Genomic DNA, 53,835 nt, shown 5'->3' with positions numbered 1-53,835 from the left:
GGGGTGGCGGGGATCCACCGCCTTTTTTCGGCACTGAAAGACCTGATCCCGGCCGACGTCTTCATCGTGGCCGCCGGGCGGGAGGGGACGCTCCCCGCGATCGTCGCGGGGCTCGTCGACCGCCCGGTGATCGGCGTCCCGGTGAGCACCGGCTACGGTTACATGGGCGGCGGCGAGGCGGCGCTTGCGAGCATGCTCCAGGCGTGCTCGGTGCTTGCGGTGGTGAACATCGATGCGGGGTTCACGGCAGGCGCGTTTGCCGCGCAGGTCGCGCACGGGGGCGACCGGGAATGAGCCGGGGGTTCTACATCGGGCGGTTCCAGCCCTACCACAACGGGCACCAGTCGGTGCTGGAACGGATAGCCTGCACCGCCGACGAGATCGTCATCGGCGTGGGGAGCGCCCAGGTCTCCCATACCGTGGCGAACCCCTTCACGGCGGGGGAGCGGGTGCTGATGCTGACCCGGTCGCTCGCCGACCTCGACTGCCCGTTCTACGTCATCCCGATCGAGGACGTCCAGCGCAACGCCCTCTGGGTCGCCCACGTCCGCTCGATGACCCCGCCGTTCGATACCGTCTACTCAAGCAACCCCCTCGTTGTGCAGCTCTTCATCGAGGCCGGGGTGAACGTCCGGTCGCCCGAGATGCACGAGCGGCTGACACATTCGGGGACGGTCATCCGGCAACGGATACTCGACGGCGAGCCCTGGGAGCACCTGGTCCCTCCTGCCGTGGTGGACGTCATCCACGAGATCCACGGTGTGGAACGGCTGCAACGGATCGCGGGGAGCGACTGACGGGCGGAACCCTGATGAGTACACCCGTCCAAATCGGATGAATCATGTTCAAGCAACTGCGAGACCTCTTCCGGCGACCCGAACCGGAGGAGGAGAGCCTGAAACTCTCGTTTGACGACCTTCCTGCGTGGCTCGACGCCCGCGATGAGGAGATCGAGCGCGAACTCTCCGGTGCGACGGACCCGCCGCGCGAGGGGATCCGGAGCGCCCTCGATCATCTCAGGGAGGCGATCGCCGGGATGGAGAGGGCGGAGGGGAACGAAGAGGTTCACCCCCGACTCCGCGACATCTCGAAAAAGGCGCTTCCGGGGTTCACGAAGTCTATGGGGCAGATCCTCTCCCACGAGCCAACTGGTGACCCTGAAGCGTTCTACGCGACCGCCGCCGAGATCCTGAAGGGCTCGCTCAAGGCGCTGAAGGGGCAGGGGAAGTACCTCTCCTCCGTCTACCCGGACGAGATGAAGGAGGTGCGTGCAGCCGTCAAAGACCTGGGGCGTGAGGTCAACACGATGACCGAGGCGATCGGCCGGGCGCGCGCCGACCGGCAGCGGGTGGAGGGCGTCCGGGAGTCGCACGCGTCCATCGCCCGGATCCGCGAGGAGTATGCCGCCGTTGACGGCGATCTCCGGGATTATCAGGCGGCGGGCGCGGAGGCGGAGAGCGCGATCCAGAAGGCAGAAGAGGAACTTGCCGCCCTCAAACAGCGCCCGGACTATGCCCGCAAGCAGGAGATCGAGGAGAGGATCCGGGCGCTCGCCGCCACGGAGAGGGAGGCCGGAAGGGAGATGGCGGCTCTCCTGACTACCGCTGCCCATCTCTTGCGCAAGGCCGGGAAGGTGGCAGAGAAGGCGGGGGACCGCGCGGCGGCCGCATCGATCGACCGGGCGCTCGACGCGTATGCGGACGATGGAAAAGACCCGGTCGACCCGACCGAAGCGGCGATGCCGGTCGTTCTCGCCATGATCGGGCGGGAGGAGCTCCCCCTCAAGAACCAGGACGAACTCCGCCTCTTCTCCGACGCCGGGACCCTGCCTGCCGCGATGAAGCGGGCGCTGGAGCAGCAGCACGACTGCAGGACGAAGCGGGCGGCAGAGGAGGAGGCCCGGGCCGCGCTCCCGGCGGTGGTCGAGGAGCAGCGCCTTGAGGCCGTGCTCCCGGGACTGCGCCGGGAGGCCGAGGCGAAGGCTGCGGCGAAGACACGAGCAAAGAGCCAGCGGGAGGCGTTGCAGGCCTCGTATGCCGCAGAGCGCGAGAATCTCCGGTCACGCACGGCTGCCCTCGCCGGTCGGGACGTGGAGATCGGGGTACCCGATCTTCCCACCGATTGGTGAGACGCCGCGTCCGCCGGGGGAAACGCTGTTTACTCTTCCCGCATAACTATGATACAAGGGCGATCGATTGACGAACACCACCACACCACCCGGAACAGAGTCACGCCTCTGGATAGCGGTTCCCGCGGTCTCATTTTTGGGGATCGGGATTGGACTGCTGCTTGCATCTCTCGAGTTTCCCTATGCCGTCTGGATAAACGCAGGTGTCGCAGGATGCGTCATCGCCTCGTTCATCCTCTTCTACCAGGCTTACCAGAAACCCCGGCGGGATCTCGTCTCGCTCTTCACGCCGCTCTTCGCGCTTCTCATCCTGGTCATACCCAACGAGATCAGTTCGGGCGGCGTGGTTGTGCAGGTAGTCTTCGCGGCAACGATCACCTTCCTTGCAGTCCGGGTAGAGAAAGTGTTTAACGCGCCGAAACCACAGGAGAAGACAATGAAGCAGATGCTCAACGAATATATCGAACGGGTCGGCCCGCTTCTCGCCCGGATAGATGAGGAGACCGGTCATCTGGTCGCACAATCCCTGCTGACGTATAAGTTCGGGCTTTACTCGAACGCGATGGAGAAGAGCACGGAGGCGCTTGCCCGACTCGACGCGATCACCCCGCGCCCCGTTCTGCTGGAGCGTGCGCTCCTGATCCTCAGGGAGCGTGCCGGCGGTTTCGCCGATTCACGGGTGACGACGAATCCCGAGCATGTCTTCGCGGAGGAGGACTACGACGATCTCGCCGTCCGTCTCACAAAGGACCAGGTTGACGACCCGACTGTTCTCGACCTCGACAACGCGCTGATCCTGCTCTACGTCGTCGGGATCGAGACCTCCCCCGACGACGAGCAGGCGCTGGAGGAGCACCAGCGGTTCATCATCCAGATCCTGGAAGGGTATAAAGAGAAGCTGGCCCGATGAGCGGACTGACCCGGGGGGTTTCTCCTCCGCGGTCTCAGTACGGTAGCGGTGCCTACAGTCGCCGGGGCGGTATATGTCACGAGCATATCCTGGAGCGAACCGGGACTCTGCTCCTTTTTGGGTTTCTATTCTGTAAGGGTCTTCCTGTAATTCCCACTCCTGTCTCTACCGTGTAAGACCTTCCGGTAGCCCCCACCCCACCCGCGCTTCGCGCTCCTCCCCCGCCCCCCGGGGCGGGGGCAGTCATGGCGATTGCCGGTGGAAAGCCGTGCACGGTTCTTCCCCCGAGTCTCCCCCAAACTGTGGGTCGTGGGGGTATCGCCATTCCCCACGAAAGCCGTAACCTCCAGAACGAGCCGAGAAACTAAACTCCCTCTACATCTCCCCCGGACGGTGAACCGTGGGATTATCGGCATTTTCTCTCCGCCCTCTCGATAGAGCAAAACGCGTCCTTCGCGGCTTCGCGCGAGACCCTGAATGAAATTGCCGCTAAGGACGGAATAACCGGGGATCACTAAAACGAGAGCAAATATCGAGAAAACCCCGGGTAATCAAGAGACCTCGGGGGTAGCCGAATGGCTGTTCCCGAAAAAAAGTATCAGAGTGAGTCCAGGCTGATCCCGGTGAACTCGTCGGCGACCGCATTGATGTCTTTGACCCCGAACGCGGTCTGGACGGTGCCGAGTTCGAGGTCGCGCGCCACGTCGCACATATAATCGATGATATCGACCGAGAGTTCCCGCTTCTGTTTGGACTTGCGGAGCTGGTCCACGAGGAACGTCATCCTCTCGGGGGACTCCATGCGGAGCTTGGCGAGGCTCATCACGCACATGTAGATCCGGGTCAGGTTCCTGTCCGTTCCGGTGATGGTGTCGAAGAAGTTCCGGAGGACCTGCGCCTGATAGACCTCGCCGCTCATGATGATCGAATATTTCTCAAGGTCATATAAATGCCTGCCGATCTGCACTGGTTCGCGGGAGGCGTCGGTTCGCTCCCCGGGGCGCGGAGGAGAGGCGTCCCGCCTCCCCGTGCCCCCGGTTACTTTCGGACGCTGACGATCTTGATGATGTCGCCGTTCTTCAGTTCCTGGGTGTCCTTGATCCGCATCCCGGTCTTTGCGTCGATGGCATACAGGAACCCTTCGCCGATATCGGTGTGAACCTGGAAGGCGAGGTCGCGGGGGGTCGACCCGCGCTTCATGAGGAACGCGTCGGGGAGAACCCTCCCCTTGCCGTCGGTGAGTTTGTGCTCGTCCTCGACCGGGAAGACGACGATCCGGTCGAGGAGGTCGAAGACCGCGGCGTCCAGCGCCTTCTGAACGCCGGTGCCGTCGAACTTCTGCATGAACTCCGCGACCTTCGCGAGCCCGGCACGCTGCGCGGCGCTGAGGTTCGCTCCCGGACTCTCGGTGAAACTCCCATCGCCGGGGAGATAGCGGATGAACTTCCCCTCTGCGGCCATCCGAAGCACAAGTTCGCCTGCAGCGCTTGCAAAGACGACATCGTGATTTCTGAGCCGCTCAAGGCACTCCGGCGGCGCCTGGTCGGCCTTGTTCCCGACGATCAGCATCGGCTTGCTGATCGCCATCAACTCCCGGCAGAACCGGACCAGGTCTTCCTCCCCTGCCGTCCGGAGTTCGATCTTGACCGCCCCGGTGGCGTCGCGGACGTGCTCGTAGGCGATCCCGAGACCGGCAAAGACCTCGGCGACCGCCGCCTCGAGCGAGAAGTCCCTCGCCTGAGCCTGCCGCAGGAGTTTCGCCCAGTTCCGCGAGAGGATGCCGTACATCCACATCGACATCTCGTACTGGAGGAACTCGATATCCTTTACGGGGTCGCGCGAGCCGATATCGATCGGGTTCCCCTCGGCATCCGTCGCCCCGCTGGCATCGACGACCTGGATGATGGCGTCCGCCTGCCGGAGGTTGTCGAGGAACTGGTTGCCGAGCCCCCGCCCGAGGTGCGCCTCGGGGACGAGCCCCGCCACATCGATCAGCCCGACCGGGATGAACCTGACCCCGTCCCGGCAGTTCTCGCACGGAACCTGCATCTCCCGGCACGGGCAGGCTGTCCGGACGTACGCGACGCCGTGGTTTGCGTCGATGGTCGTGAACGGGTAATTGGCGATCTCAACCTGGGCAAGGGTCGCCGCCCTGAAAAACGTCGATTTTCCACAGTTTGGTTTTCCTGCAATGGCGAGTGTAATCATGAGAACTCCTGCCGCGCCGTTAGGCTGAGAGTAGTGTTGGGCTATCCACCATTATATCACCTTCTTTCCCCGGCATAGCGGCCCTGGCCGTCCCGTTGCAGCCCCCACCACTTGGTATGGGAGGTTCAATTAGGAGCAGCGACAACATGATTGCATGAGTTTCGTAACCCGGAATACCTACTACTTCGATGCGCCGGGCGTAGAGAACACCCGCGACGCCGCCCGGTTCGCCGTCGAGCGGGCGCGGGAACTCAGCCTCAAAAAGATCGTCGTCGCGAGCAGCAGCGGCCGGACGGCGCTTGCCTTCCGGGACGCTATGGCGGGGAGCGACCTCGAACTGATCGTCGTCACCCACGCGGTCGGGTTCTCGAAACCCGGCGAGTGGGAGTTCTCGCCGGAGGCGGCCGAGACGCTCCGGGCGGGAGGTGCGAAGATCGTCACCGGCACGCACGCGCTCTCCGGGCTCGAGCGGGCGATATCCCGTTCATCGAGACTCGGCGGGAGTTCCCGCACGGAAGCGATCGCCGAGGCCCTGCGACGGACGATTGCGATCGGCCTGAAGGTCGCGGTGGAGTGCGTCCTCATCGCGGCCGACCAGGGCGCGGTCGGGGTCGATGAAGAGGTGGTCGCGGTCGGAGGCACCGCGACCGGGGCCGATACCGTCTGCGTCATCCGTCCCGCGCATACCGCAACGTTCTTCGACCTGCAGGTGCGCGAGATCGTCGCCATGCCGAGGAACCGGTGAGCATGACGCTCGAATCGATCACCGGTGCTGCCGGGCTCCTCCGGCAGCACCCAATCCTCTGGCTGATCGGGGGTGTCATGGGCGTTCTCGCGGTTCTCAACCTCGTCATCCCCCTCTACGGCGGGGCGTTCTACACGCAGCCCCTGGCACTCCTGCAGGTTCTCGTGATGCCGTTTCTGGTCGGCGGCGTCTACGGCACGATCCGCGCGGAGAACTTCTCCGTCGGTGCGTTCGTAGAGTCGGGGAAGACCTACTACTTCCGGATACTCCTCCCGTCACTGGTCATCTTCTTCGCAATCATCCTGACCCTCATCCTGCTCGCGATACCGCTCGCGTTCATCAGCGCCGGAGCCGCCGCAACCGTGACCCCGCTCCTCTTCGGGGTCATCCTCTCGATCGCCTTCTTCACGTTCTTCTACGACGCCGTGGCGGTCTTTGAAGAGACGGGCGTCTTTGAGTCGATCCGGCGGAGCGTCGAGTTCGTCATGAACAACATCGGCAGCGTTCTCGTCTTCTATCTGGTGAACATCGTGGCCTTTGCAGCGCTCGGGTTTTTCGGCCTCTTTGCCTGGACGGCACTCCTCGTGGAGAAACTCGAACCGCTCACCACCATGAGCCCCGAAGAACTCCAGGCAGTGATGCCGGAGGACCTCCTCGCGCTCATCGGGACGGAAGGGATATGGATCACCGCGATCGTCTATGCTGTCGTGATCGTGCTCTTCTCGGTCTTCCTCTATGCCTACAAGGCGAGTTTCTTCAAGAACCATGCAGGAGCTCCGCAGGTGCAGCAGGGAGAGTACGACGAGAAGGGGCGCTGGTACAAGTATTGACGCGGTCGGAGAGGCTCTCTCCCTTTTGCCGTGCCCGGCGAGTATCGCGAACCGTGGCGACCGGAGATGGCGCCCCTCCCGGCGCTCATGCTCCGGTTCTGACGAACCCGCACTCACCACCGATCACTACCCATAAAACCCCTCGCGGCTAACGCCTCTGGATGAAAGTGATGGTCGGGGGGACGTTCGATCCCCTGCATGCCGGGCACCGGAAACTCCTCTCCCGCTCCTTCGAACTCGCCGGGCCCGATGGAGAGGTGATCATCGGATTGACGACCGATGAGTTTGCCGGTGCAAAGGTGCATCCCGTCCACACCTACGAAAAACGGCTTGAGAACATCACGTTATTTATTCGCGAACACGGCTACACCGCGACGTGGACGGTCATACCGCTCACCGACCGCTACGGGACCGCTCTCGACGCGGACTTCGAGATCCTGGTAGTCTCCGAGGAGACCTTCCCGGTCGCCGTTGAGATCAACGAACTCCGGCGCGAGCGGGGGAAGAGAAAAGTAGATCTCCACGAGATCTCGTGCGTTCTCGCCGAAGACGGCCGGCGGATCTCAAGCACCCGGATCTACCGGGGGGAGATCGACCGGCACGGACGCCTGATCAGATGATGTGGTTTGCGATATCGTCCTTGATCAGCCAGTCGCAGTAGAGGCAGTGCAGGCCCTTGTCGAGCACCTCGAACGTGCTCGCGACAGGCTCGTTCGTGTTCGTGATGCAACCGGGGTTCGGGCACCTGACCACGCCCCTGAGGACCTCCGGGATCTCCACGCCCTTCTTCTCCACGACCTTGTAGTCCCGGATGATGTTGATCTTCGCATGCGGCGCAAGCAGGGCGATCCGGTCGACCTCCTCCGCGCGGAGTTCCCGGTTCTCGACCTTGACGATATCCTTCGTCCCCATCCATTCACTCTTGACGTTCGTCGCGATGCTCAGGCATTCCCGGGTCGACCCGGTGATCCCGAGGATCCGAAGCACGTTCAGCGCCTCGCCGGCGGTGATATGGTCGATGACGGTGCCGTTCTTGATGGGGCTGATGATCAGCCCTCCCGACGGGTCTTTCCTGCTCATTTCATCACCTCGTGGAGGAGCGCCATCCTGACGGGAACACCGTTCCTCGCCTGCTCGAAGTAGCGCGCGTACGGCGTGCAGTCCACCGCCGGATCGATCTCTCCCGCGCGCGGGAGCGGGTGGAGGATCATCAGCCGCTCTTTCACGTCGTCGAGCAGGTCGGTCGTGATCCGGTAACTGGACGCGACGTCGTAGTAGGATGCCGAGTCCGGGAACCGTTCGCGCTGGATCCTCGTGACGTAGAGGACGTCGAGTTCCCGGATCGCCTCCTCGACGCTCGGGTGCTCGATGACCTCCATACCGCGCTCCCGGAGTTCAAGGGTGATGTTCGCCGGCATCTCGAGCCCTCCGGGTGCGACCGTGTGCAGCGTGACGTCGTAGAGAGAGAGGGCGAGCGCGAGCGAGTGCGCCGTCCTGCCGTAGCGGAGATCCCCTAAAAGCCCGACGTCGATCCCGTCGATCGGCATCGACTGCCTGATGGTGTAGAGGTCGAGCAGCGTCTGGCTTGGGTGCTGCCCCGCGCCGTCGCCGGCGTTGATGACCGGCACCGAGGTGAACTCGCTCGCGAGCCGCGCCGCCCCTTCCTTTGGGTGGCGGAGCACGACGGCGTCCACGTAACTGCTGATCACCCGGATGGTGTCTGCGAGCGTCTCTCCCTTGACGATGGAACTCGCCTCTACGGAATCGACACTGATCGACTTCCCGCCGAGCCGGCCCATGGCCGCCGCAAACGACATCCTCGTTCTGGTGCTGGGCTCGAAGAAAAGAAGCGCCAGGAGTTTGTCGTCAAGCAGTCCGGGCCGGTAATTGCCGGTGTCGAACTCCTGCGCCCGGTCAAGCAGGTGATCGAGATCACTCCTCTCAAAATCGCGAATAGAGATAATGTGGTACATCGTGCGGCTACCTTCCGGGGCATCTGATCCGGCACAGGAACCCGGATTGTTCCGCCCCCTTCCTCTCCTGCATAATGGTTCGCCGCGCACCCACTAATACCTTTTTTTGGTGCGTGGGTCTACCCCCATGACAACCTTTCTCATCTCCGCCCGCCTCATACTACCATCTGGAGCTGGAGCACATGTCTGAGGAGAATGTAGAGTACGCGCCTGAGGTCTGCTGCCACTGCGAGGGGGCCGGGTGCATGTACTGCAACAAAAAAGGCACGGTGATGGTGCCGCAGCCATCGCAGAGGTGCAGGCACTGCGATGGGGACTGCTGCATCTACTGCGGCTATACCGGGTGGGAACACCCGCTGAAGGAATGAGACCCCCTATCTGGCAGGGTTCGTTGGCGGCATGATAATGGGGCCTCCTCCGCATGGGGGTGGATATGGCGCCCCTTCGTCAGGATCACGTTCATCCCCCGCAATGTACCCTGCCGGAGGTGGGTTAACATGACCACGTCGTACGCTGCAGGGACTGGGCGCTCGCCCTCCCGTAACCCTGCAACAGTCGATCAACCACCTTTCTCGTCTGTTCACGAACTGCTTCAAGGGTCTTGGCCGAAGCCCGGATCCCATGGTGGGTAATGGTATTATAAAGCACGATAGTGTTCTGGGGTGTGGTGAGAACCATGATGTTTGTGGCTACTCTCGTACATCCGCCTGAACTCTGTCTTGCAAGGAAGGAATTCGCTCCTGAAGTCAGGCTCTGGATCGATGGAATGGAGGATTCAGCGAAAAAATTGGGCATAAAGGTTCACGGAGCGTATTCCTGTCCAACTGAGCATGCGTTCTACTTTATACTCGAATCAGATGATTACAAATCCATTACCGCATTCTTCTCAGGCGTAATGCTTACCAATAATAACGGACGAATATCCCCGGTAAATCCCATCAAAGTGTCCGCTGAAATTCTTATCAAGTGAAGCGGGTGCTCCTGTTTGGAAAAAAACGAATTTTATTTTTTACCTGCTTTCACTTCCTTGCGACCGTGATGTAGCCGCTGTGGCCGACCCTGGTCGATGGCCGGGTCCCCCGAGCGGAGCGCGTCAGTTCCCGTTCCATGCACTCGTAGCAGTGAACGTCGCGGAAGAGCGGCGCTGCGGCATCGAGCGCGACGAACGTGTGCTCGAGGAACGGCGTGTAGCAGGAGAGATAGCCGCCGGGCGAGAGGAGCGAGAAGGCGTGCTCCATGTGTGCCGGGGTTATCGTGAGGTCGAGATGGACGACGTCGAACTCGCCGGTCGCGTCAAGCATATCGGCAGCGACCACCTCGACGTTGTCGAGGCGGGCGTTCTTGATGTTCTTCTCGGCGATCCGGGCGAACTCCGGTCGCACCTCGTAGGTCTTCACGCTCCGGGCGATGCTCCCGAAGTAGATCGCGGCGACGCCGCTCCCGGTTCCGGCGTCGAGGACATGGTCGTCGCGGTTCATCCCCGTGTAGGCGATCACCATGCCGATGTCCTTGGGGAGCATGGGCGCTCCGCTCCGTTTTGCGTGGACGAAGAAGTCGGTCGGCCGGGGGCGCAGCACCGTGAACGGGATATCGAGGTGAGTCCGGATCTCGCCTCCCGGGTTCATGCCCACGAGCGCCGCAAGATCGATCATCCCCCGGTCGGTGGAGAACTTTCCTTCGCCCGCCGTCACGAAGTGCTCGCGGTCCTCACCGACGAGCAGGAGGCGTTCGCCCGTCTCGATCATTGCTGCGCGAGTTTCAGGATCGCTTCGGCGATATCGCCGCGGGTCTCGACGAGCGCCGCCCGCGCGGCCTCCTCGGTTGCCCCGGTCTGCGATGCGACGAGGGCGACGTCGTCGTCGGGGATCTCCGGGACGGCCTCCTCGAACCGGGCATCCCCGGTGATCTGGTAGGAGGTGGTCCCCTGCATGGTGGTCGCGACGACCTGGGCATCGTCAAAGACGTAGTTTCCCGCGGGCGTGTAGATGACGACCCTCTCGACGCCCTCGATCTCCTCCATCTCCATGCCCATCTGCTTCATCATCTGCTTCATCTTCTTCGGGTTTATCTTTCCAGGCATCATGTGGATCCTCTTCCTTGCCGTACTTTTACCGCTACACCGTAATTAAATGCCAGCATCTCCCGCCCGGAGAGCAGCGCCGCCCCGGTGGCGAGGAGGACGTCGTCCGCCGTCACCACCAGCACCTCGTCGCCGGGGCGGATACCCTCGTCGGCAGTGACGACGTGTTTTGCCATCGCGTTCTTCCCGTCCGCGACGAAGGGCGCCACGTCTTCCTGCACCACGACCCGGTAGGCCGGGGGGGCGAGATGGGCGCGAAGGCGCATCGCTGCGGCTATCCCGAGGGTCAGGCGGCCGTCCTGCGCCCTGACCGTCGCGAGCCTCTCCTTTCCGAGGCGCACCTGGCGGATGCGCCCGGTCGTGGAGAACTGGAAGGCGCAGTCGTCGGGGAAGACCGCGGCTCCGGCCCCGGCACCGAACTGGAAGTCAGCAATCGTCCGTATCCGCTTGAGCGAACTGTCGTTTGAGTATTCGGTTGACACCATCAACAAACACCTCTTCTGTATCGTGGGGAATGAATGCTCCGGCAGCGATCCGGTGCCCGCCGCCTGCGCCGCCGACCTCTGCCGCCGCCTCGACGAGCGCCTCCTGAAGGTCGACTCCGCGGGCGATCGCCCACTCGTTCGTCCGCATCGAGACCTTCGTCATCTCCGGTTCGTCCACCATCGCGGAGAGCACCATCATGGGTTTCTTCCAGTTCAGTTTGGAAAGCGCCATCCCCGCCCCGATCCCGACGATGGTGTCGGGGAACCGGTCGCCGGTGTGGATGTACTGGAGGTGCGAGAGTTCGGTGACGCCGGCTTCAAGGATGTACTGGAGCAGGTCGCGGATGACTGTCCGGTGGTGGGCGAGCATCTGCTCAGCGTCGCGGTAGGCCTCCCCCCGTTCCCCGTGGCAGATGCTGCTCCCTGTCCGAGGTTTCGCCCACCGGCCGCAGGCGTTTAAGAGGGTGGCGTACTCGGAGGCGTTCCGCAGCGGCGTGCGCTCCGGCTCGTCGGGGAATATGTAGGTCTCGGCGAGGAGGCGGTCGGTATCCCGCCCGTAGGCGATGAGTTGCTGGACGAGGGCGCTGATGATCGTGCGCCGGTCGTCGAACGGGAGCTCTTCCCAGACGAGCCACCCTCCCCGCGGGTTCTTCAGTTCGACGCCGAGTCTCTCAAGGAACCGGAGTGCGGCGTTCGTGTTGTTCGAGATCCCGTCGATGTAGGGGTCGTCGCAGTAGCCGAGGCAGGTGTGGATCGGGCGGGTGGATGTCCCGTAGCAGTTCAGGTCGTGGTCCCGCACGAGGATGTTGCCGTATTCCACCCCGTCGGAGACGATCTCGCGTGCCGGGCCGACCAGCCCGCAGTTCTCGCGGGCCATCATGTCCCCGACGTTCCCGATGACGGCGAGTTTGGCGAGGTCGATGTTTGTGGAATCGATCGCCTTCGCGACCATGTAGGCGACGCCGGCGGCGCTCATCCGGGTGATGCCGTGATCGAGGGTGTTCACCTGGGGGTAGAGCGTGCCGCAGGGCTGGCCGACATGGTGGTCGAGAATCAGGACCTCGTCGGCAGAAAGGCCGTGTTCCTCAAGAAGGTTCTGCTGACCTGCCCCGAGGTCGGCGAAGAGTTTCAGGGAGCCGTCCTTTGGGACGTGACGCATTGCCATCGGCTCGAGCTGGCGGACGAAGACGGACGTGACGGGGATACCCTCGCGGGCGAGCGCCTGCGCGAGGATCGCTTCCGTGCTGATGCCGTCGGCGTCGATGTGGGAGACGACCGTCACCGACTCCGCTTCATTGATGATATCCGCCGCTCTTTGCAGATCGTTCTCGAGGCTCATCTCCATAGTAGTGCGTCGTGGAATGTCAATAAGGCATGGGGGTGTGGTGAGGGCGAAGGTTTGGGGAGGTCGGCGAAATGGAGAACTGGAGCAGGAGTGGCTTGAGTCTTCAAACGACGGACTATGTAACCCGCACCCACTGGTGCTTACATTCCTCCCGGTTGCACATGCCCTTACACGGATTCCCCCCGGATATCGCCACTGGGGGAGGGGCTGACGGGGAGGGGGGAGCATCCCCCCTCCCCTGTCTCTACCCGGTAAGGCTCTTCCTGCGACCCCCACCCCGCCCGGCCTCCGGCCTCCTCCCCCGCCCCAAAGGGCGGGGGCAGTGCGTGGCGATAGGCGATGGTTCGTTACGCAACTAATCGGAGGCCGGGAGCGTGGGCACCGTGAGGTGCGAAGAATCGGAGCCGGAGAAGACCTGAGGTCCTGGACTGGCAGCTGGCCGAAGGTACGACGTTCTAAGGGAATGCGACTGTCCTACGGGCAGGAACTCGAATACCAAAGGTGCGACTTCCACGGAAAATCCGCGTGAGGCACGTGCGGTCGAGAACAATCCTGGCACCCGTGGCTGCTCGTCTGTCGACGCCGCTTTGAACCAACAGCCTTCCCGGCGCATCCCCGGTCAGAAACTAAAACTATCTAAGAAAGAAACGCCATAGCACCGATCAGGCAACGCTCCTGGAGGGGCGGGACATGACGACAGAGGATATGCGGGAGTTTCTGGAGACCGGCGTTATCGACGCCGGCCGGATGAGAGCGATCGAGGGGAACGCCGTGGCGCTCGGTTACCCGTCGCTTCTGATGATGGAGAGCGCCGGGCGGGCGGTCGCAGACACCGTCCTCGCCCGAGGTCCTTCCCGGGTCCTCGTCCTCTGCGGGAGGGGAAACAACGGCGGCGACGGGATGGTGGTGGCCCGCTACCTCCAGCACCTCGATGCGGTCGACGTTGTCTACCCCGACTGCGGCACGACGACCCCCTCGGCCGCCGCACAGCTTGCCCTTCTCCGACACTGCTCAGTCGCCCTCCACCCCGTCCGGTGCGCCGCAGACGTCGAGGCGCTCTCCCGCCTCTTTGAAGAGGCAGACGTCATCATCGACGCGATGCTCGGCACCGGGGCGGCGGGCGCGGTGCGGGAGCCGTTTGTAACCCTCGTCGCCCGTGCAAACGCGAGCGGCGCGCCGGTCGTCGCCGTCGACATCCCCACCCCCGGGATCCGCGCGAGCCGGATCGTATCCTTCCACCGGCCGAAGGTGGAGGGCGCGGCCGTCGCGGATATCGGCATCCCGCTCGAGGCTGAGATATTCACCGGCCCGGGAGACCTCACGCTCATCCCGTCGCGGGCTGAGGGGGCTCATAAGGGCGCCGGCGGCGAGGTGCTCGTCGTCGGGGGCGGGCCCTACCAGGGGGCGCCCTACATCGCGGCGATGGGAGCGCTCCGCGCCGGGGCCGACATCGTGCGGGTGGCTTCGCCTGCGTACATCCCCATGCCCGACCTGATCTACGAGCGCCTGGAAGGAAAGGCGATCACCGTCGACCACCTGGAGACAATACTCCGGCTCGTCGACCGTGCGGACACTGTCGTCTGCGGGATGGGCCTCGGGAAGGAGAGCCACGACGTCGTCCTCGCCGTCGCGGAGGCGGCACAGAAGGCGGTCTTCGATGCCGATGCGCTCGCCCTGCCCCTTCCGGCGGCGAAGGAGACGATCTATACCCCGCATGCAGGCGAGTTCGCGCGGATGACCGGTGCGGAGCCCCCGGTGGATCTCACTCTCCGCGGCCGGTCCGTGAAGGCCGCGGCGACTACCGGGACCATCCTCCTCAAGGGCCCGGTCGACGTCGTATCGGACGGCTCAAGGGTCAGGTTCAACCGGACCGGCACCCCCGCCATGACCGTCGGGGGGACGGGCGACCTCCTGGCCGGCATCGCCGGCGCGCTCTTCTGCCATCTCCCCGCGTTTGAGGCTGCCTCCCTCGCCGCGTACGTCAGCGGCAGGGCCGGCATGCTCGCCGCGGAGGAGCGGGGAAACGGCATGCTCGCGACCGATATGCCTGAGCGCATCCCGGAGATCCTCTTTTGCCACCCCGCGCCGGACTGACCCGCCATACGTCGCCTTCTTTTATTCCCAGAGAGAAGTTCTCCTGATACACATGAGCGAGTCCGGCGAACACGGCAAGGCCCCGGTCTTCACCCACATCGAGAACGACCGCGCACAGATGGTGGACATCTCGGGAAAGACCGAGGTCGTCCGGGAAGCGGTTGCGAGCGGCAGGATCTACCTTCGGAGCGAGACGCTCCGCGCCATCCGGGAAGGAACCACGGTCAAAGGCAACGTGCTCGCGACCGCACGGGTGGCGGCGACCCTCGCGGTGAAGGATACGCCGCGCCTCATCCCCATGTGCCACCCCATACCGCTCGCGGGCATCACGATCGACTTCGAGGAGGGCGACGGCTACATCGAGGCGACCGCCCGCGTCAAGTCCTACGGGAGGACCGGCGTCGAGATGGAAGCGCTCACCGGCGTCTCCGCCGCCCTTCTCACCGTCTGGGATATGGTCAAATCGGCCGAGAAGGACGAGAACGGACAGTATCCGGTCACCCGGATGGATGCCATCCGCGTCGTGGAGAAGCGCAAGGGCGTGTAGTGCGCTACGGGATCGATCTTCCCACATGCCCTTCGTGTGAAGGATCCGGCATCTTATCCCGATGTTTTGCCTCACGCGAAGCCGCGAAGAACGGTTGGGTGTTGGGGACTTCCTTGAGAAGCTATCAGGCTTCTCAAACTCCGGTTCTGCGAACCTTCGGTCTTCTCAAGTTCCGTTCCTACGGAACGTCGCACCCTGCGGGAACGTTATCCTTCGCGGCTTCGCGCTCTTCGCGTGAGGCTGTATCGTTATCTGCACCTGTTTGCTCACGCGAAGCCGCGAAGATCGCGAAGATCGGTTATCCGAGAGCGCCTCCCCTTCGCGGCTTCGCGCTCTTCGCGTGATGCCACAGTATACCGGAGCCCCGGTGGGCGCGGGACCCCGGGGGAATCCTTTATCTACGCTCCCGTCAACCTGTTAGGAACCACGGGATACGTCCCGGAAAGGAATGTGGCGGAAACGCTGAACCTGAGGTGATTTGAAAGATGGCAAAGTCGATGTATGCCTACGTACGCGAGGCATGGAAGCGGCCTGACAGGTCGGAAGTGAAAGGTCTCCTCTGGGAGCGCCTCCAGGTCTGGCGGCGCGAGGGGAGTATCGTGCGCGTTGAGCACCCGACCCGGATCGACCGGGCCCGGTCGCTCGGATACAAGGCCAAGCAGGGGATCGTCGTCGTGCGGGTCAAGGTCCGCCGCGGCGGCCGGAGGAAGCCGCGGTACATCCGCGGGCGCAGGACGGCACGCATGGGCATGCGCCGGTTGACCCCGGCAAAGAGCCTGCAGCGCATGGCCGAAGAGCGCGCATCCCGCAAGTTCCCGAACATGGAGGCCCTGAATTCCTACTGGGTCGGTGAGGACGGACGCTCCAAGTGGTTCGAGGTCATCATGGTCGACGGGCACCACCCGTCGATCAAGAGCGACCGCAACCTCGCGTGGATCGCAAACCCGGTCCACCGGGGCCGGGCGGAGCGCGGCAAGACCTCCGCAGGCCTGAAGGGTCGCGGGATGCAGACGCGCGGGCGGGGAACCGAGAAGACGCGCCCGAGCATCCGTTCCCATGCGAACCGCGGCAAATAAATACTTCTTTTTTTATACGGCCTACCCACGATGAAGATCACAGATGCCGGTTTGCATCCCTATCCTGCCGGCGACTCGACGGTTGCGCGAATGGCGCTCGAAGCGGCAGAACTCGGGTTCGATAGCGCCGTCGTTATCGGAGGCGCCGCGCATCGACCTCCCGGCATCGAGGTCCTCCAGGGGGCCGTGATCAGCGCCGCGTCCGTAAAAGAGGTCCTGAAGAGGGTGCGCGATCCCGCCGTCCGACGGGCCGATCTCGTCTACGTCGACGCCGGGGAGATCGCCTTTAACCGTGCGATCGTCTCGATCAAAGAGGTGAACGTCGTCAGGAGCATTCATGCCACCCGGAGGAACGCCTTCGACCACGTCGCCGCACGGACGGCGGCAGAGCGGGATGTGGCGGTGAACATATCGATGGCTCCCATCATCCACCTCCGCGGGACGAAGCGTCAGAGAGCGCTGCAGCGATATGCGGACATCCTCTCGCTGCAGCGGCGATACGGCTTTCCCCTGACGATCTCGTCGGATGCCCGCTCGATACTCGGGCAGCGATCGGTTCGCGAGACCCGCGGCCTCTGCGCACTCTTCGGCATGACGGGTGCGGAAGTGACCGAAGCGCTCTCATCTGTTGGCCGGATCCTCGAACCGCACCGGCCCGTGAAGGTGGTCGAATGAGGCCGAGACCGCCGGCGATGCGGACGAAGCGGCGCTACGTCCTGGCGCGGATCCTCCCCTCCGGGGTGGAGCTGGACCAGAAACAGGTGTATCTCTCGGTCATCGAGGCCGTGACCTCGCTTCTTGGCGATGCGGCCGCCGGTCTTGCCCAGCCCGCGGTGGTCTTCTGCGAGGGGGGCTACGTCGTCGTCCGGTGTCGGCGGGGGACCGAGAAGGATATCGCCGTCGCGCTGGCAACGGTCACCGCGGTCGCCGATGAACGGATCGCGCTCCGGACAGTCGCCACCTCGGGTACGATCCACGCACTGCGGCGCCGGATGAAGCCGGTTCGGCAGCTCTCGGGGGACGGGGAAGTGAAGATCGGGGAAACTTATTTCGCGGTCTATCGCTACCCGCGTCAAAAGGTTGATTTGGTTGAAAAAGGTATTAAGCATCAGAAGTCATTGTTTTTCACCGAAGCCGATTTGGAGGAACGATAATGCAACCACAATATCAGATGGGATATGACCGGGCAATCACAGTATTCAGCCCGGACGGAAGGCTTTACCAGGTCGAGTACGCCAGAGAAGCGGTGAAACGAGGCACGACAGCCGTTGGAATCAAGTGCAGCGAAGGTGTCGTGCTGATCGTCGATAAGAGGGTGACGTCCCGTCTCCTTGAACCGGTCTCCATCGAGAAGATCTTCAAGATCGACACGCATCTCGGCGTTGCGTCCTCCGGCCTCGTCGGCGATGCGCGGTCCCTCGTGGACCGGGCGCGGGTCGAGTCCCAGATCAACCGGGTCTCCTACAACGAGCCGATCAACGTCGAGATCCTCGCGAAGAAACTCTGCGACCATATGCAGACCTACACCCAGTTCGGCGGTGCCCGCCCCTACGGGACCGCTCTCCTGATCGCAGGAGTCAGCGACGGGGAGGCCCGGCTCTTCGAGACGGATCCGAGCGGCACGCTGCTCGAGTACAAGGCGACCGGCATCGGGACCGGCCGGCCTGCCGTCATGAAGGTCTTCGAGGACGAGTACCAGGAGGATGCGGACTTCGCCGGCGCCATCGGGCTCGGGATCAAGGCCCTGCACGCCGCGACGGAGGGCAAACTCGACGTGGGTGCGATCGAGATCGGCCTCGTCTCAATCGAGACCCGGGAGTTCCGAAAGCTGGAGAGGGACGAGGTAAAGACCTACGTCGACCAGTTCGAAGAGTGAGCGTCATCCGTATGATTCCTCTCGACCAGGCAGTAGTGGCGCGGCTTGAGAGCCACGGAGAACGGTTCGAGGTCCTCGTCGACCCCAACCAGGCCATGCGCATCCGGCAGGGCGAGGAGATTGATCTGGAGGATGTCGTCGCCGCCGACTCCATCTTCTCGAACGCCGCCCATGCCGAACGGGCCTCCGAAGAGAGCCTCGTGAAGGTCTTCAAGACGACCGAGTTCGAGGAGGCGGCACTCCGGATCATCCGGAAAGGCGAGATCCATCTCACGTCGGAACAGCGCCGCCACCTCACCGCGGAGAAGCGCAATAGGGTCGTCACGTTCATCGCGAGGAACGCCGTCAACCCACAGACCGGGTTCCCTCACCCGCCGCAGCGCATCGAGCTTGCGATGGAAGAGGCGAGGGTGAACATCGACCCCTTCAAGTCCGTCGAGGAGCAGGTCAAAGAAGTGGTCAAGGCGCTCCGCCCGCTCCTCCCCATCCGGTTCGAGGAGATCCGGGTCGCCGTGAAGGTCCCGGCGGATTATGCCGCGAGGGCATACGAGATCACGACCGCGGGAACGCTCGAGCGGGATGAGTGGCAGAAGGACGGATCCTGGATTGCAGTCGTTAGAATCCCGGCGGGCGTCCAGGAAGAGTTCTACGACCTGGTGAACAAGGTTTCCCGGGGGAATGCGGAGACCCGGATCGTCGAACGGGTGTCGTGATTAACTATATTAATCGACAGCACAAAAATTAGAGGACATACAAGAGGTACGCGAAATGGCAAGTCGCAAACAGAGTGCAAAGGGCAAGGTCGTAGGAAGTTCCGGGCGTTTCGGCCCCAGGTATGGCCGGTTTATCCGGAAGAGAGTCAACCAGATCGAGACGGTCTCCCGCGCGACCCATGCGTGCCCCCGCTGCGACCAGGCAGCGGTCAAGCGTGAGGGAACGGGTATCTGGGCGTGCCGCAAATGCGGATTCAAGTTCGCCGGTGGCAGTTACGTCCCGGAGACCCCGGCGATGCGCGTCGCCGCGCGGAGCATCGAGCGGTCTCTGCAGAGGGAGGGTTAATCGGTCGTGGCTGCCTATAAGTGCGCTCGCTGTAAACAAAAAGTGGAGATCGACGTCAATATACGCTGCCCCTACTGTGGGCACCGCATCCTCTTCAAGGAACGCGGAGCTGGAATAAAAGATCTGAAGGCTCGATGACGGTCGTCACGACGTCGCGTAAACCGGCTCCTGAGGTGCGCACCCTTGCGCGGGATCTGGCGTTCTCGATCGGCGCCGAATACCTCACCCGCGGCAAAGCGGGCATGGGCGACCTCTTCTCCTTCGAGGGGCCGGTTCTGATCGTCTCGAAATCCGGCCCTTTTTTTCTGATTCAGATGTATGACGGCGGGGAGCCGGCGGCAGAGATCCGGGTCCGGTCGTTTGCCGTCGAGGAGCGAGCCGGTGCGATCGCCCGCGGACTCTTTGTCTCGGATCGCTTCGTGTATGAGGCGCTCAAGGATCACGTCGATGTCGCGTTTGCCGGGGAGTCCCTTACGGGAAACCGGATCGTCTTTGACGGGACGCAACGGAGACGCTACACCCTGAAGGTGACCCCGTGACGCATACTGCGGTCTTCCGGTTTGCGACCCCCGATGCCCATGCCCTCTACCTCTCCGTCTGCCAGGAGATGGGCGACGTGGGCGGCCGGTCGTCCGTCCGGGTCGAACTCGCGGGCGACGATCTGCTCGTCCTCGATGTGAATGCCGCCGATATACCCGCGCTCAGGGCGGCCCTGAACACCTGGCTGCGGCTGATAACCATAGCGGTCGAGATGCGGGAACTTGCCGTCCCGTCAGGATGATGGGGAACCCCTCTTCTCTGAACCCTCACCTTTAATGAGTTCTGCGTCCCTATCATGTAGAGAAAGGGCAGAGGGTCGGGAAGGCCGCTGCCCGCCACCTGAAATACTGTTACCGATCTTCGTCAATTCCAGGAGTAGATGAATATGGAAAACATCCCGCCAAAAGTGCAGAACCAGCTGGCGATGCTTCAGCAGATGCAGCAGCAGCTCCAGACCGTGGTATCGCAGAAAGCACAGTACGAACTAACGGTCCGCGAAGCCCGGCGCGCGGTCGAGGACCTGGCCGACGTCCCCGAGGATGCGGCGGTCTTCATGAACGTCGGCAGCGTCATGATGCAGAAGAGCAAGGAGCAGGTGCTTGCTTCCCTGAACGAGCGCATCGAGACGCTCGACCTCCGCGTCAAGTCGCTTGAGAAGCAGGAGAAGGCGCTGCAGGGCAGGTTCGAGCAGTTGTCTGCGCAGATCAGGGGAGCGCTGGAAGGAAAACAGCAGCCTCCCGGCCCCATCTGATCCGTCACCTTTTTTTGAAAAAGGGCTTTGTTGAAATTCTCTCTCCGACTCACGCGAAGCCGCGAAGGAGGATGTCGATGCCCATCCAGTCTTCGCGCGAGGCCACATTACCGATGATTCGACTTTGGTGATGTATGGATAATCGGGAGGCCTCTATGGGTAACCGGGCTTATCCGGAGGTAGATCTGAAAAAGGGGTGAGGTCTTCATTCCTCACGGTCGAGTTTGTGCGTCCGGCAGACGAGGTTGATCGCGTTGATCACCGCCTCGACCGATGCGAGGATGATGTCGTCGCTCGATGCGCTGGCATCGAAGACCCGGCCTCGCTCGTCCTCGACGGCGATCGTGACGTGGCCGAGAGCATCGGTGCCCCCCGAGATCGCCTCGATGCTGAACTCTTTTAAGTGGACCGGGGCCGGGATGATCCCGAGGATCGCCCGCACGGCCGCGTCCACCGGGCCGTTGCCGACGCTCGAGAAGATGTGCTCGACCCCGTCGACGGTCGCCCTGACGCTTGCCGTCGGGATGGCATGGTTGCCGGTCATGATGGCGACGTCCTGGAGTTCCAGGGTCTTCTCGTCGGGTGCGATCTGCATGACGCTCTCCGCGATCTCATAGAGGTCGGCGTCCGTCACCCGCTTACCCCTGCCAGCGATCTCCTTCACCCGGAGGACGATCTCGTCGATCTGTTCGTCGGCAGGCTCCATGTGCACTTCGGCGAGCATCTGCTTGACCGCATGCCTCCCGGCGTGTTTGCCGAGTTTCAGCCTGCGCCGGTGCCCGACCATCTCCGGCGTCATGATTCCGGGTTCGAACGTGTCCGACCGGGTGATGACGCCGTGGGAGTGGATCCCGCTCTCGTGGGCGAAGGCGTTCTCGCCGACGATCGGCTGGATGGCCGGGACGCTCATCCCCGCGTAGCGGGAGACGAGCCTTGAAGTCTCGACGAGGCTCTGCGTCCGGATGCCGGTATCGATACCGTAGATGGACGAGAGCACCATCACCGTCTGCGCGAGGTCGGCGTTGCCTGCCCGCTCGCCGATGCCGTTCACCGTCACCTGCACCTGGGAGGCGCCGCCCTCGACCGCTGCGATGGTGTTTGCCACCGCAAGCCCGAAGTCGTTGTGGCAGTGGACGTCGATCGGGCAGTTCACCTCGCGGTCGATCCGCTCGATGAGGCGCTTCATCGCCGTCGGGGTGATCACGCCGACCGTGTCGGGCACGTTGATGATCGTCGCTCCGGCGTCCACCGCAACACGGTATACCTCTATCAGGTAGTCCCAGTCGGTCCTAGTCGCGTCCATCGCGGAGAACATGCACCGGCCGACGTGATCGCGCGCATACGCGATGATATCGCCGGTGGTCTCGAGGACCTGTTCGCGGGTCTTTCTGATGGTGTACTCGCGCTGGACGTCGGAGGTCGGGATGAAGACGTGGACCATGTCGACGCCGCAGTCGATGCACGCATCAACGTCGGCCCGGAGCGACCGCGCAAGGCCGCAGACCTGTGCGGAGAGCCCGAGATTCGTGATGGCCCGGACTATATCGCGTTCGGCATCCGAGGATGCGGGAAAGCCCGCTTCGATGGCGTGGACCCCTATTCCGGAGAGCTGTTCAGCAATACCGAGCTTCTCTTCGAGCGTGAACGAGATACCCGGTGTTTGTTCACCGTCGCGCAGCGTGGTGTCGAAAACAGTGACGTTTTTGTTCGCACGGCTATCGGTGAAGAAGACAGTACGCTTCAGCGTTCCTGCGTGCTTCAGCGTTTGTAGGGTTCATACATACTCGTTATTCGAGGTTGTATATAAAGAATAATGCCCGTATCCCGATCTTCCCCGGGAGTTCTGCGAAATATTTAATAACAACTCTATCTAACATTATTAGAGCAGTGACCCGCCTTAACTCAGACTGGTAGAGTGCGCGGCTGTAGTATGGTCTTCGCTCTCGGGCGAACTGCGCGGCTACCGCGATGTCCCCGGTTCGAATCCGGGAGGCGGGATCACCCCCAAACATTGAGTGCCCAGGTAGTGTAGTGGCCTATCATGACGGCCTGTCACGCCGTCGACACGGATTCGAATTCCGTCCTGGGCGTCACTTTCTTTCATCTTGAAGGCTTCCAGCGGAGCGGTTCATCTCCCTGAGGCGGCATGCAGCATGCCCGGAGCGTACCGGGAAACCGCTCTGAACCCTCGATAATCCTCAAACTCGTAGTCCGGCAGGAATCGCTATTGAAAATGATTATATAGAAGGATTTATTTTTATCTCCCAGGTAAAATATATATACCTTGATGCTGTATCCGGTGCCATGCACGCTCAAGGGAAATGGATCGAGAGCGATCCTTTATTCAATGCTCTGGGGACGCTCATCCTCGGGACAGGTCTTTTTGTTCTGGTGAGTCTGGCGATATATGCTTCCGGATTTCTGACCTGACAGGAGAGAGGGGCCGCGGGGATACAGCGCCTGCTAGTGGCCCGGCGGCCCCAAGCACTTATTACAAACCCGCCTCAACGTGTGATATACGCCCGGGCGTAGGCCGCGGGAGTGACGGAACCATGACTCATAGCATATCCCCTGGGCCTGGAGACGACCGTCCGGACCTGGAGACCCTGATCTCACGGCTCTTTGACCCGGAGAAGGCCGTGCGGGCGGAGGCGATGCACGGACTCGTCGCGGTTGGGAGACCCGCCGTGCCCGCCTGCATTGCCCTGCTGACGGACAGCGACTGGAGAGTGCGGTATCGCGCTGCGGAGGCCCTCGGGCTGCTCGGCGACGGCGAGGCGTATGCGCCCCTCGTCGCCGCCCTCGACGATGAGAAGGATCACGTCCGCTACATGGCGGCGAAGGGGCTCGGGCTGCTCGGCGACCCCGGGGGGGTCGGGCTGCTCGGGAGGATGCGGGACGACGAGAACGAGTTCGTGCGCCGGAGCGCCGCCCGCTCGCTCGGCACGATCGGCGGCGGGGAGGCAGTTTCAGCGCTCCGTGAGGCCCTCGAAGGTGAGACGGTGGATGGTGTCCGGGCGGCAATCATCGAAGCGCTCCGCGATGCCGGTGTGGATACAGCCCTTCACTGATCCATCATTCTTCGCGTGAGTTACTTGCAGGGGGGATAATAATACAGTCTCACGCGAAGAACGCGAAGCCGCGAAGGGGAGTCGCTCTTGGATAACCGATTTCGCGCTCTTCGCGGCTTCGCGTGAGCAAACAGGTGCAGATAACGATACAGCCTCACGCGAAGAGCGCGAAGTCAAGACAAGTTCCGGGCGCTCCGTCCGTCGCGACCGGTATGCGGTCCCGTCCCATACCCGGTGTCAGGGTTGGCAAAGCACCGGATCCCGGCAAGGCCTCGCAGGTGTCCGATGCAAAAGAGTAAGATGTATCAGGACCGGGCGACCTCGCCCGGTGCGCTCTTCTTCCGACAGACAGCGTCGATGACGCCGTGCTGCACGTTGTAGAAACTGTGCAGTACGTCGATCTCGCAGTCGAGATCGATGACCGTCTCCTCGTCACCCCCGGTGCAGAGGGTCACTGAATCCTCCTGGAACGTGACGTATGGGGCGCCGTCCGCCCGGGCATCCGCAACCGCGGTGATGTAGATGCAGTCGTCCCCTTCGACCACCTCGACATCGGACTCGTCTTCCTCGTCCCCGGCAAAATCCGGGTAGGAAGCCCCTTCGGGCATTCCGCCGATGATGGTGAATCCGATGATCTTCGGATCGCTCTGGGGCATCTCGCTCAAGATCCGCTCCATCAGCCGCGCGATGTCTCGAAACATTTCGTCGTATGGGTTATTCGCCATGTGTACCACGTATCCGGTATCGGTCGTTGATTCGCTCGACAACCCCCTTGCGTGCGAGGTTGCCCAATCTCTGTTTCAGCTCATCCGTGGACAGGCTGCTCACTTCCTCGAGTTCCGCGAGGCGCAGGTCGGCGTGGGAGAGAGCGAGGACGATCTCCATCTCCCCGTCGTCGGTGACGAGACTCCCCCGCGTGCGCATGACCTCACCGAACCTCGATTCGATCTCCCGCTCCAGTTGTTCGAGGTTATCCAGGAGTTCGTCGTGGGCCCGAACCATCCTCCTGAACACCTCGAGGTTCCTTGCAAATCGTGTTCTCTGGTTCTCGTCAACGGAGGGAAGCGTAACCCCGTCCTGCTTCTGCAGGTTTACGATGACATTGATGTCATGCGAGAGGTAGTAATACTTTCGCCTGCGCTCATCCTGGTGAGATATGAGGAGCTGCTCGCGCTCCATCAACTGGAGGTGTTCTATCACCGCTTTCGGACTGAGGACCAGCCGCTCGGAGATCTCGGTCACGAAACACGGTTTCTGCCTCAGCAGCTCAATTATTCGCCGCCTGTTCCGGTTTCCCAGGATATCAAGGAGACGGGAAACCTCGCTGCCCTCAAGCATATTTACTAAATGTTAGTGATCCAACCATAAAAAAGGATCATTCGAAGAGGCGGTAGTTCGGTGCCTCGTCGGTGATCATGATGTTGTGCGGGTGGCTCTCGCCGTACCCCGCAGACGTGATCCTGAGGAATCTGCCGTTCTTCTTCAGGTCCGCCACTGTCTTCGAGCCCGTGTAGCCCATCGCGGACTTCAGGCCGCCGACGAGCTGATAGATGACGTCCGCGACCCGCCCGACGTAGGGCGTGACCCCCTCGACGCCTTCGGGGACGAACTTGGTCTTCCCGAACTCCTTCTTCTGGAAGTAGCGGTCGCTCGACTCGCCGCTGCTCATGACGCCGAGCGATCCCATCCCGCGGTATTGCTTGTAGCGCCGGCCCTTGATCGTCGTGACCCTCCCCGGCGCCTCGTCGGTGCCGGCAAAGAGACTGCCGGCCATGATACTGTCTGCACCTGCGGCGATCGCCTTCGCGATATCTCCCGAGTAGCGGATACCGCCGTCGGCGATAACCGGCACGTCGGCCTCCTGCGCCACCCCGGCAACGTTTGCGATCGCAGAGACCTGCGGCACGCCCACGCCCGCGACGATCCGGGTCGTGCAGATGGAGCCCGGCCCGATACCGACCTTCAGCCCGTCCACCATCCCGGCAAGGGTCGCGGCCGCCTGCTTCGTCGCGATGTTTCCCGCCACCACGTCGATGGCGACGCTCGCCTTGATCTCGCCGACCGCCTTGACGACGTTCATGTTGTGGCCGTGAGCGCAGTCCACCACCAGAGCGTCGGCCCCGGCCTCGACGAGCATCATCGCCCGGTTGAAGTCGAAGGGGCCCACCGCAGCGGCGACCCGGAGTTTCCCGTTCGCATCGCGGTTCGCGTGGGGGTACTGGCGTTTCTCGAGGATGTCCCGCATCGTGATGATGCCGATCAGGCACCCATCGGCGTCCACGACCGGGAGGCGCTCGACCTTGTTCGCATACATCGTCTCGAGCGCGTTCTCCGCCGTGATATCCTCGGAGGCCGTGATCAGCTTCTTCGTCATGTAGTCGGTTATCTTCGCCTCGCCGCGTTTCGGGAGGATCGCCCTGATGTCTCTCCGACTGACGATCCCAATCACCTTCTCGTTCTCGATGACAGGCACACCGCCGATACCATACTGCCGCATGATCCGCTCCACGTCGGTGACCGTGGATGCGGGATCGACCGCCACGACCTCGCGCTCGATCAGGTCCTCAGCCTGCTTGACGATCCTGACCTCGGCGGCCTCATTTTCAGCGGTCATGTTCCGGTGGATGACACCGATACCGCCTTCGCGGGCCATGGTTATCGCCATAACCGACTCGGTCACGGTATCCATGGCGGCGCTCACGAGAGGGATGGTCAGGTGAATATTTCGCGAGAAACGCGACCTGACATCGGCATCGGCGGGCTCCACCCATGATTCGGCGGGCTCAAGGAGCACGTCGTCGAACGTAAATGTTGTTTCCATCTGCATCTTCTCGGTGTACATACATCACCTGAGCATCATCATTGCTTTCTCCACCAGTTCCGCCCTGACCGCCATCGCGCGATCGCCTCCGCAGACCATCCCCCGGACACCAATGATCTCGGGGTCGATCCTCTTCAAGGCATCGAGATCCTCGAACTTCAATGAACCGGCAAGAGCCGTCTGCAGCCCAAACTCCCGGTTCTGTGCGGTGAACCGGGTCAGTGCCTCTTCGTCCATGAACTCGAAGAGACTCTTCCCATCTTTAATACCGGTGTCGATCATGGCAATATCGGCCCCGGCATCCGCGACCAGCGAACTGATCGCGAACGGCGAGATCGTGCCCATCCTCGCCGAATCGGCATAGGCTGCGATGACGACGTATCTCTCGGGAAAATCGCGTTTCACCGCCGTGGTCACCGCTTCGATGACCTCGCGGGCGCGGTCTTCCCCGTCGAACATCAGGCCGACTTTGATGTAATCGGCACCGGCGTGCGCGGCACCGTATGCAGAAAGAGCTGCGGTTCCCGGCTTATACTCATTGTCCCCGATTGCAGCGCTGACCGGTTTCCTGCCGGCGATCTTTTTGATTTCCTGGATGATCCAGGGGAAATTCGCGCCCAGCGACCCTTCAGAGGGTTTTTTCACGTCGATGATGTCAGCGGAAAGCGAGCTTCTTGCCTCCTCAATGCTGCTTGGACTGACGAGTAATTGCATAGAAATTAATGTTCCTTCTCCCTAATAGTGGTTACGTTGAGGACATGGAACTGATTCTTGCAGTCGATCTGGCAGGCGGTCTCGTGGTGCACGGAAAGTCCGGGATGCGCGCCGGCTACCGGCCGCTGACCTGGGGGCTTGCCCCTTCGGCCGACCCGGAGGCCTACCTTTCCGCTCTCGCGCCCCGATATCTCTACATCGCCGACCTCGAGAGCCTCGAGGGCAGGGCGCCGCAGGACGACCTCGTCAGGCGCTGTGCCGCGATGGTCGAGCGGTGCTACCTCGATCGGGGCTGCCGGTCGCCCGCCGAATGCGCGGCAGTACCCGGCGTGACACCGGTCGTCGGCACCGAGACGGCGGCGAAGACGATCGAGGATCTCGCAGCCTACCGGGGCGGTTACCTGAGCATCGACGTCAAAGGGGGCAGGGTGCTCCCCTGGGGCATCAAGCCTTCGGAGATGCTCCGCCGGGCATCGGCGTTCTCGTTTGAGGGGTGCATCCTCCTGAATATCAGCGATGTGGGGACGGAGCGCGGCCTCGACCGGGAGGATCTCGAAGCCCTGCGGGCGTGCTACCCCGGCCGCCTCCTCTACGGGGGCGGGGTCGCGGGAACCGACGACATCCATCTCCTCGCCGACGCCGGGTTCGACGGGGCGATCGTTGCGACCGCCGTCCACCGCGGCACGGTGCCGATCGAGTGGCTCCGGAGGGGACGGTCGTGCTGATCACCATCGAAGGGATCGACGGGAGCGGCAAGAGCACGCTCCTTGCCCGTCTCCGGGAACTGCTCGCCGACCTCGACCCCCTCTTCACCCGCGAGCCCGGCGCCACCTGGGTCGGCGAGTCGGTGCGGCGGGCGATCGCCGAGCGGATGGACCCGATCACCGAGGCGCTGCTCTTCTGCGCCGACCACGCCGCGCATATCGATACCCTGATCCGGCCCGCGCTCAATGAGGGAAGGCTCATCATCTCCGACCGTTACGCCGATTCAAGGTTCGCCTATCAGCCGGTCGTCCTCGACGGCGTCATCCCCGACCCGCTCTCCTGGCTGCGCCGGATTCACGAGGGGTGGACGATCCGGCCCGATCGGACGTTCCTCCTGGTTCTCCCCGTCGATGACGCCGTCTCACGGCTCGGTCCGGAGAAAAAGAGAGAGTACTTCGAGAACGCCGCAATTTTGTCGCGGGTGCAGGAGAACTACCTGGGCCTTGCGGCGGCCGACCCTTCAAGGTTCGTCATCGTCGATGCGCTGCTTCCAAGAGAGGAGGTGGCCCGGTTCATCGCGGACGAGATCAGGGCTGGTGCCCTATCGTCACGACGACGTCCCCGAGCGTGAGGACGTCCACCTCTTCTCCCGCCACCCGGTAGGCGACCTTCGGCGTGAAGGAAGCGGGGGGCACCGGGATCTCCTCGCCGTCGACCGTGACGGTCGCGGGCGGGTTCTTGAGCAGTTCCGGCGGGAGCGCCTCCACGGCCTGCATGAAGCCCCGCGCCTGCTTCCTGAGCGTCGGCCCGATCACTGCCATGTTGAAGTCCACCCCGCTCACGACCTCTTCGAGTCTGGGCGTCCCGGTGGACCAGTGGGCGTCGGCGTTGAGCGCCCGCCCGGCGTCGCCGGCGTCGTCGACCGGTTCCGGCGCGTAGATCATCACGTGGCCGAGCGGGGCGTTCAGCGCCATGCCCTTGTCGTGCTTGTAGCGCCGGAGTTCCGCGATCGTCTTCACCAGAAGATCGCCGTGGCGCCGCGCCTCGTCGTCGGTGTATGAGAAGTCCGGCCAGGCCTCCGCATGGACGCTTCTCCCGGCGAGGTTGTGATAGCACTCCTCCGCGAAGTGCGGGATGATCGGGGCAAGGAGGCGGCAGAGAACGTCCATCGTCGTCCGGAGCGCACTGCAGGCGCTGTCCCTGCTGCTGTCGTCCGTATAGAGGCGCCCCTTCGCGATCTCGATGTAGTCGTCGGCGAGCGTGTTCCAGGCGAACTCCCGGATCGCCCTGAGCGCCCGGTCGAACTGGTAGCCCTCCATCGCGGCGGTGACCTCCGCGACCGTCTCGGAGAGCCGGACGAAGAGCCACCGGTCGGTGAGTTCCGTCACCGGCGCCTCGGGATCGGCACCTTTCTCCAGGTGTCCCATGACGAACCGGAAGATGTTCCAGAGTTTGGTCTGGAACCGGGACGCGGCAACGACGTCGTTCCAGCTGAACATGATGTCCGAGCCGGTCGCCGCGCCGCCCGCACCCCACTGCCGGAGCGCATCGGCGCCGTACTGCCCGACGATCTCCTCGGGAGCGATGATGTTGTTCCTGCTCTTGCTCATCTTGAATCCGTCTTCCCCGAGCACCATCCCGTTCACCAGGATCTCGTCCCAGGGGTGGCTCCCGACCAGCGCCTTCGCCCGGAGGATCGTGTAGAACGCCCACGTTCGTATGATGTCGTGCCCCTGGGGGCGCAGTTGCGCCGGGAAGTACGGCGGTTTACCGGTCCCGTCCCACCCGGTGACGTGGAGCGCCGATATCGAGGAGTCCATCCAGGTGTCGAGGACGTCCTTCTCGCCGGTGAACTCCGATCCGCCGCACTTCGGGCAGGGGGCCTTCGGCTTATCGACGGTCGGGTCGATCGGGAGGTCTTCCTCGGCCGGGATGACCATCTCGCCGCAGGCGGTGCAGAACCAGACCGGGATCGGGGTCGCGAAGATCCGCTGCCGGGAGACGCACCAGTCCCACTCCATGGATTCCGCCCAGTTCTCCATCCGGGTGAACATGTGCTCCGGCGTCCAGGAGACCCTCCGTGCCGCATCCATGATATCGTCCCGGTGGACCCGGACGAACCACTGCCGCTCCGAGAGGATCTCGATCGGGGTCTTGCACCGCCAGCAGGTTCCCACCCGCTGTTCGAGTTCCTCCTGCCGCTTCAGGATCCCGCTCTCCTCCATATCCGCGAGGATCGCTTTCCGGCAGGCCTCCGACGTCATCCCCTCATACGGGGCCGCGGTCGCGGTCATGACACCCTGCCGGTCGATTGCCTTCCGAAGATCCAGGCTGTGCTGCTTCCACCAGTAGACGTCTGTCTTGTCGCCGAACGTACAGATCATCACCGCACCGCTGCCGAACTCCGGATCGACCGCGACGTCCTCGATGATCGGAACATCGTGGCCGAAGATCGGGACGGTGAGCCTCTTCCCCTTCATCCCGCGGTACCGCTCGTCGTCGGGGTGGACGGCCACCGCAACGCAGGCCGCGAGCAGTTCAGGCCGGGTGGTGGCGATCTCGACGCCGTCGAAGTCGAAGTAGTTGAGTTTGGTCGTCCGGGGAGCGTAGTTGACCTCGGCAAACGCGATGGCCGTCTCGCACCGGGTGCAGAAGTTCACCGGATGCTCGCTCTGGTAGATGTCGCCGGCCTTGAGCATCTGTAAAAACGACGCCTGGGTCTTTCTGTAGTAGTCCGGGAGCATGGTGATGTATTCGTGGCTCCAGTCGGTCGAGAACCCGAGCCGCCGCATCGTCGCCCGCATCTTCTCGATGTTTGTGAGCGTGAGGTCGCGGCACATCTCCCGGAACTTCTCCCGCGGTACATCGTTCTTGGTGATCCCGTGGGTCTCCTCGACCTTCACCTCGGTCGGGAGGCCGTGGCAGTCCCACCCCTGCGGGAACATGACGTTGTAGCCGCGCATACGCTTGTACCGCGCGATGAAGTCGATATAGCACCAGTTTAAAGCGTTCCCGATATGGAAGTTGCCGGTGGGGTAGGGGGGCGGCGTATCGATGATGAACTGCGGTTTTGAGGAGACGGGATCGAAATAGTTCTCCTCATCCCGCCAGGTACTCTGCCAGCGCGTCTCCACTTCTTCGATATCGTAGTTTTTGGGTAGTTGATGTGACGGCGACATTTTCAGCGTATAATCTCTCTCTTCCCAGTGAAATATATTGTTGGGCTTTTCCCGGTCGGGTATTCCCGGGAGCGCACGGGTTCGCCGCCCCCTGCGGGGTTTCCCGGAACGTCCACCGCCAGAAACCACGAAGAGGGCAGGTGTTCGACCCTAAAGGCTTTGTCCCTGAACTTCCAATCGTATAGGAATGACAAAGCGGACGGGGCTGGTCCTGGCATCGGTGCTCACCCTCGCCTTCATAGGCCTGGCCCCCCTGCTCCAGCCGGCATGGCTGCTCACGCTCTTCCTCGTCCCGTTCTCGCTCGTTCTCTTCCTCATCAAGGATACCCGGTACGTATCGCTCTCGATCATCGTGCTTGCCGTGCTCTACGGGCTCGGCTGGCTCTCGACATTCGTCTTCACCTGCACGCTCGGCATCGTCGTGATCGGGGAAGCGGCCTTCCGGCTTACCGGAGGGAAGCACGCGTCGTATCTCCACCACCTGGTTGCCGCTATCGTCGTATCGATCGCGGTGATGCTCTACCTCCAGTACGTCGCGCCGCTCGTCGTCGTGATGGGGGTGGTCGTCGCGGTGCTCCTCCGGGCGGCTCTCCGGGGGCGGGACGATGCCCTGATGATCGAGGCGCTCGGCGTCGCGATGACGATGTTCCTCTTCGAGGAACTCAACTTCGAGGTCGAACTGACCCTCCTCATCGCCGCGGCGCTCATCGGGTTCGGGTTCGGCTACACCGCCTACCGGTTCCGGGTGGCCGACGTCAGCGGCCTCTTCTCAGGCGCCATGATCGGGATCATCCTGATCGTCTTCGCGGACGTCCGGTGGTTCCTGATCATGCTCACCTTCTTCATCATCGGTGCCGGGGCTACCCGGTACCGCTACCGCGACAAGGAGCAGCTCGGCGTTGCCCAGGAGCACGGGGGCGTACGCGGCTACTTCAACGTCTTCGCGAACGGCCTGGTGGCGACCGCCGCTGCCATCCTCTTCGGGTTGACGGGCCACCCGGCGTTCGTGGCGCTCTACATGGGGAGTGTCTCCGCCGCCGCCGCCGATACCGCCGCAAGCGAGATCGGGGTCACGGGGAAGGCGCCGTACCTGATCACGACGCTCAAGCCGGTGCCGCGGGGGACGAACGGGGGGGTGACCCTCCGCGGCGAGGTTGCGGCCGTCATCGCATCCGCCATCGTCGCCGTCGTCGCATGGGCGATGGGCGTCGCCGACCCCTGGATGGTCGTCGTCACGGTCATCGCCGGCTTTGTCGGCACCAATGTCGACAGCCTGGTGGGCGCAACGCTCGAGAACAGCGGCAGGATCGGGAACTCGGGCACGAACCTGATCGCCACGTTCTCGGGCGGGGTCTCGGCGATGCTGATCTATATGCTCGGGTGAAGCGGTGCAGGCTTCCCTCCACGGCCCCCGCTTCACACCGTCGGGGATCATCTATGGAGAACATTTTGTATCGCTGCAACCAATAGTAGACACATTATGGAGAGTGGATCGGTTGTGGGGAACCGCGTCTTTGTCGCAGAGAACGCAACGGTCATCGGAGACGTGACGCTTGCCGATGACGTGAGCGTCTGGTTCGGCGCCGTGGTCAGGGGCGACCGGGATTCGATCACGGTGGGGCCGGGCTCAAACATCCAGGACAACGCCGTCGTCCACACGACACCCGGATTTGGGGTCACGATAGGGACGGGCGTCTCGGTCGGCCACGGCGCCATCCTGCACGGCTGCACCATCCACGACCGGGTGCTCGTCGGGATGGGCGCCGTCGTCCTGAACGGCGCGGTGGTGGGTGAGGGCTCCATCATCGGCGCCGGCGCGGTGGTGACGGAGGGAAAAGAGATCCCGCCAAACTCGCTCGTCCTCGGGGTGCCGGGGAAGGTCGTCAGGGAGACGACGCCCGAGCAGCAGGAGAGCATCCTCCACAACGCGCGCGAATACGTCAACCTCGCAGGGAGGTACCGCCATGGCTGAGGTCGTCGTCATCGGCGCCGGGGTCGCGGGGATCCAGGCGGCGCTCGACCTTGCCGACCACGATATCCACGTCCACCTCATCGAGCGCGAACCGACCATCGGCGGGCACATGGCCCAGCTCGACAAGACGTTCCCCACGAACGACTGCTCGATGTGCATCCTCTCTCCGAAGATGGTCGAGGTGGCCCGGCACCCTAACGTCACCATCCACACCTGCTCCGAGGTCGAGGGGATCGAGGGCGAGGTGGGGAGGTTCCGCGTCCGGGTCAGAAAACACCCTCGCTACGTCCTCGAAAGCGAGTGCAACGGGTGCGGGGACTGCGTCGCGATCTGCCCGGTGGAGGTTTACAACCGGTTCGATGCCGGGATCGGCGTGCGGAAGGCGATCTACAAGCCCCACGCCCAGGCGGTCCCGGACATCGTCGTCAAGGACCAGGAGCACTGTATCGAGTGCGGGCTCTGCTACGACGCCTGCGGAAAAGAGGCGATCCTGCACGAGGACGAGGAGCGCCACCTCGAGATCGAGGCGGCAAGCATCGTCGTCGCGACCGGCTACGCGACGTTCGATGCCAAAAACAAGAGGCAACTCCGCTACCTCGCAATCCCTGACGTCATCACGAGCCTTGAGTTCGAGCGGATGATCAACGCAAGCGGCCCGACGGGCGGGAGACTGAAACGGCTCTCGAACGGCAGACCGCCGAGGAGCGTGGCGTTCGTCCAGTGCGTCGGCTCCCGCGACCTCGCCGCCGGACGCCCCTACTGCTCAGGGGTCTGCTGCATGTACGCGATGAAGAACGCCACGCTCATCCGGGAGAAGAACCCCGATATCGAGGTCGTTGTCTTCTATAACGACATCCGCGCGTATGGCAAGGGCTACGAGGAGTACTACGAGCGGGCGAGGAACCTCGGGGTCAGGTTCGTCCGCGGGTTCCCCGGCGAGGTGCTCGAGGAGAACGACCGCCTGATGATGGTCGCGGAGAACACCGAGACCGGCGAGGTAGAGATGTTCCACCCCGACCTGGTCGTCCTCTCCGTCGGGCTCGAACCGGCCCCGGGGGCGGATGTGGTTGCCCGGATGCTCGGCATCCCGAGGGACGAGTCCGGGTTCTTCGCGGTCGCCGACCAGAAACTCGGCCCCGTCCTCACGGTGAAGCCCGGGATCTACGTGGCAGGGACCGCCACCGCGCCGAGGGACATCCCCGACTCCGTTGCGATGGGCGAGGCGGCGGCGATGCGCGCGTTCCTCGATACGATCAGGGTGGGATGAGCATGCTGGACGAGGAGGATACCTACACCATCGCGTGGGATGCAGAGAACGAGTGCATCCTCTACATCGACCAGACCCTGCTCCCCGGCCGGTACGAGCAGATGCGGTGTGCGACCGTCGACGACCTCGCCCGGGCGATCCGGCGGCTGGAGATCCGGGGAGCGCCGGCGCTCGGGATTGCCGGCGCGATGGGCGTGGCGCTCGCCGCCGTCCGGAGCACCGAGACGGATCTCGGGCGATTCTCGGGCGAGGTCGGGCGGGCGGGCGAACTCCTCAGGGGCACCCGCCCGACCGCGGTCAACCTCGCGTGGGGGATCGACCGTGTGCTCGGGAAGATGGCGCTCGCGGCATCGGTCGCGGAGGCGAAGAAGATAGCGGTCGCCGAGGCGCAGATCGTCGCAGAGGAGGATGAACTGACCTGCCGGAGGCTCGGCGGGTTCGGCGAAGAACTCTTCCCGGAGAGGTGCACGGTGCTCACCCACTGCAACGCGGGAGCGCTCGCCTGCCGGTGCTGGGGGACGGCGCTCGGGACGATCCGGTCGGCGGTCGAGGCCGGAAAGGACGTGCGGGTGATCGCCTGCGAGACCCGGCCGCTCAACCAGGGTTCGAGGCTCACCTGCTGGGAACTTCTCCGCGATGGGATCGACGTGACCCTCATCCCCGACTCGTCGGCGGCGTACCTGATGCGCAAGGGGATGATCGACCTCGTCGTCGTCGGCGCCGACCGGATCACGGGTGACGCGGTCTTCAACAAGATCGGGACGTATATGCATGCCGTCGCCGCCCGCCACCACGGTGTGCCGTTCTACGTCGCGGCCCCCCTCTCAACGTTCGACCTCTCCCACAGAGAGGCGGATATCACCGTCGAGGAGCGAGACCGCTCCGAACTCACCTCCTGCGGCGATAGAAGACTCGCGCCCGAGGGTGTGGGCGTGCTCAACTACGCCTTCGACGCCACTCCGCTCGACCTCGTCGATGCGATCGTCACTGAGATCGGGGTGCTCCGACCGCCGTATACGGAGTCGTTCCGGCTGGTCGGAAGAGATAGGGAGGTCCGGCCATGAGTTTCCTCGACTCCGAGATCTGGATCCAGGTGATGACCCTCATCGGAGAGGTCACGTTCTTCCTCATCCTCGGGATGCTGCTTGCGGCGATTGCCCTCGCGATCATCGCCGCCGCCTCGATCACCCGGGGAAAGTTCTACCTGCCGCAGATCCTGATACCCGGCATGGTCCTTCTCGAAGGGCTCGTGAAGGCGTTCTGCAAACTTCTCGGGCTGGACGACAAGGATCTCATCACGTTCTTCATAACGCTCAGGAATACCATGAACACGAAGGCCTTCTCCGAGACTCCTGTGGAGCAGCGGGCGGTCTTCCTGCCCCAGTGCCTGCGCTCGGCGCAGTGCCCGGCGAACCTGACGCCGGAAGGCCTCAAATGCCGCAACTGCGGCCGGTGTTCGGTCGGGGAGAACACGGCGTGGCTCGAGAGGCGCGGCTACCGGGTCTTCATCGTCCCGGGCTCGACGTTCATCAAGCGGATGGCAAAGAAGTATCGTCCGCGGGCGATCATCGGCGTCGGCTGCCTCATGGAGGTGAAGGACGGGATCGATATGTCCGATCGGATAGGGATCATCGCTCTCGGTGTCGTGAACTTAAAAGACGGGTGCGTGGAGACGATAGCGGACTGGGCCGCGGTGAGAGATGCCGCTATGCTCGGCATCAAACATTCATCAGACCCCGTAGACTTTCACGGCCCTGCCGAATAACTGCTCGCTGGTGACCTTGCCGTAGACGAAGATCGTCTCGTCGCTGTTCACGGCACCGACCCTGACCCCCGGCCGGAGGGTGATGTTCCCTCCCGCCTTGATCGAATGGAGGCACGCATTGTCGCAGATGGTGGCTGTCTCCAGAACCCTGATCGGCCCTTTTATCCTGGCGTCATGGCCGATGACGATGCTGTCGGCCTCGATGAACCCGCCGACCGTCGAACCCGGCCCGAGTTCGAGGCGGCCGGAAACGACCATATTGCCCCAGACGTGCGTCTCGGGAGGGGTGATGAAATTCCCGTCTATCTTCACGTTTCCGTCAAAAAAGGAACCTTTCGGTGCTATGTATGTGTCCCCGTGCCGGTAAACTTTCATGAAGTTCTCCTGGGTAACAGCTCGGCCCACAACCTGATAAAATTATCAGTGCGATTATTTGAAGATTACAGGGTCGCATCTGTCTTTGCCGGCCCATGTTCGCCGGATATTTACACCTTCGGCTGAGTCTGTCGTTTCCCGTAGCCCGCGCTCCTGCCTCTATCGCGTAAGGCTCTATCTGTAGCCCTTTCTCCTGTCTCCGCCGCACGTGTTGTTATCTGTGACCCCCCACCCCGCCCGCGCTTCGCGCTCCTCCCCCGCCCGTAAGGGGCGGGGGCAGTGCGTGGCGATATCCACAGAAAGCCGTGTACGGTTCTCCCCATCCTGTGGATCGTGGTGAGTATCGCTATTGGGTGAACGACGTCCTGAAAGGACGGAGATCGAGCACTGAAGGCATGAAGAGGGGCCGGGCGGGAGTGCGATGAGTGGGACGGCCGGATGAAGGTATTGAACTACCGGGGGTTCCCGCGCTCAGATCACCGCAGCGATCGCAAAGACCGCGAGCGCGGCGAACATCCCCATTCGCAGGATCGATGTCGCACCGGACTCACGGACACATCCCGGCGTCGTGCATTGAAGGCCCCGGAAGGCCCCGAAGAGGATGACGAGATCCACGACCGCGATGCCGGCGAGGTAAAAGAGGCCCCACCAGTCGCCGGAGGGGAGGAGGCTCACCACCACGGCGCCGCAGGCGCAGGCGAACGCGAAGATCCCCGTCCTCCGGACGCCGACGATCATGGGCAAGGTGCGTGCGCCCCCCGCCGCATCCCCGTCGACGTCTTCTGCATCTTTCAGGAGTTCCCGTGCAATGGTCGCAAGGAACGTGATCGCCGCGAGCGAGAGGTTCCGGACCAGCCCCTCGATGCCCGCAAACGCTCCGCCGAAGAGGAAGACGCTCGCCGTCAGGTAGGCGACGGCTCCGTTGCCGAGGACGGGGATGCGTTTCAGCCGGACGGCGTAGGCGACGAGGATGGTGGAGTTTATGATGGCGATAGCAAGGCAGAGCGGCGGTGTCAGGGTGGCGAGCGCGATGCCCCCGGCAAAGAGAACTGCTGCATACGCCCTTGCACCGGCGAGGCTGATCTCCCCTGCCGGTATGGGGCGTTCGGGGCGGTTGATCCGGTCGATCTCAACGTCGCAGACGTCGTTGATGACGTTCCCGCCAGCGGTGATGAGCGCGACGATCACGGCGAGCAGGAGCGACGGCGGCGTGAGCGTGCCCGTGGCGATGAGGTAGCCGATGAGCGCGGTAAGGCCGGCAACGACGGCGTTGTGCGGACGGGTGATCCGGATGTATGCGGAGGCGCTCATTATCGAAGAGTAAGGTTTTATGGCGGACGATAAATAACCCGATGGTCTATCGGGGTTGAATCTGGAAAAACAACGGGCTTGAGGGGATTTGAACCCCCGACATTCAGCTTAGGAGGCTGACGCCATGTCCGGACTAGGCCACAAGCCCATACCCTCGGAGTAAGAGTATTACACATAAGAAGGTATAAGCGTATCGAGCATCCACCTTTTCGGGAAGCATGGACGTTGTCGAGGTTGCCGAAGGGAGAACCCGTTTTCTTGTACCCAGACAGGATCCTCACCTCCAGTTCCCACCGGGAAGCGGCCCGGTCTTTTATAACTCGCGCATGGAGATGAACCGGGACGCTACCATCCTCCTGCTCTCTGTCCTGCGGCCCGAAAGTTACCTCGACGCCATGGGGGCGTCCGGCGTCCGGGGGCTCCGGGTGGCGCACGAGGTCGGGATACCGGTGACGATCAACGACCGGAGCGAGACGGCGGTCGATCTCGCCCGGCGGAACGCCGATGCGCTGGGTCTCGCCGTCGAGGTGACCCGGAAGGATGCGAACGCACTGATGAGCGAGAGAAGGTTTGATACGGTCGACCTCGACCCCTTCGGGACGCCGGCGCCGTTCGTCGACGCCGCGGCCCGGAGCGCCGCACGGCACCTCTTCGTCACTGCCACCGACACCGCGCCGCTCTGCGGGGCGCACCTGAAGGCCGGGATGCGCCGTTACTTCTCCCGCCCGAGAAACACCGAGTATCACGCCGAGGTCGGTCTCCGGACGCTGCTCGGGTTCGTGGCACGCGAGGTGATCAAGTACGATCGGGGCTTTGAACCCCTCTTCTGCTACGCGCACGAGCACTTCCACCGCCTGCACCTCCGTATCCGCTATGGGGCGGCGGCGGCCGACAGGACGCTTGCGCGGATCGGTTACGTGATGCAGTGCCCAGACTGCCTCTACCGCTCGGAGATGACAGGGATGCTCCCGGAGCCCGGGAGGTGCCCGATCTGCGGCGCAGATCTGGTGCCGGTCGGCCCACTCTGGACGGGGAGGATCAACGACGATACGACGCTTGCCGCGATGCAGGAGGCGCTCCCCGGCATCACGGCCGGGACCGGGACGCGGATCGGGCGGCTGCTCGCGACCTGCCGCCAGGAACTCGATACGTCGAGCCACTACGACTACCACGTCGTCGCAAAACGCCTGCGGCTCTCTCCTGCCGGGATCGAGAGTGTCATCGGGCGGTTGCAGGCTCTCGGCTACCAGGCAAGCCGCGCACACTACTCGGGAACGGCGATAAAGACCGATGCGCCGCTCCCGGTCCTCGAAGAAGTGATCAGCGGCGGGTGACGACGGTGAGGACGTCCCCGTCCGCGAGCTGGTGGGTGATGCCGACGCGTTGCGCGTCGTGTTTGGCCGAATCGCCCCAGACTTTTGCGTAGCGGAACTTGTCGGCGAAGTCCCGGTGAAGGCGGTTGCAGACATCCTCGATCGTTGCGGGGCTCCTGATGATCAACGGTTCTTCCATATCCGCAGGGCCGCCGACGGGTTTCAAGTAGACCCGCATGAAGCCCAGGTTCTCGAATATGGCGTCTTTGAGTTCTTCGATGTGGTAGCCGCTGTGGGCGGATATCATGATCGGCGCATCACCGAACCGCTCGGCCAACTCGCCCTCGATCTTCGCCCGGGTCTTCTCTTCCACCAGGTCGACCTTATTGACCGCGATGAACGCGGGGACGTAGACGCGGTTCCCGATCATTGCGTCGATGAAGTCGTCCTGCGTGACATCGCTACGAATCAGGACATCGGCGTTGACGATCTTGTTCTCTGCCAGGATTGCACGGATCTCCTCGAGATCGAGGTCGACGGCGCCGACGGTGTTCAGCCGGATACCGCCCGATCCGGCCTTCTTGATGGTGATATCGGGTTTTGGCCGGTTGATCCGGATGCCGGAGTCGTGGAGCTCCCGGAGGAGGACGTCCACGTGCTTCTCGTTGAAGACGTCGACCAGGACCAGGATCAGGTCGGCGGAACGGACGACGGCGATAACCTCTTTCCCGCGGCCTTTGCCCATGGCCGCACCGGCGATCAGGCCGGGGATATCCAGGATCTGGATCTTTGCGCCCCGGTGCTCCATCGAGCCCGGGATGACCGAGACGGTCGTGAAGGCGTAGGCCGCCGTCTCGCTGAGGTCAGAACCGGTGAGCCTGTTGAGCAGCGTACTCTTACCGACGGACGGGAAGCCGACCAGGACGACAGTGGCGTCTCCCGACTTCTTCACGGAGTAGCCCTCGCCCCCGCCCGAGGAGGCCATGGCCCGGGCTACCGCATCGTCACGGATCTTTGCGAGTTTCGCCTTGACGCGACCGATATGCTTCGAGGTCGCCTTGTTGTACGGGGTATTCTTGAGCTCGTCCTCAAGTTCACGTATCTGCTCTTCGACACTGCTCATTGCTGCCGATACAGGTATGCGGGGAAGCTACTTATTGGTGTCTGTGATGGAAATCAGGGAGCGAAGGGAAAATTCCGCCCCATATAGGGTTCAGATTGTCCGGTCCGAGGGACGGCCGGAGAAGGTAGGGTTCAAGACAGGTTTAAATACGATAAAGACTAATAATTTAGAGCACGTTGGTGCAATGCGCTGCTATAGTGTAGACCGGCCAATCATGCAGGACTCTCACTCCTGCGACTGGGGTTCGAATCCCCATAGCAGCATTCTGTTCTCCCGAACCGTTCTTTCGCACGGCAACTTCCCGCTCAACGAGTTAACGCCCGGATCCAGGACCGGAGCTGGTAGACAAGTTCCGACTCAGGTCGGACGATGATATCCATCCCTTCCCCGGCAGCCTTTCTCCAGAACTCCGTGACAAGCGCCCGCGCCTCGGCCTCCGGCATCAGCGCCACCGCTAATGGGCAACGCAGACTGCCCTTCAGGAAAACCTTGAGCCGATCCCCATTCCTCGCAACCCCCGTCATCATGTACGGATATAGCCGACAGTCAAGCGGCCTGTCCGGATAGACGGCGCAGCCGTCCTGAAATAAGTGCGGACAGGCGGCACCGTCTCTCGGCGTTATGACGTAAATGTCGTCGGATTGCTTCACGAGAAGGTTCTCCTCGTGGCTCTTGAACAGCGTCTCGTACTCGTCTCTCGTCAGCATAAGGCCGCTCAACTGTTTACAACAGCGCTGGTTGGGGCATCGCGTGACGCAGAGATTGTCCGGTGGGTTCTCCATCCTTGCATCCTCCGGGCGCCCGGTTGAGGCGCTGATCGTATATATCCGTAAGGTGGGCGAAGGAGGCGCTCACAGCGTTCGCTGACCATGGGCCTCTTTCGACGATCAGGATAGTGTTCGCAGGGGTAGGGCGCGAAGAGAGGCTGTTTGCCGGCGAGTCGTGAACGAGCAGGGTTGCCCCCGGCCGCGCTTCCGGCCGTTGCAGGAACCTGCAAAATCCTTCCCGGGAGCCGCCGGCCGTGACCGGACGGCCCGGGAATGCCAATCTAGAACTATGGGCAAGTTCAACGTATAAGCGGAGGCAGGCGAAGGCCCCATAGCATCCTGTTCTTCGACACCTGCCCCCGAGGCGCTCCCATGGACAAATCCCAGGACCGAGAGAAGATCTCCCAGAAATATCTCGGGGATCGCGGTCTTGTTGTTCTTATCGCACTGCTCTCCGCTTTCGTCCCGCTCTCGACCGACCTCTACCTCCCCGCCCTTCCCGGCATGGGGGACTACTTCGGCGTCTCCGCCGGCCTCACCAACCTGACGCTGATCCTCTTCTTCCTCTTCTTCAGCCTCGGGCTGCTCTTCTGGGGGCCGCTCTCCGACAAATACGGCCGCCGGCCCGTCCTGCTTGCCGGGCTCGCGCTCTACATCGCCGCAAGCATCGGCTGCGCTGCGTCGCTCGCGATATGGCACCTGATCGCCTTCCGCATCCTCCAGGCAGTCGGGGGGAGCGCCGCTGCTGCAGTCGCGACCGCGATGGTCAAGGACGTCTACGACGGGAGGAAGAGGGAGTCAGTCCTTGCGATCGTCCAGTCGATGGTCGTCATCTCGCCCGCCGTCGCCCCGGTCCTCGGGGCGTTCATGCTCCCCTACACATCGTGGCGGGGCCTCTTCGTGGTGCTTGCCCTCATCGGGGTCGTCTCGATGGTCGGCGGCCTCCTCCTCCAGGAGACCATCCCCTCGCGGTATGCCGGCACCATGAAGCAGTCCGTCCGCCGGCTCGGGACGGTGCTCAAGAACCCCGGTTTCGCCTCGCTCCTCATCGTCTTCTCGCTCGTGAGCACTGCATCGCTCGCGTTCGTCTCCGCCTCGTCGTATATCTACCAGGAGGGGTTCGGGCTCTCGGAGCAGGGGTACAGCTTCTACTTTGCCCTCAACGCCATTGCCCTGATTGCCGGCCCGTTCCTCTATCTCTGGCTCTCCCGACATATCTCCCGCAGGACGATCGTCGCGTCCGGGTTCGCTGTCATGGTCGCCGGGGGCGTCCTCGTCTGCCTCTTCGGGAGCCTGGGACCGCTTGTCTTTGCCCTCGCCCTCTTTCCCGCCTCCCTGATGGGGAGCTCTGTGCGTTCCCCGGGAGCGTTCCTGATGCTCGACCAGCAGGAGGAGGATACCGGCTCCGCATCCGCCCTGATCAACTGCTCAGGCCTCGTCTTCGGCAGCGCCGGGATGGTTCTCGTCTTCCTTGCCGGGGAGAATCTCGTCCTCGGCCTCGGGGCGATCAACGTGGCGGTCGGGGTCGTGTGTCTCGCAGGGTGGATGCTGATCGGGAGACGGGGGCTGGTGAGGTTTTGAAGGATCCTCTTGCGACGGGAGGATCTAAATACATGCACATACACATACACAGGTATGGGAACCAGGACGATCAGTATCAGCGACGACGCATACGAGAGGCTCTCGCGGCTAAAAGGCCCCTCCAACATGAGTTTTTCCGAAGTGATCCTGAAGTATACCCTGCCGAAGAAGAAACTCTCGGAGATCCTCAAAGAACTCGGGCCGAACCCCGCGCTGGCTGACTCGGTCGCGGAAGCCTCGCGCGAGATGCGAAAGGCTTCGATGCGAGAGGTCGACCTCGATGCCGACGCTTGATACATCGTTCCTCATCGACCTGATCCGACATGACCCGGAGGCGATGAGGACACTCAAGGCGATGGAGCGAGAAGGGCTGCCCCTTGCAACCACCGCAATCAACGCCCTCGAACTCTACCGCGGGGCGTTCCTCTCAACATCGGTGCAGGAGAACCTCCGGGAAGTCGAAGCGATCACGCGGGCGCTGATCGAACTGCCGATCACCGAGGAGACCTACCGGATCTTCGGCACCCTCGCTGCCGAACTCCAGGCAAGGGGAAGTCGGATCGGGGATTTCGACGAGGTGATTGCCGCAATCACGCTCGCGGGCGACGGCGAGATCGTCACACGGGACAGTCACTTCACCCGCGTTCCGGGGCTGAAGGTCAGGACATATGAGGGATAGGTAACCGATTCCATCGGCGCGTACTGTAGCGCCAGCATACGCCCGGCGTCGCCGGAACCTTCACATGTCCGGCCTAACGGCCCTGCAGGCGTCCGGTATCCGGTGCCCGCCTCGGTTAAGGTTCCGGGGGTCTGCTCACTTGCCAGGGAGGTCATCCCGAAAAAGATCTTGAACGTCCCTTACCCCCCGGTCGGAACACCCACCTCTGAGGTTTCTCCCCTCTGTTCTCTATCCTGGGCAAAGAGGGTGAAACGGCTTCCCATCGGGTATCGCCACTCGGGGGAGGGATCGGGAGGGGGTGTCCCCCTCCCGGCAAAGGGATTTTGGGACAACCTCAGGAGCATAAACTCCAGCAGCATGAGATCCGGAAAAGATATGCCGGTGAACCGCCTGAAAAATCCCCGCCGGCTCTCCTCCCGGGCCACCGGATAACCGGAGCCACGAACAAAAAAGAAGAACCGGCCACCCCGCTGGGCTACCTTGAATCGGCCGGCTCGTAGACGTAGAGGATGGCATCGTGGAGGAAGAAGTAGGTCTTCTCGTCATCGTCATAGATGACACGCTGATTCATATCGACCGCCGCACTGATGATATCCTCAAGCGAACCGAGTTCAATTCTGTGCGCTGTGATACTATGGTCGAACCTGCCCTGGCTCATCCAGTCGCGATACCGGGCATGCACCGCTTCCTGCTCCAGCGCCTGAAGTGTATCGGCGGAGGGCTTGAAGCGCGGGGACCGTGAAATTACGACCCAGAGAAGCATACCCACCGAGACCAGCAGGAGAAACACTGCGGCGTACTGCTGGTGTGGAGGGGGATAGACCGCGATCGTCTCTGTCTGCCGCGCCGTGACCGCTTCGGCGAAACTCCGGTTATCTGATATGCTGTAGTGGCCTGCCCCCAGGGTGATGGGCATCAGATACTCCCGGTGTTCGTTGACTTGTTTCCCGTCAACCGTTCCGGAGAATACAGTCGTGGTGACGAGATCGACGACCGGGGTTCCCCGTTGAAAGCCCAGGTACTCCCTGATCTCGTTCATCCGCTGCTGCATATCCTCCATGTCCAGAGTGAACGAGTTCTGGTATACTCCTGACTTTAGCGGCCCTGCATTCTCGGCGATCACCACCTCTTTGCTCCAGTAGGTCGTCTCCGACTCCTTCATCGACAGAATCGCTACCGTATGCGAGACCACATCCAGATCCACGTCCTCCCCTTCGGCAAGGAAGGTGAATGTCGTCTGCAGCTCCGGGGTTGCCGCGAAGAAGTAGACGGGGTTGTCCGTCAGTGTCGTACCAACCGGCCAGAGTGGGTTTCCCTCCGAGACGACCGCCCGGTACTCGTACTCGCCACCTATGGAGTACCAGGGGAGATCGACGGTCACATCCCTGTACTCCGGCATATACCAGCTCGAATACACGAAAAATCCCGATATGATGACACATACGATAACGATCGGCAATACCAGCGTAAACTTCTCTGAAGTCAGTGATTGGAATTTTCTAATTCTCCAGTACACGTTCAACAAGCCTCCTTTTACGGCGCGATTTCACGAATTTTTCCTTCGCCCAGAGCGGGTGCAGGGCGAGTGTCAGAAGGGCTCCCGGCAGAACTGCAAGCGAGAGGACCGGCAGATAGGGATTCACCCCGGCAAGCCCCACAAACCAGAATGCCGGAAGGATGTATGGGGCTCTGGCTACGGTGAAGTCCGGGTCTGTCCCGGCGACCGGGACGGTGACCGTCTCGCCGGGCTGCACAACCCCGTAGGCAGGAGTTCCTTGCTCGCCGGGCGTGCAGACCAGGTAGAGTTCCGGAATCAGTCCCCTGCCCTCTATCGTCAGGTGCTGACCCTGAAGATCAGGGGAGCCTGCGGTGGGACTGTAGGTCTGTATCCCGGAGAGAGAGGGCATGATCAGCAGGAGAAAGATGGCCAGAACGACGGAGAGGAGGAGAAAGAGCCGGGGGTACTGGATCGAGAAGATCTGCCCTTTCGGTACCGGACTCTCCCGGGAGAGCAGGCGGGAGGAATGGGAACCTCGCGCGAGTCTTCTCGTCTCCAGAAGGGCCAGCATCAGGGAAGGGAGGATAACCATCAGGAGGATGATCTGCTTCTTCATCTCGGATGCAAACCCGACGAACGGGATGAGAAAGACCGGTCTGCCGATGATATCGTCCTTTGAGGTGAAGAAACGGTCGGGGGCGTTATTCGCGTCCCCCCTGGTCGAATAAAGGCCGGTATCTGTATCGATACCGACGATCCGGTGGGTGATGACCATGCGTTCGTCCTCTCCGGGATACTGGAAGACGACGACGTCCCCGATCTCGAGGCGGTCAGGGTCCGCGGGAGCGACAACGATGGCGTCCCCGGGCAGCATGAGAGGCGCCATGCTCCCGCTCAGGACGATCATGAGCGTCATGCCGGGCCCGAAGAAGAGGAAGAGACCCGCCAGGATCACCATGCCGAGGAGGACGGCGATCACCCTCCAGATCCGATCGACCCGGATCATAACCGCACCCGGACCTCCTTCTCGCTCTCGTCGTCCAGGATGAGGGTACACACAAGGGTCTTCCCCTCCATGTTCGAGTCAAACGAGAGCAGGACTCCTCGTGCGGGATCATTTTGTGTTGACGGGTCCAGCAGAAGCCGGCCGTCGAGGACCTGGCCGGATGCCGCTTCCCCCGACCAGAAGGCGGTAAACCCTTCGCCGCCGGCAGATCCCGGGTCGGAACCTGCCCCGTGCGGCCCCGCACGAGGGGCTTCACCGCCCTTTCCGCGGGTAAACGCCGCCTGGCGGATCGTCTCGCCGCCATCGGGGTCCCATGAGACCCGGATGCCCGTAACTTCCAGCGGCTCAGATCCGGTGTTGCTCGCGGTGATGCCGGAGAGGACGGTCTTTGCATGGTTGCCTGCCGGCGGCTTGAGCAGGGCCTGATCGGCAGTTACTATCAGGCTGCCGGCATCGCTCCACGACCCGGTGGTGATGGTGATCCCTTCGATCACCTCCGTCTCCGAGAACCACGCCCCGGTCGGGGTGGTGCCCGCGAGCAGGAGCACACCGGCGCAACTGATAATTACCAGAAGTACGTATGCCTTATTCATCGCTCACAGCTCTCTGTATCATGGCGTTCGTGGGTGAAGGGCAGCAGGTCACGTTGCCTGCAGCTCGAAATACGACACGCACCGCTGCTCCCGCACGGGAAGAGGCCAGATTAAGTTCTGCCCGGGTTCCGGATCGCTTCATCATCCCTGAAGAGCGTTTTGTGGAAGATTCCTGGCAGGTTCTCATCCCACCGCGGTCTGAGCGTGATGGTGTCGCCGGCATTCGCCGGAGGGGGCATCGAGAGTTCGACGCTGCCGATACCCCCACGTACGGCGGTTGCGATCGTTTTCCAGGATGAGGCGAAGGAGGAGGGGGAAGCGTAGCGATGGCTTTGGAGGCATCGTATCCATCCCTTCTCACTTGCTTCCTGTCCATGATTGGTGGTAGATAGAGATCTTTCAGGGATCACACGGGAGAGGTCTGTGCCCAGCCGGGGTTGTCGGTCTGCGTCGCGATGAAGATTACCTTGAATGTTACATCCTTGTTGGAATAGACATTCCCTGCGTTCTCATCCAGCTTCACATGGACACTGAGAGTCCGGGTAAACGGATTGATGTCGTTCATCGCGCCCCCGAAGTTGTCCGAGTTCAGTTCAGTGGTCTCGGCGTTGGAGATCTGCGACCATGTGTAGACTTTGGAGGCACCCGGGAACAGGGAGTCGAGCTCGGCATCAGCGGCTTCTATATCGGCGGCGGCCTCACCGGGCGCGCTGTTAAGCCATGAAGTCTTCTTAAACTTGAACTCGAGTTTGTCGTCTGTCGGGAGGTCTCCACCGGTTTTGACAAGGTATGCCTTCCACTTCAGGGGGACAGTTCCATCGTTCTGGAGTTTAATGTCGCCCGCAGGCGTCCAGGTATTCTTACTGGGGACCAGATTGTCGACATTCAGCGGTGCTACCCTCCCCCAGCAATCCTCAGTCCATGCCTTCAGATCGACATTGCCGGTCGCAATGACGTTGTTCTCTACAGTCTCCTGGTCTGTAAACCAGGCAAACGTTCCAAGTCCCATCCCGCCGAGAGCAAGTCCGACGAGCAGGAAACTGACAAGATATGCTTTCATGTCTATTTCTCCTCACTAACATTGCGAAGCCTTCTTCGAGGTTGCCGGTTTCAGGGTGGGCCCGATTTTGACTCCGCATCCCCCCCGGGAACCCGCCAATATTTAAAGATATCTATCGAACGATTTTTCGTCTGGAAAGGCTGCAGAGTGCATCTTGCATAACGATCGGGCTATATACCAGAGGCGGGATCTAGCCCGGTGCTTGAACAGAGATATAATCTTTGCCAGAAGACATCCGCAGATAATGGAACGTTTCGGAGATTATACCGTTCATTCTTCAGAATAGCGGTTTGACCACGCGATCTCAGATGGCTGATTTCCTCGCTCTGGAGAAAGAGTGAGATAGATTCGAAACGCATTTATATTGGATGGCCGGGAGGGTGCGGCACCTCTTTCCTGAAAGAGGATCGTGCAGGCGCCTGAACAACAATGTTACCTTTATCATCTCGAGTGGTCTATTCACCCCGACGCCCCCTGTTCACGGAGCACCGGGAGATGTCCGACCGCGACTTCCCGGACAGCACACCCCTGGCACGTACCGGGCACGAGATCCTGAAGTTGTCCCAAAACGCTATTGCCGGGAGGGGGACACCCTCTCCCGGATCCTCCCCCGAGTGGCGATATCCAATGGAAAACCGTTTCACCCTTCTTGTCCAGAATGTGGTTCAAATGATAGATAACCGGGAAGGAAGGACTCGGTTAAGGTATACCGAAGGTTCGGAGATCTTTTTGGGACGACCTCCCTCTCTCCCGGACGGCATTTTTCGGCGAAGATCCTGGCTCCCACGGTTGGGCATCCACAGAAGAGATCTCACATGATATCCAAAAATAGAGGCATTATGTCGCTTAAATTTCAATTCGGCAGGGTTTTATCGGTATTCGACACCCTCTCCGGGGTATTTATCATGTAGAATCATTACAAAACCTATAAACCAAATATGAGACCACGCTTTACAGTTCATTCCTACTTGCTGGTTCTGCATTCCCGAAAACGGCCCATCGTTCAGGGAAGATGAACTCGCAGGATCACAGAAGCACCAGAGTAGCATACTCAAAGACATGAGGAGACACCATGGTCAAAAGAATGCTGAGCGAGTTCGAATCGTACGATCTCCTGAAACAATACGGTGTGCCGGTACCCGAACACGCGATCGTCAAGACCCCTGCAGAAGCAGGCAAGACGGCGGAGAAGATCGGGTTCCCGGTCGTCATGAAGATCCACTCGCCCCAGATCGTCCACAAGAGCGATGCAGGCGGCGTTATCGTCAGTATATCCTCAAAGCAGGCTGCGGAAGAGGCGTTCGACAAGATCGTCTCAAACGCGAAGGCGTACAACCCTGATGCCGAGATCAAAGGCGTCATCGTCGAGCAGCAGGCGGCGCCGGGGCTTGAGCTGATCATCGGCGGGAAGACCGACCCGGCCTTCGGGAAGGTGCTCACCTTCGGTATGGGAGGCACCCTCGTCGAGTTGATGAAGGACGTCACCCTGCGGATCCTGCCGATCACCGAGGAGACCATCCGGCAGATGATCAGGGAGATCCACGGTTACCCGATCATCCAGGGCTACCGGGGGTCAAAGCCGCGAGACGAGGAGACGCTCGTCCAGATCATGTGGGCGATCAACTGCTTCTTCGCCGAGAACACGCATGTCGTGGAGTTCGACATCAATCCGGTCAGGCTCTACGAGTCGGGAGCCTGCATCGTCGACGCCCGTATCTTCGTCGACGACGAAGCAGTCGAGAAGGTGGCGAAAGAGCGGCCCTTCGTGCCGGTCGAGTACTTCACCCCCCGGTCGATCGCGGTCATCGGAGCCTCGTCCGAACCCAAGAAGATGGGCTACGCCGTGATGCACAACCTCCTCCACTTCCCCGGACAGCTCTACCCGGTGAACAACAAACGCCCGGAGGTCCAGGGGCTCAAAGCGTATGCCTCCATCCTCGAAATCCCGAACCCCGTCGATATGGCGGTCATCACCGTCCCGGCGAAACACGTCCCGAGCGTCATCGAGGAGTGCGGGCAGAAGGGCGTCGTCATGGCGGTCATCATCACCGCCGGGTTCAAGGAGATGGGCGAGGGAGGGAAAGCGCTCGAGGACCGGGTCATAGAGATCGCAAAGCGTTACGGCACCCGGATCATCGGCCCGAACTGCCTCGGCATGATCATCCCCCCGAAGGGCATCGACACCACCTACGTCCACGAGTCCCCGAAACCCGGCAACATCGCCTTCATCTCCCAGAGCGGAGCCATCGTCAACACGGTGGTCGACTGGAGCATCAAGCAGGACATCGGGTTCTCCGCGGTCGTCTCGGTCGGCAACCAGGCAGACCTCAACTTCATCGACTACCTCAGGTTCGTAGAGCGCGACCCGAAGACCAAGGGCATCATCCTCTACGTCGAGGAGATCCAGGACGGCAAGACCTTCATGAAGGTGGTCAGCGAGGTCGCGAAGACCAAACCCGTCGTGGCGATCAAGGCCGGTTCATCCGTAAAGGGACAGGCGGCGGCCTCGTCCCACACGGGTTCGCTCTCGGGGTCGTATGACGTCTACATGGAAGCCTTCCGCGAGTCCGGGGTGATCCCCGTCCACACCCTCTCCGGCACGTTCCAGGTCGCGGAGATGCTGGCGACCCCGAAGGGCTACCCCCGCGGCAAGCGGGCGGTCGTGATCACGAACGCCGGTGGGTTCGCCGTTCTCTCCTCCGACTACGCCGAGCGCTACGGCATCGACCTGATCACTCTCCCGCCGCAGGTCTTGAAGGAACTCAACGATCTTCTGCCTGAATTCTGGAACAAGAACAACCCGATCGACCTCCTCGGCGACGCCAACGAGAAGCGGTTCGAGCAGACGTTCAGCGTGCTCGCAAAATACCAGGACTGCTGGGACATCGCCTTCGTCGTCGGGTTCCCGAACCTGGTCATCGGCTCAGAACAGTTCGCAAACCAGATCATCCGGTTCTCCGAGAAGACCGAGAACATGATCGTCGGGACGCTGCTCGGCGGCGACTCGATGGAACGGGGCCGTAAAATCCTCAAAGAGAACGGTATCCCGATCTTCGACGAACTGGATTTCACCTTCCGGGTGATGGGGAGAATCCTCTGGCAGCGGTTCCGCTAAGATCCTCTCCCTAAACAATTCTTTTCTTTCTGCTCCGGATGTTCACTCAGCAATCTTCCTTGCCAACCGTCTCCCGTCCTTTCGCCAGACCACCAGAAACGACGAGAGGACCGCGAGCGTGTAGCAGGCCCAGAAGAGCGGGATCGCCGTGCCGGAGTCCGGGCCGAGCGCGACCGCCCGCATGATGCCGACGGCCATAGATACCAGGACGGCCGCAATCACGATGAGAACCGGTCCTATTCCGACACGGGCGGCGGACCCCGAAACCACCTTCGGCGTCACGACGAACGGGAGTTCCTTTCCCGAGACGGCGTACCAGATCGCCCGGGCGTATACGAAGGCGAGGGTGTTGAAGATCGCCTGCGAGAACGCGAGGTCATGGAGGGAGTAGTGCCGCTCGCGGATGCTGACGACGACCTGGATCGCGATCACCACGACGAGCACCACGGCAAAGGCCGGGGGAACCCAGACGGGGAGGATCGGGATACCGAAGAGGAGTGTGGCGACCGGGAGGAGAAAGAGCACCACGTTCACCCCTCCAAGCAGGTAGATCGAGACCATAATGAGGAACTCAAGCCAGTGCGCTGCGGTCATGCTCCGGGGCTGCGTTACGAGCTGCCGGAGGATCGTCCCGAGAAGTTGGGTGTTCCCGTATGCCCAGCGGAGTTGCTGCGTGAAGTATGCGGCGAGGTCCGGCGGCGCAACGCCCTCCGCGTAGACTGCATCGAGAAAGACTCCCCGCCGGCCCTTGAGGTGGTACACAAACGACGTGGCGATGTCTTCAGCGATGCATGCCTCGTCCATCCCTCCGACGGCGGCGAGATGGTTCGCCCGGAAGAGGCAGTTCGAGCCTGTCAGCATCGCGGTGTCGTTGACGGAGAGTCCCCTGCAGACGTGTTTGTTGTAGATGTGCTGCTGGTAGGAGAACGTGACGCTTATCGGGTCATGGGGCTCCGTTCGGAAGAACTGCGGGGTCTGGACGAAGGATATGGCCGGGTCGTCCTCAAGGATGGGGACGAGGTCGGCGAGGATCTCCGGCCTCACCCGCTGGTCGGCGTCGATGACCAGGAGGTAGGGTGTACCGGCATCGAGATGCGAGAGGGCTTGATTGATCGCTCCCGCCTTGAACCCGTCCCTGTGGTCGCGGTGGAGATAAGAGAGGCCATACCGACGGGATATATCCTGCATCGCAGAGCGCTTCCGCGCATCTGTGGAGTCGTCGAGGAGAAAGATGCGGAAGTCCGGGTAGTCGATCGCTGTGCATGCCCGGACACAGGGCTCGACCACGTCCGACTCCTCGTTGTAGACCGGGATGAAGACCGCGACGGGAGGGGTCGGCGCCCCCGGCTCTTGCGGTGCCGTGGGGCGGTAGGCATAGATCGACCGCAGGAGGTGATCGGCGTAGCTCACGAACTGGATCACCCCGAACGCCGTGACGGCGACGAGAAAGAGCGAGAGACCCCTTGAAAAAAGCCCCCATCCGGCCCCGGTCAGTATGAGGTGCAGATCGTGGATAAGGATGATCGCGAGCAGCACCATCAGCATGGCGGTAAAGAGCGAGATACGTGCTGCCGTCCTCATGGAATATCCACCGCAGTCTTGCTGGCATCAGGGCGCCTCGATGTTGTATGGCGACCCGGAGAACCGGATCCGGCCCGGGTGCAATGGAAGGCACGAGGCAGTCCGGATACCATCCACTCTACAGGAGTAGTTAAAGGTTTCGGGCATGGCCGAACGTATCCTTCCGGCCCCGGGACGGTCTTCCTTGCCCCTTTGCGGCATGGCGAAGTGCCGCTCTCAGCCTTCCCGGCAGCATTTTCGGGTATTACGGGGGGTGTGGGCGAACCGTATCTCAGGTAGACCGGGAGAGATCAACACTAAATAGATCCCCTTCCTTCTGAAATATGATTGCTATGGCTGTACAGAAGATGGCAACTGCATCGTTGAAGAAGTACGAGCTGCCGCCGCTACCGTATGCGGCCGATGCGCTCGAACCGCATATCTCAAAGGAACAACTCTCCCTGCACCATGATAAGCATCACCAGGCATACGTGACCGGAGCGAACGCCAACCTCGAAAGACTGGAGAAGGCGCGACAGGAAGGCACAGAACTCGATATGAAGGCGCTCTTAAAGGAGCTCTCGTTCAACATCGGTGGCCACGTCCTGCACACTCTCTTCTGGCCGACGATGGCCCCGGCCGGAAAGGGCGGTGGCGGGACCCCGGGCGGCGCGCTCGCTGACCGGATAGACCGGGAGTGGGGTTCCTTCGACCGGTTCAAGGCCGAGTTCACGAAGGCGGCCGCGAGCGCCGAGGGCTCCGGGTGGGCGGCACTGGCCTACGACGCCATGACCGACCGTCTCATGATCATGCAGATCGAGAAGCACAACAACAACGTCTACCCGACGCTCGACATCCTGATGGTGCTCGACGTCTGGGAGCACGCCTACTACATCGACCACAAGAACAACCGGGCCGGGTTCATCGACGCCTTCTGGAACGTCGTGAACTGGGAGACCGTGAACAAGCGGTTGGAAAATCTCTAACACCACTTTTTTCCTCGGGTGCAGATCCTGAGCTGGGCTCCGGCACCCGTTTGCCCCGGAGGCGCAGGAAAGCAGTCATATCCAAACCATTAAGTCGTCGCAAGAGGTATCGGCAGCTTCACTGGGGGGAAGGAATGGATCGATACCGCAGGCGATATACTCTTAGTTTAAACTGTGTCCGCTCCCTGAGGGGAGGGACAACTGCCCGTTCGTATATGCATGCAGCAGGGGCGATTCGGGAGATCGGGCATGCTCGATAGGGCTATCCCCGTACCGGAGATGGAGATGATCCGTAGCGCAATCACGGACGGGGTTATACGCCATCTCCTCGACGAAGAAGACCCGCGGCTCCGGAACTTCCGGCTCTGCAACGCCTGCGGTTCCTGCACACCCTACTGCCCGGCACGGATCAACAATCCCGGAGCGAACGGAGACCGGGGCTATCTCGCACGGAAGGTGACCGCAGCCCTCCAGGCAGGCGGACGACCGGGGGTCGATCTTGCCGACTGCGTCCAGTGCTACTCCTGCGAAACCATCTGTCCGCGCTCCGTCAGTGTCGGCGGGATCATCAACGCCGTCTACGAGACGGAACGCCTGCAGCCGATCTTTCGACGAATGCTCCTCGACCGGGGGGGCCTCCCTCCCCGGGCTTTCCTTCCGCTCTACGTTGAGAGGGGCAACCTCAGGAAGTTCGTCGCAAAGGCGATCCGCTACCCGTATCCGGTGG

At 62.3% G+C, this 53,835-nt stretch carries 59 protein-coding genes and 4 tRNA genes (2 of these 63 running past the window's edge); 39 read left to right on the top strand and 24 right to left on the bottom strand.

Annotated features, from left to right (window positions below):
* From larB to FKB36_RS07930, 4 genes are all read left to right on the top strand, one after another.
* Positions 1 to 294, top strand: partial view of a nickel pincer cofactor biosynthesis protein LarB gene (larB, locus tag FKB36_RS07945; RefSeq protein WP_261597525.1) — the final stretch only. The gene continues 480 nt to the left of window position 1, outside the view; the window shows 294 of its 774 coding nt (coding positions 481-774); the start codon falls outside the window, past its left edge; it ends in the stop codon at positions 292 to 294.
* Complete coding sequence (locus tag FKB36_RS07940; RefSeq protein ID WP_261597524.1) at positions 291 to 797, top strand: nicotinamide-nucleotide adenylyltransferase; 507 nt, start codon at positions 291 to 293, stop codon at positions 795 to 797. The genes larB and FKB36_RS07940 overlap by 4 nt, the downstream gene beginning before the upstream one ends.
* Positions 798 to 841: 44 nt before the next feature.
* The gene (locus FKB36_RS07935; protein ID WP_261597523.1) at positions 842 to 2,128 is read left to right on the top strand and encodes a hypothetical protein; all 1,287 of its coding nucleotides are present in this window, start codon (positions 842 to 844) and stop codon (positions 2,126 to 2,128) included.
* Positions 2,129 to 2,195: 67 nt separating this feature from the next.
* The gene (locus FKB36_RS07930) at positions 2,196 to 3,038 is read left to right on the top strand and encodes a hypothetical protein (RefSeq protein ID WP_261597522.1); all 843 of its coding nucleotides are present in this window, start codon (positions 2,196 to 2,198) and stop codon (positions 3,036 to 3,038) included.
* A gap of 598 nt (positions 3,039 to 3,636) precedes the next feature.
* Here the strand turns inward: FKB36_RS07930 and FKB36_RS07925 are convergent.
* The gene (locus tag FKB36_RS07925; RefSeq protein WP_261597521.1) at positions 3,637 to 3,957 is read right to left on the bottom strand and encodes a hypothetical protein; all 321 of its coding nucleotides are present in this window, start codon (positions 3,955 to 3,957) and stop codon (positions 3,637 to 3,639) included.
* Positions 3,958 to 4,076: 119 nt separating this feature from the next.
* Positions 4,077 to 5,246, bottom strand: a complete 1,170-nt coding sequence (locus FKB36_RS07920) for a redox-regulated ATPase YchF (protein WP_261597520.1) — start codon at positions 5,244 to 5,246, stop codon at positions 4,077 to 4,079.
* 154 nt (positions 5,247 to 5,400) lie between these two features.
* Here FKB36_RS07920 and FKB36_RS07915 point away from each other — a divergent pair, with 154 nt between their 5' ends.
* The 3 genes from FKB36_RS07915 to FKB36_RS07905 all read left to right on the top strand — a co-directional run bounded on the left by FKB36_RS07915 (position 5,401) and on the right by FKB36_RS07905 (position 7,441).
* On the top strand, positions 5,401 to 5,991 hold the full coding sequence (locus tag FKB36_RS07915; protein ID WP_261597519.1) for a pyruvate kinase alpha/beta domain-containing protein: 591 nt from the start codon (positions 5,401 to 5,403) through the stop codon (positions 5,989 to 5,991).
* Between the two features lie 2 nt (positions 5,992 to 5,993).
* Positions 5,994 to 6,821, top strand: coding sequence for a DUF7847 domain-containing protein (locus tag FKB36_RS07910; protein WP_261597518.1), 828 nt, complete (start codon positions 5,994 to 5,996; stop codon positions 6,819 to 6,821).
* Between the two features lie 161 nt (positions 6,822 to 6,982).
* Positions 6,983 to 7,441: a phosphopantetheine adenylyltransferase gene (locus tag FKB36_RS07905; RefSeq protein ID WP_261597517.1), complete on the top strand. Its 459-nt coding sequence runs from the start codon at positions 6,983 to 6,985 to the stop codon at positions 7,439 to 7,441.
* Here FKB36_RS07905 and pyrI read toward each other — a convergent pair.
* Together pyrI and pyrB are read right to left on the bottom strand one after the other, a co-directional pair.
* A complete protein-coding gene (gene pyrI / locus FKB36_RS07900; protein WP_261597516.1) occupies positions 7,434 to 7,901 on the bottom strand; it encodes an aspartate carbamoyltransferase regulatory subunit in 468 nt (155 codons plus the stop codon). The two genes, FKB36_RS07905 and pyrI, sit on opposite strands and share 8 nt — an antisense overlap.
* Positions 7,898 to 8,794 (bottom strand): aspartate carbamoyltransferase, encoded by an 897-nt coding sequence (gene pyrB / locus FKB36_RS07895; protein ID WP_261597515.1) that lies wholly within the window; start codon positions 8,792 to 8,794, stop codon positions 7,898 to 7,900. Before pyrB ends, pyrI begins: the two co-directional genes overlap by 4 nt.
* Positions 8,795 to 8,976: 182 nt before the next feature.
* Here pyrB and FKB36_RS07890 point away from each other — a divergent pair, with 182 nt between their 5' ends.
* Both FKB36_RS07890 and FKB36_RS07885 read left to right on the top strand, forming a co-directional pair.
* Positions 8,977 to 9,162, top strand: a complete 186-nt coding sequence (locus tag FKB36_RS07890; RefSeq protein ID WP_221056742.1) for a hypothetical protein — start codon at positions 8,977 to 8,979, stop codon at positions 9,160 to 9,162.
* Positions 9,163 to 9,470: 308 nt separating this feature from the next.
* A complete protein-coding gene (locus tag FKB36_RS07885) occupies positions 9,471 to 9,764 on the top strand; it encodes a hypothetical protein (protein ID WP_261597549.1) in 294 nt (97 codons plus the stop codon).
* 49 nt (positions 9,765 to 9,813) lie between these two features.
* Here FKB36_RS07885 and FKB36_RS07880 read toward each other — a convergent pair whose 3' ends face one another.
* Genes FKB36_RS07880 through FKB36_RS07865 form a run of 4 tightly spaced genes read right to left on the bottom strand, consistent with a single transcriptional unit; the run spans position 9,814 to position 12,698 of the window.
* The gene (locus FKB36_RS07880) at positions 9,814 to 10,539 is read right to left on the bottom strand and encodes a methyltransferase domain-containing protein (RefSeq protein WP_261597514.1); all 726 of its coding nucleotides are present in this window, start codon (positions 10,537 to 10,539) and stop codon (positions 9,814 to 9,816) included.
* On the bottom strand, positions 10,536 to 10,877 hold the full coding sequence (locus FKB36_RS07875; RefSeq protein ID WP_261597513.1) for a nascent polypeptide-associated complex protein: 342 nt from the start codon (positions 10,875 to 10,877) through the stop codon (positions 10,536 to 10,538). Before FKB36_RS07875 ends, FKB36_RS07880 begins: the two co-directional genes overlap by 4 nt.
* The gene (locus FKB36_RS07870; protein ID WP_261597512.1) at positions 10,874 to 11,359 is read right to left on the bottom strand and encodes a PUA domain-containing protein; all 486 of its coding nucleotides are present in this window, start codon (positions 11,357 to 11,359) and stop codon (positions 10,874 to 10,876) included. Before FKB36_RS07870 ends, FKB36_RS07875 begins: the two co-directional genes overlap by 4 nt.
* Entirely contained in the window at positions 11,301 to 12,698 is a 1,398-nt protein-coding gene (locus FKB36_RS07865; protein WP_261597511.1) for a DHH family phosphoesterase, read from the bottom strand. Before FKB36_RS07865 ends, FKB36_RS07870 begins: the two co-directional genes overlap by 59 nt.
* A gap of 696 nt (positions 12,699 to 13,394) precedes the next feature.
* Between FKB36_RS07865 and FKB36_RS07860 the strand changes: the two genes are divergently transcribed.
* The 12 genes from FKB36_RS07860 to FKB36_RS07805 all read left to right on the top strand — a co-directional run bounded on the left by FKB36_RS07860 (position 13,395) and on the right by FKB36_RS07805 (position 20,647).
* The gene (locus FKB36_RS07860; protein WP_261597510.1) at positions 13,395 to 14,798 is read left to right on the top strand and encodes an NAD(P)H-hydrate dehydratase; all 1,404 of its coding nucleotides are present in this window, start codon (positions 13,395 to 13,397) and stop codon (positions 14,796 to 14,798) included.
* A 52-nt stretch (positions 14,799 to 14,850) separates the two neighbouring features.
* Complete coding sequence (moaC, locus tag FKB36_RS07855) at positions 14,851 to 15,345, top strand: cyclic pyranopterin monophosphate synthase MoaC (protein ID WP_261597509.1); 495 nt, start codon at positions 14,851 to 14,853, stop codon at positions 15,343 to 15,345.
* A 485-nt stretch (positions 15,346 to 15,830) separates the two neighbouring features.
* The gene (locus FKB36_RS07850) at positions 15,831 to 16,421 is read left to right on the top strand and encodes a 50S ribosomal protein L15e (protein ID WP_261597508.1); all 591 of its coding nucleotides are present in this window, start codon (positions 15,831 to 15,833) and stop codon (positions 16,419 to 16,421) included.
* Between the two features lie 30 nt (positions 16,422 to 16,451).
* Positions 16,452 to 17,096: an RNase P subunit p30 family protein gene (locus FKB36_RS07845; RefSeq protein ID WP_261597507.1), complete on the top strand. Its 645-nt coding sequence runs from the start codon at positions 16,452 to 16,454 to the stop codon at positions 17,094 to 17,096.
* The gene (locus FKB36_RS07840) at positions 17,093 to 17,575 is read left to right on the top strand and encodes an Rpp14/Pop5 family protein (RefSeq protein ID WP_261597506.1); all 483 of its coding nucleotides are present in this window, start codon (positions 17,093 to 17,095) and stop codon (positions 17,573 to 17,575) included. Before FKB36_RS07845 ends, FKB36_RS07840 begins: the two co-directional genes overlap by 4 nt.
* The gene (gene psmA / locus FKB36_RS07835) at positions 17,575 to 18,297 is read left to right on the top strand and encodes an archaeal proteasome endopeptidase complex subunit alpha (RefSeq protein WP_261597505.1); all 723 of its coding nucleotides are present in this window, start codon (positions 17,575 to 17,577) and stop codon (positions 18,295 to 18,297) included. The genes FKB36_RS07840 and psmA overlap by 1 nt, the downstream gene beginning before the upstream one ends.
* An 11-nt stretch (positions 18,298 to 18,308) precedes the next feature.
* Positions 18,309 to 19,010 (top strand): ribosome assembly factor SBDS, encoded by a 702-nt coding sequence (locus tag FKB36_RS07830; protein ID WP_261597504.1) that lies wholly within the window; start codon positions 18,309 to 18,311, stop codon positions 19,008 to 19,010.
* A 55-nt stretch (positions 19,011 to 19,065) separates the two neighbouring features.
* Complete coding sequence (locus FKB36_RS07825; protein WP_261597503.1) at positions 19,066 to 19,356, top strand: 50S ribosomal protein L37ae; 291 nt, start codon at positions 19,066 to 19,068, stop codon at positions 19,354 to 19,356.
* Between the two features lie 6 nt (positions 19,357 to 19,362).
* On the top strand, positions 19,363 to 19,494 hold the full coding sequence (locus tag FKB36_RS07820) for a DNA-directed RNA polymerase subunit P (protein WP_011844513.1): 132 nt from the start codon (positions 19,363 to 19,365) through the stop codon (positions 19,492 to 19,494).
* Complete coding sequence (locus FKB36_RS07815) at positions 19,491 to 19,895, top strand: hypothetical protein (protein ID WP_261597502.1); 405 nt, start codon at positions 19,491 to 19,493, stop codon at positions 19,893 to 19,895. The genes FKB36_RS07820 and FKB36_RS07815 overlap by 4 nt, the downstream gene beginning before the upstream one ends.
* Positions 19,892 to 20,137 (top strand): KEOPS complex subunit Pcc1, encoded by a 246-nt coding sequence (locus tag FKB36_RS07810; protein WP_261597501.1) that lies wholly within the window; start codon positions 19,892 to 19,894, stop codon positions 20,135 to 20,137. Before FKB36_RS07815 ends, FKB36_RS07810 begins: the two co-directional genes overlap by 4 nt.
* A 144-nt stretch (positions 20,138 to 20,281) precedes the next feature.
* A complete protein-coding gene (locus FKB36_RS07805) occupies positions 20,282 to 20,647 on the top strand; it encodes a prefoldin subunit beta (RefSeq protein WP_074370618.1) in 366 nt (121 codons plus the stop codon).
* Positions 20,648 to 20,852: 205 nt separating this feature from the next.
* Here the strand turns inward: FKB36_RS07805 and FKB36_RS07800 are convergent, their stop codons facing one another.
* Positions 20,853 to 22,391 (bottom strand): 2-isopropylmalate synthase, encoded by a 1,539-nt coding sequence (locus FKB36_RS07800; protein ID WP_261597548.1) that lies wholly within the window; start codon positions 22,389 to 22,391, stop codon positions 20,853 to 20,855.
* Positions 22,392 to 22,538: 147 nt separating this feature from the next.
* On the opposite strand from FKB36_RS07800, the gene FKB36_RS07795 reads away from it, so the two are divergent.
* From FKB36_RS07795 to FKB36_RS07785, 3 genes are all read left to right on the top strand, one after another.
* Positions 22,539 to 22,645 (top strand) — tRNA-Tyr (locus tag FKB36_RS07795).
* Positions 22,646 to 22,664: 19 nt separating this feature from the next.
* Positions 22,665 to 22,737, top strand: a tRNA-Asp gene (locus FKB36_RS07790).
* Positions 22,738 to 23,199: 462 nt separating this feature from the next.
* Complete coding sequence (locus FKB36_RS07785) at positions 23,200 to 23,718, top strand: HEAT repeat domain-containing protein (protein WP_261597500.1); 519 nt, start codon at positions 23,200 to 23,202, stop codon at positions 23,716 to 23,718.
* 305 nt (positions 23,719 to 24,023) lie between these two features.
* Here the strand turns inward: FKB36_RS07785 and FKB36_RS07780 are convergent, their stop codons facing one another.
* The 4 genes from FKB36_RS07780 to FKB36_RS07765 are packed head-to-tail and all read right to left on the bottom strand — an operon-like array spanning position 24,024 to position 27,253.
* Positions 24,024 to 24,443, bottom strand: a complete 420-nt coding sequence (locus FKB36_RS07780; RefSeq protein WP_261597499.1) for a hypothetical protein — start codon at positions 24,441 to 24,443, stop codon at positions 24,024 to 24,026.
* On the bottom strand, positions 24,433 to 25,056 hold the full coding sequence (locus FKB36_RS07775; RefSeq protein ID WP_261597498.1) for an ArsR/SmtB family transcription factor: 624 nt from the start codon (positions 25,054 to 25,056) through the stop codon (positions 24,433 to 24,435). The genes FKB36_RS07780 and FKB36_RS07775 overlap by 11 nt, the downstream gene beginning before the upstream one ends.
* A 37-nt stretch (positions 25,057 to 25,093) precedes the next feature.
* A complete protein-coding gene (gene guaB / locus FKB36_RS07770; RefSeq protein WP_261597497.1) occupies positions 25,094 to 26,560 on the bottom strand; it encodes an IMP dehydrogenase in 1,467 nt (488 codons plus the stop codon).
* Positions 26,561 to 26,563: 3 nt separating this feature from the next.
* On the bottom strand, positions 26,564 to 27,253 hold the full coding sequence (locus FKB36_RS07765; RefSeq protein WP_261597496.1) for a (5-formylfuran-3-yl)methyl phosphate synthase: 690 nt from the start codon (positions 27,251 to 27,253) through the stop codon (positions 26,564 to 26,566).
* A gap of 44 nt (positions 27,254 to 27,297) precedes the next feature.
* Between FKB36_RS07765 and FKB36_RS07760 the strand changes: the two genes are divergently transcribed.
* On the top strand, positions 27,298 to 27,978 hold the full coding sequence (locus FKB36_RS07760) for a HisA/HisF-related TIM barrel protein (protein ID WP_261597495.1): 681 nt from the start codon (positions 27,298 to 27,300) through the stop codon (positions 27,976 to 27,978).
* Positions 27,972 to 28,589, top strand: a complete 618-nt coding sequence (tmk, locus tag FKB36_RS07755; RefSeq protein WP_261597494.1) for a dTMP kinase — start codon at positions 27,972 to 27,974, stop codon at positions 28,587 to 28,589. The genes FKB36_RS07760 and tmk overlap by 7 nt, the downstream gene beginning before the upstream one ends.
* Here tmk and FKB36_RS07750 read toward each other — a convergent pair.
* Positions 28,546 to 31,137 (bottom strand): valine--tRNA ligase, encoded by a 2,592-nt coding sequence (locus FKB36_RS07750; protein WP_261597493.1) that lies wholly within the window; start codon positions 31,135 to 31,137, stop codon positions 28,546 to 28,548. The genes tmk and FKB36_RS07750 overlap by 44 nt on opposite strands.
* Before the next feature lie 187 nt (positions 31,138 to 31,324).
* Here FKB36_RS07750 and FKB36_RS07745 point away from each other — a divergent pair, with 187 nt between their 5' ends.
* The 5 genes from FKB36_RS07745 to FKB36_RS07725 all read left to right on the top strand — a co-directional run bounded on the left by FKB36_RS07745 (position 31,325) and on the right by FKB36_RS07725 (position 36,141).
* Positions 31,325 to 32,521, top strand: coding sequence for a TIGR00297 family protein (locus FKB36_RS07745; RefSeq protein WP_261597492.1), 1,197 nt, complete (start codon positions 31,325 to 31,327; stop codon positions 32,519 to 32,521).
* 96 nt (positions 32,522 to 32,617) lie between these two features.
* On the top strand, positions 32,618 to 33,109 hold the full coding sequence (locus tag FKB36_RS07740) for a gamma carbonic anhydrase family protein (protein WP_261597491.1): 492 nt from the start codon (positions 32,618 to 32,620) through the stop codon (positions 33,107 to 33,109).
* Complete coding sequence (locus FKB36_RS07735; RefSeq protein WP_261597490.1) at positions 33,102 to 34,376, top strand: CoB--CoM heterodisulfide reductase iron-sulfur subunit A family protein; 1,275 nt, start codon at positions 33,102 to 33,104, stop codon at positions 34,374 to 34,376. The genes FKB36_RS07740 and FKB36_RS07735 overlap by 8 nt, the downstream gene beginning before the upstream one ends.
* 2 nt (positions 34,377 to 34,378) lie before the next feature.
* The gene (mtnA, locus tag FKB36_RS07730; protein ID WP_261597489.1) at positions 34,379 to 35,440 is read left to right on the top strand and encodes an S-methyl-5-thioribose-1-phosphate isomerase; all 1,062 of its coding nucleotides are present in this window, start codon (positions 34,379 to 34,381) and stop codon (positions 35,438 to 35,440) included.
* Complete coding sequence (locus FKB36_RS07725; protein WP_261597488.1) at positions 35,437 to 36,141, top strand: DUF116 domain-containing protein; 705 nt, start codon at positions 35,437 to 35,439, stop codon at positions 36,139 to 36,141. Before mtnA ends, FKB36_RS07725 begins: the two co-directional genes overlap by 4 nt.
* Here FKB36_RS07725 and FKB36_RS07720 read toward each other — a convergent pair.
* The 3 genes from FKB36_RS07720 to FKB36_RS07710 all read right to left on the bottom strand — a co-directional run bounded on the left by FKB36_RS07720 (position 36,106) and on the right by FKB36_RS07710 (position 37,975).
* On the bottom strand, positions 36,106 to 36,516 hold the full coding sequence (locus FKB36_RS07720; protein WP_261597487.1) for a polymer-forming cytoskeletal protein: 411 nt from the start codon (positions 36,514 to 36,516) through the stop codon (positions 36,106 to 36,108). The genes FKB36_RS07725 and FKB36_RS07720 overlap by 36 nt on opposite strands.
* Positions 36,517 to 36,987: 471 nt before the next feature.
* The gene (locus tag FKB36_RS07715) at positions 36,988 to 37,827 is read right to left on the bottom strand and encodes a geranylgeranylglycerol-phosphate geranylgeranyltransferase (RefSeq protein WP_261597486.1); all 840 of its coding nucleotides are present in this window, start codon (positions 37,825 to 37,827) and stop codon (positions 36,988 to 36,990) included.
* Between the two features lie 73 nt (positions 37,828 to 37,900).
* Positions 37,901 to 37,975, bottom strand: a tRNA-Arg gene (locus FKB36_RS07710).
* A gap of 70 nt (positions 37,976 to 38,045) precedes the next feature.
* On the opposite strand from FKB36_RS07710, the gene FKB36_RS07705 reads away from it, so the two are divergent.
* On the top strand, positions 38,046 to 39,161 hold the full coding sequence (locus FKB36_RS07705) for a tRNA (guanine(10)-N(2))-dimethyltransferase (RefSeq protein WP_261597485.1): 1,116 nt from the start codon (positions 38,046 to 38,048) through the stop codon (positions 39,159 to 39,161).
* Here FKB36_RS07705 and FKB36_RS07700 read toward each other — a convergent pair.
* A complete protein-coding gene (locus FKB36_RS07700; protein WP_261597484.1) occupies positions 39,148 to 40,263 on the bottom strand; it encodes an OBG GTPase family GTP-binding protein in 1,116 nt (371 codons plus the stop codon). The genes FKB36_RS07705 and FKB36_RS07700 overlap by 14 nt on opposite strands.
* A 188-nt stretch (positions 40,264 to 40,451) precedes the next feature.
* Here FKB36_RS07700 and FKB36_RS07695 point away from each other — a divergent pair.
* Positions 40,452 to 40,526, top strand: a tRNA-Glu gene (locus FKB36_RS07695).
* Positions 40,527 to 40,568: 42 nt separating this feature from the next.
* Here the strand turns inward: FKB36_RS07695 and FKB36_RS07690 are convergent.
* Positions 40,569 to 41,045, bottom strand: coding sequence for a YkgJ family cysteine cluster protein (locus FKB36_RS07690; protein WP_261597483.1), 477 nt, complete (start codon positions 41,043 to 41,045; stop codon positions 40,569 to 40,571).
* A 357-nt stretch (positions 41,046 to 41,402) separates the two neighbouring features.
* Between FKB36_RS07690 and FKB36_RS07685 the strand changes: the two genes are divergently transcribed.
* The 3 genes from FKB36_RS07685 to FKB36_RS07675 are packed head-to-tail and all read left to right on the top strand — an operon-like array spanning position 41,403 to position 43,290.
* Positions 41,403 to 42,611 (top strand): Bcr/CflA family efflux MFS transporter, encoded by a 1,209-nt coding sequence (locus FKB36_RS07685; RefSeq protein WP_261597482.1) that lies wholly within the window; start codon positions 41,403 to 41,405, stop codon positions 42,609 to 42,611.
* A 54-nt stretch (positions 42,612 to 42,665) separates the two neighbouring features.
* Positions 42,666 to 42,905, top strand: coding sequence for an antitoxin VapB family protein (locus FKB36_RS07680; RefSeq protein WP_261597481.1), 240 nt, complete (start codon positions 42,666 to 42,668; stop codon positions 42,903 to 42,905).
* Positions 42,892 to 43,290, top strand: coding sequence for a type II toxin-antitoxin system VapC family toxin (locus tag FKB36_RS07675; protein WP_261597480.1), 399 nt, complete (start codon positions 42,892 to 42,894; stop codon positions 43,288 to 43,290). The genes FKB36_RS07680 and FKB36_RS07675 overlap by 14 nt, the downstream gene beginning before the upstream one ends.
* A gap of 475 nt (positions 43,291 to 43,765) precedes the next feature.
* Here the strand turns inward: FKB36_RS07675 and FKB36_RS07670 are convergent, their stop codons facing one another.
* From FKB36_RS07670 to FKB36_RS07655, 4 genes are all read right to left on the bottom strand, one after another.
* Positions 43,766 to 44,689 (bottom strand): DUF5305 domain-containing protein, encoded by a 924-nt coding sequence (locus tag FKB36_RS07670; protein ID WP_261597479.1) that lies wholly within the window; start codon positions 44,687 to 44,689, stop codon positions 43,766 to 43,768.
* A 100-nt stretch (positions 44,690 to 44,789) separates the two neighbouring features.
* Complete coding sequence (locus FKB36_RS07665; RefSeq protein WP_261597478.1) at positions 44,790 to 45,794, bottom strand: signal peptidase I; 1,005 nt, start codon at positions 45,792 to 45,794, stop codon at positions 44,790 to 44,792.
* Positions 45,791 to 46,387 (bottom strand): hypothetical protein, encoded by a 597-nt coding sequence (locus tag FKB36_RS07660; RefSeq protein WP_157203631.1) that lies wholly within the window; start codon positions 46,385 to 46,387, stop codon positions 45,791 to 45,793. Before FKB36_RS07660 ends, FKB36_RS07665 begins: the two co-directional genes overlap by 4 nt.
* A gap of 406 nt (positions 46,388 to 46,793) precedes the next feature.
* Complete coding sequence (locus tag FKB36_RS07655; RefSeq protein WP_261597477.1) at positions 46,794 to 47,447, bottom strand: CalY family protein; 654 nt, start codon at positions 47,445 to 47,447, stop codon at positions 46,794 to 46,796.
* Between the two features lie 1,072 nt (positions 47,448 to 48,519).
* Here FKB36_RS07655 and FKB36_RS07650 point away from each other — a divergent pair.
* Entirely contained in the window at positions 48,520 to 50,562 is a 2,043-nt protein-coding gene (locus tag FKB36_RS07650; protein WP_261597476.1) for an acetate--CoA ligase family protein, read from the top strand.
* Positions 50,563 to 50,604: 42 nt separating this feature from the next.
* Here FKB36_RS07650 and FKB36_RS07645 read toward each other — a convergent pair whose 3' ends face one another.
* Positions 50,605 to 52,143, bottom strand: coding sequence for a glycosyltransferase family 2 protein (locus tag FKB36_RS07645; RefSeq protein ID WP_261597475.1), 1,539 nt, complete (start codon positions 52,141 to 52,143; stop codon positions 50,605 to 50,607).
* Positions 52,144 to 52,466: 323 nt separating this feature from the next.
* Here FKB36_RS07645 and FKB36_RS07640 point away from each other — a divergent pair, with 323 nt between their 5' ends.
* Complete coding sequence (locus FKB36_RS07640; protein ID WP_261597474.1) at positions 52,467 to 53,108, top strand: superoxide dismutase; 642 nt, start codon at positions 52,467 to 52,469, stop codon at positions 53,106 to 53,108.
* 285 nt (positions 53,109 to 53,393) lie between these two features.
* Positions 53,394 to 53,835, top strand: the beginning of a protein-coding gene (locus FKB36_RS07635; protein ID WP_261597473.1) for a heterodisulfide reductase-related iron-sulfur binding cluster. The gene runs 971 nt beyond the window's last position; the window shows 442 of its 1,413 coding nt (coding positions 1-442); the start codon lies at positions 53,394 to 53,396; its stop codon lies off the right edge, out of view.

The organism is Methanoculleus formosensis, from assembly GCF_025384765.1.
Lineage (GTDB): Archaea > Halobacteriota > Methanomicrobia > Methanomicrobiales > Methanoculleaceae > Methanoculleus > Methanoculleus formosensis.
The sequence above is the reverse complement of the archived record's forward strand: the minus strand, read 5'-3'. Positions and strand labels throughout refer to the sequence as shown.

Excerpts from the sequence above, each read along its gene's own strand:
- FKB36_RS07925 (WP_261597521.1), bottom strand. The coding sequence starts at position 3,957 with ATGAGCGGCGAGGTCTATCAGGCGCAGGTCCTCCGGAACTTCTTCGAC.
- FKB36_RS07805 (WP_074370618.1), top strand. The coding sequence starts at position 20,282 with ATGGAAAACATCCCGCCAAAAGTGCAGAACCAGCTGGCGATGCTTCAG.
- FKB36_RS07910 (WP_261597518.1), top strand. The coding sequence starts at position 5,994 with ATGACGCTCGAATCGATCACCGGTGCTGCCGGGCTCCTCCGGCAGCAC.
- FKB36_RS07720 (WP_261597487.1), bottom strand. The coding sequence starts at position 36,516 with ATGAAAGTTTACCGGCACGGGGACACATACATAGCACCGAAAGGTTCC.
- FKB36_RS07640 (WP_261597474.1), top strand. The coding sequence starts at position 52,467 with ATGATTGCTATGGCTGTACAGAAGATGGCAACTGCATCGTTGAAGAAG.
- FKB36_RS07870 (WP_261597512.1), bottom strand. The coding sequence starts at position 11,359 with ATGGTGTCAACCGAATACTCAAACGACAGTTCGCTCAAGCGGATACGG.
- FKB36_RS07645 (WP_261597475.1), bottom strand. The coding sequence starts at position 52,143 with ATGAGGACGGCAGCACGTATCTCGCTCTTTACCGCCATGCTGATGGTG.
- FKB36_RS07840 (WP_261597506.1), top strand. The coding sequence starts at position 17,093 with ATGAGGCCGAGACCGCCGGCGATGCGGACGAAGCGGCGCTACGTCCTG.
- mtnA (WP_261597489.1), top strand. The coding sequence starts at position 34,379 with ATGCTGGACGAGGAGGATACCTACACCATCGCGTGGGATGCAGAGAAC.
- FKB36_RS07875 (WP_261597513.1), bottom strand. The coding sequence starts at position 10,877 with ATGATGCCTGGAAAGATAAACCCGAAGAAGATGAAGCAGATGATGAAG.
- guaB (WP_261597497.1), bottom strand. The coding sequence starts at position 26,560 with ATGTACACCGAGAAGATGCAGATGGAAACAACATTTACGTTCGACGAC.
- FKB36_RS07920 (WP_261597520.1), bottom strand. The coding sequence starts at position 5,246 with ATGATTACACTCGCCATTGCAGGAAAACCAAACTGTGGAAAATCGACG.
- FKB36_RS07665 (WP_261597478.1), bottom strand. The coding sequence starts at position 45,794 with ATGATCCGGGTCGATCGGATCTGGAGGGTGATCGCCGTCCTCCTCGGC.
- FKB36_RS07860 (WP_261597510.1), top strand. The coding sequence starts at position 13,395 with ATGACGACAGAGGATATGCGGGAGTTTCTGGAGACCGGCGTTATCGAC.
- FKB36_RS07865 (WP_261597511.1), bottom strand. The coding sequence starts at position 12,698 with ATGAGCCTCGAGAACGATCTGCAAAGAGCGGCGGATATCATCAATGAA.
- FKB36_RS07650 (WP_261597476.1), top strand. The coding sequence starts at position 48,520 with ATGGTCAAAAGAATGCTGAGCGAGTTCGAATCGTACGATCTCCTGAAA.
- FKB36_RS07660 (WP_157203631.1), bottom strand. The coding sequence starts at position 46,387 with ATGAATAAGGCATACGTACTTCTGGTAATTATCAGTTGCGCCGGTGTG.
- FKB36_RS07675 (WP_261597480.1), top strand. The coding sequence starts at position 42,892 with ATGCCGACGCTTGATACATCGTTCCTCATCGACCTGATCCGACATGAC.
- FKB36_RS07760 (WP_261597495.1), top strand. The coding sequence starts at position 27,298 with ATGGAACTGATTCTTGCAGTCGATCTGGCAGGCGGTCTCGTGGTGCAC.
- FKB36_RS07670 (WP_261597479.1), bottom strand. The coding sequence starts at position 44,689 with ATGCCGGAGTACAGGGATGTGACCGTCGATCTCCCCTGGTACTCCATA.
- FKB36_RS07780 (WP_261597499.1), bottom strand. The coding sequence starts at position 24,443 with ATGGCGAATAACCCATACGACGAAATGTTTCGAGACATCGCGCGGCTG.
- FKB36_RS07655 (WP_261597477.1), bottom strand. The coding sequence starts at position 47,447 with ATGAAAGCATATCTTGTCAGTTTCCTGCTCGTCGGACTTGCTCTCGGC.
- moaC (WP_261597509.1), top strand. The coding sequence starts at position 14,851 with ATGAGCGAGTCCGGCGAACACGGCAAGGCCCCGGTCTTCACCCACATC.
- FKB36_RS07850 (WP_261597508.1), top strand. The coding sequence starts at position 15,831 with ATGGCAAAGTCGATGTATGCCTACGTACGCGAGGCATGGAAGCGGCCT.
- FKB36_RS07685 (WP_261597482.1), top strand. The coding sequence starts at position 41,403 with ATGGACAAATCCCAGGACCGAGAGAAGATCTCCCAGAAATATCTCGGG.
- FKB36_RS07750 (WP_261597493.1), bottom strand. The coding sequence starts at position 31,137 with ATGTCGCCGTCACATCAACTACCCAAAAACTACGATATCGAAGAAGTG.
- FKB36_RS07690 (WP_261597483.1), bottom strand. The coding sequence starts at position 41,045 with ATGGAGAACCCACCGGACAATCTCTGCGTCACGCGATGCCCCAACCAG.
- FKB36_RS07825 (WP_261597503.1), top strand. The coding sequence starts at position 19,066 with ATGGCAAGTCGCAAACAGAGTGCAAAGGGCAAGGTCGTAGGAAGTTCC.
- FKB36_RS07735 (WP_261597490.1), top strand. The coding sequence starts at position 33,102 with ATGGCTGAGGTCGTCGTCATCGGCGCCGGGGTCGCGGGGATCCAGGCG.
- FKB36_RS07915 (WP_261597519.1), top strand. The coding sequence starts at position 5,401 with ATGAGTTTCGTAACCCGGAATACCTACTACTTCGATGCGCCGGGCGTA.
- FKB36_RS07715 (WP_261597486.1), bottom strand. The coding sequence starts at position 37,827 with ATGAGCGCCTCCGCATACATCCGGATCACCCGTCCGCACAACGCCGTC.
- FKB36_RS07890 (WP_221056742.1), top strand. The coding sequence starts at position 8,977 with ATGTCTGAGGAGAATGTAGAGTACGCGCCTGAGGTCTGCTGCCACTGC.
- FKB36_RS07940 (WP_261597524.1), top strand. The coding sequence starts at position 291 with ATGAGCCGGGGGTTCTACATCGGGCGGTTCCAGCCCTACCACAACGGG.
- FKB36_RS07745 (WP_261597492.1), top strand. The coding sequence starts at position 31,325 with ATGACAAAGCGGACGGGGCTGGTCCTGGCATCGGTGCTCACCCTCGCC.
- FKB36_RS07845 (WP_261597507.1), top strand. The coding sequence starts at position 16,452 with ATGAAGATCACAGATGCCGGTTTGCATCCCTATCCTGCCGGCGACTCG.
- FKB36_RS07705 (WP_261597485.1), top strand. The coding sequence starts at position 38,046 with ATGGACGTTGTCGAGGTTGCCGAAGGGAGAACCCGTTTTCTTGTACCC.
- FKB36_RS07680 (WP_261597481.1), top strand. The coding sequence starts at position 42,666 with ATGGGAACCAGGACGATCAGTATCAGCGACGACGCATACGAGAGGCTC.
- FKB36_RS07700 (WP_261597484.1), bottom strand. The coding sequence starts at position 40,263 with ATGAGCAGTGTCGAAGAGCAGATACGTGAACTTGAGGACGAGCTCAAG.
- FKB36_RS07905 (WP_261597517.1), top strand. The coding sequence starts at position 6,983 with ATGAAAGTGATGGTCGGGGGGACGTTCGATCCCCTGCATGCCGGGCAC.
- FKB36_RS07880 (WP_261597514.1), bottom strand. The coding sequence starts at position 10,539 with ATGATCGAGACGGGCGAACGCCTCCTGCTCGTCGGTGAGGACCGCGAG.
- FKB36_RS07765 (WP_261597496.1), bottom strand. The coding sequence starts at position 27,253 with ATGCAATTACTCGTCAGTCCAAGCAGCATTGAGGAGGCAAGAAGCTCG.
- pyrI (WP_261597516.1), bottom strand. The coding sequence starts at position 7,901 with ATGAGCAGGAAAGACCCGTCGGGAGGGCTGATCATCAGCCCCATCAAG.
- pyrB (WP_261597515.1), bottom strand. The coding sequence starts at position 8,794 with ATGTACCACATTATCTCTATTCGCGATTTTGAGAGGAGTGATCTCGAT.
- FKB36_RS07725 (WP_261597488.1), top strand. The coding sequence starts at position 35,437 with ATGAGTTTCCTCGACTCCGAGATCTGGATCCAGGTGATGACCCTCATC.
- psmA (WP_261597505.1), top strand. The coding sequence starts at position 17,575 with ATGCAACCACAATATCAGATGGGATATGACCGGGCAATCACAGTATTC.
- FKB36_RS07815 (WP_261597502.1), top strand. The coding sequence starts at position 19,491 with ATGACGGTCGTCACGACGTCGCGTAAACCGGCTCCTGAGGTGCGCACC.
- FKB36_RS07830 (WP_261597504.1), top strand. The coding sequence starts at position 18,309 with ATGATTCCTCTCGACCAGGCAGTAGTGGCGCGGCTTGAGAGCCACGGA.
- FKB36_RS07885 (WP_261597549.1), top strand. The coding sequence starts at position 9,471 with ATGATGTTTGTGGCTACTCTCGTACATCCGCCTGAACTCTGTCTTGCA.
- FKB36_RS07935 (WP_261597523.1), top strand. The coding sequence starts at position 842 with ATGTTCAAGCAACTGCGAGACCTCTTCCGGCGACCCGAACCGGAGGAG.
- FKB36_RS07740 (WP_261597491.1), top strand. The coding sequence starts at position 32,618 with ATGGAGAGTGGATCGGTTGTGGGGAACCGCGTCTTTGTCGCAGAGAAC.
- FKB36_RS07775 (WP_261597498.1), bottom strand. The coding sequence starts at position 25,056 with ATGCTTGAGGGCAGCGAGGTTTCCCGTCTCCTTGATATCCTGGGAAAC.
- FKB36_RS07785 (WP_261597500.1), top strand. The coding sequence starts at position 23,200 with ATGACTCATAGCATATCCCCTGGGCCTGGAGACGACCGTCCGGACCTG.